The sequence below is a fragment of the Butyrivibrio sp. WCD2001 genome (assembly GCF_000424485.1).
Lineage (GTDB): Bacteria > Bacillota > Clostridia > Lachnospirales > Lachnospiraceae > Butyrivibrio.
In genome coordinates this window covers 519,041-576,711 of sequence record NZ_AUJZ01000001.1, presented here as the reverse complement: position 1 = coordinate 576,711, position 57,671 = coordinate 519,041, and the positions used below count along the sequence as shown (strand labels likewise).

Genomic DNA, 57,671 nt, shown 5'->3' with positions numbered 1-57,671 from the left:
ATGCAGAAGCAGGAGACGACAAAGTGGCGGCAGACAAAGTAGCAGAGCTTATTGATTCAATATATGTACAGACTTGGAGTGAGGAGACAGACTCTCTTTGCGAGGAAGCTAAGAAAGCGTGGGATGCCCTTACTGATGAGCAGAAGGAAATGGTAGAGGGTGAAGACGCTGATCCCGATTACTTCGGAAGAGATACAGGCGATGCTTCCAAGGACGATCCGCTCAATGGTGATGATATCGGCGAGAATGAGCTGTTAGTTGTCAGCTTCGGAACTTCCTTCAATGACAGCAGAGCCGAGGATATCGGTGGTATAGAAAAAGCACTTGCAAAGGCATATCCCGACTGGTCAGTAAGACGTGCCTTCACAGCACAGATCATCATCAACCACGTTAACGCAAGAGACGGCGAAAAGATTGATAACATGGAACAGGCTATGCAGAGAGCTGTAGACAACGGAGTTAAAAATCTCGTAGTACAGCCTACACATCTTATGCATGGCGCCGAGTATGATGAGCTCACCGAGGTGGTTGAATCCTATAAGGATAAATTCGAATCGGTTGCTATTGCTGAGCCTCTTCTTGGCGAAGTAGGAAAAGATGCAACCGAGATAAATGAAGATAAAGAAGCCGTAGCTAAGGCTATTACTTCAGAAGCTGTGAAGACAGCCGGTTTTGACAGCCTTGATGCAGCAAAAGAAGATGGCACAGCCTTTGTATTTATGGGACATGGTACATCACATACAGCTAAGGTTACATATAGCCAGATGCAGACACAGATGGATAAACTTGGCTATGAGAATGTGTTCATTGGAACTGTTGAAGGTGAGCCTGAAGAGACTGCATTAACAGAAGTTATTAATAAGGTTAAGGAAAATGGTTACAAGAAGGTAATTCTTCGTCCTCTTATGGTTGTTGCAGGTGATCATGCAAATAATGACATGGCAGGTGACGACGAGGATTCATGGAAGAGCAGCTTCGAAGCAGACGGCTCTTTTGAGAGCATTGATTGTCAGATTGCAGGACTTGGTGGTATTGCAGATGTTCAGAGTATTTACGTCGAGCATACAGGAGCGGTGATTAAATAATCTTTTATGAAAAAGCAGCGGGAATTTATTTCATTAGTTAAATATACAATGCTGTTCCTGCTGATCGCGGTAATTATGGCAGGATGCGGTAGTATTTCCGATGGGGAATATACCGCATCCGTTACTTTATCGGGAGGCAGCGGAAAGGCGCACATTGATAGTCCGTGTAGGATTACAGTTAACGGAGGAAAAGCGACCGCGGATATCACCTGGAGTAGTAGCAATTATGATTACATGATAGTGAATGGCAAGACTTATTATCCGGTTAATACTGAAGGGAATTCTGAGTTTATAATTCCAGTGGTTCTTGAAAAGGACATGCAGATTCAGGCGGATACCGTGGCAATGAGCAAGCCCCATCTTATTGATTATGTAATCAGATTCTCTATTACGAAGCAGAATGAGTCATTAGATGATGCTTCAGATGGGAAGAACGAAATCGAAGCATCAAACGGGAGCGTTGGTGGCAATAATATCAGTAAGGCTCCTGAATTGAACGGACCGGATTACATATCTACTGATGAAAACAGCTATGCGAAGAATTTTGCAATTCACAGATACAGTGATGACTTCGCTGTAATAAGTGTCGATGATGACAGAAACTATCTTATAGTTCCGGAGAATAAGGATTATTCTGAGGATGTAGGTGATGATGTAATTATCTTAAAAAAACCTATGGACAGAATATATCTTGCAGCTTCAGGAGTTATGTGCCAGTTTGACGCAATATCATCCGTGCAGGATATCTACCTTTCAGGTATAGACAAGGATGACTTGTACATTGAATCTGCCAGGAAAGCCATGGACGAAGGAACGCTTATCTATGGCGGCAAATACAGCGCGCCGGATTATGAACGAATGGTAGCTGATGACATCAATCTTGCTATTGAAAACACAATGATACTTCATGTTCCGAAGGTTCAGGAAAAGATAGAACAGCTTGGCATACCGGTTTTCATAGACAGGTCGAGCTATGAGAATGATCCTCTCGGACGCTGCGAGTGGGTGAAGGTTTACGGACTCATCGCGGGAAAAGAGAAGGAAGCATTGGATGCTTTTGAAGAGCAGAAAAAACTTGTAGAGGCCTTAAACGAATTTGAGAACACCGAAAAAACGGTGGTAATCTTTTCGGTTAATTCCAACCATCAGATTGTCACAAGGAAAAAGAATGACTATTTTTCAAAAATGGTAGAGATAGCCGGAGGAAAGTATCTATCGCCAAGCAGTGAGGATGACGAAAAGGCAAATTCCCAGGTAACAATAAGTACTGAAAGCTTTTATGCTTATGCTGAAAACGCTGACATTCTTATTTATAACACCTCCATAGAAGAGGTTCCGCAGTCACTGCAAAGTCTCATGGATACAGATCCAACCTTTGCAAGTTTCAAAGCTTTTAATGATGGAACTGTATTCTACACAGATAAATCCTTGTACCAATATGCCGACAAAACCGGCACTATAATCGACAACTTAAATAAAATTATAACGAATCAAGAAACCGACACGGAATTCTTCCATAAACTAAACTAATGCCTTCCCTATAGGGGAAGGTGTCAGCGAAGCTGACGGATGAGGGGAACCATGGCCAAGAACCTAATGATCCAGGGCACGATGTCCGGAGCAGGAAAAAGCATACTTACAGCAGGAATCCTGAGAGTTTTATATCAGGATGGCTTTAGCGTTGCGCCTTTTAAATCGCAGAATATGGCCCTTAATTCCTTCGTTACGATTGACGGTAAGGAAATAGGAAGAGCCCAGGCTCTTCAGGCTGCTGCGTCTTGCAAGAGTCCTTCTGCGGATATGAATCCCATATTACTTAAACCCATGGGCGATACAACCTCTCAGATAATTGTGAACGGAGTTCCCTATGGAAACATGAAGGCGGCAGAGTATTTCCGAAAAAAAACACAGTTTATTCCTGATATAAAGGCGGCATACGAGAAACTATCCTCTGAAAATGACATAATAGTTATTGAAGGAGCGGGAAGTCCTGTTGAGATAAATCTAAGAGAAAACGACATTGTTAATATGGGACTTGCGCAGATTCTTGATGCTCCGGTTTTACTTGCTGGAAATATTGATCCCGGAGGCGTTTTTGCACAGCTCCTCGGCACAGTTCAGCTTATGCCACCCGAGGAACAGAGCAGAATTAAAGGGCTGATAATAAACAAATTCAGAGGTGATGTTTCATTACTGGAGCCGGGACTAAACATGTTTTCCAAGTACTGTGACATTCCGTTTGCAGGAATAGTTCCATTTGTTTCGCTTGACCTTGATGAGGAAGACAGCGTTTCGGAGAGACTTAAGATTTCGAAAAGAAAGAGTGATGATGAGAGCAAGATATGTATCTGCGTTATAAGGCTTCCTTTTATAAGTAATTACACAGATTTCTCAGTGTTTGAAGGCCTGCCGGAAGTAAGTCTTATATATGCAAATTCTCCGGAGAAAATTGATGATTGTGACCTGGTAATCATACCCGGAACGAAAAATACATTGGCTGATCTTAGATGGTTAAAAGAGTCAGGTCTTGCAAATAAGATTATTGAAAAGCATAACGATGACACTCCGGTAGTCGGAATTTGCGGTGGATTTCAGATGCTTGGAAAATTCGTCAGGGACATCTCAGGTGAAGAAGGAGGAGGCGATGAAGAAGGACTTGGACTTCTTCCGATTTTCACGGAATTCAAAAAAGACAAAACTTTAAGGCAGACTAAATCTAAAATAGGAAAACTAAGCGGAATATTTGAAAGGCTTTCAGGAACAGATATTTCCGGATATGAGATTCACATGGGTGAAAGCATTATGGATGCTTCTGCCTCGAATTACGCAGATGAAAACAGTCCTGTAATAGATGAGAATACTCCGGTAATTACAGGAAAAAATGCGCTTGGAACCTACATCCACGGTATTTTCGATACTCCTGAATTTAGCGAAAAAATACTTGAGATTCTATATGAGAAAAAAGGAATTACTTCTAAAGTTCCAAATATTGAACCCGCTGATGTCAGACAGAACAGGGAACTAAACAGGCTTGCCGATGTTTTGAGAGAAAGCCTTGACTGGAAGCTTATATATAATGCAATCGGGATAAACAGATAATGAATATAAAACATATACTTCCTTCCGACATTGAGAAGGAGAGTTTCAGAATAATAAAAAGTGAACTTGAAGAAGCGGGAAGAACTCTTCCGGAGGAGTTAGAACCTACGATAATTAGGGTGATTCATACTACCGCAGATTTTGAGTATGCCGATACCCTAATGTTTTCTGATAATGTTATTGAAAAGGCAAAGGACGCCATAAGGAGAGGTGCGCATATTGTCACAGATACAAACATGGCGCTGTCCGGAATAAGCAAGAAGACTCTTGCAAAATATGGCGGTGAAGTTCACTGCTTTATGGCTGACGAAGAGGTGGCTATTGAAGCAAAACAAAGACAGGTTACCAGAGCCTATGTAAGTATGGAAAAGGCAGCGAAGATAGACGCGCCTTTGATATTTGCGATTGGCAACGCTCCAACGGCCCTTGTTAAGCTGTGGGAGCTCATGAATGATGAAACAGCAAATTTCAGACCGGAACTGATAATAGGCGTTCCGGTAGGCTTTGTTAATGTTGTTGAAGCCAAGGAACTTATTATAAACTCTAATGTTCCATTTATTGTTAACAGAGGAAGGAAGGGAGGCAGTGGCGTCGCCGCCGCAATCTGCAACTCTATTTTATATAACATAAATTAAAGCCTTCCCCTCATCCGGCGCTACGCGCCACCTTCCCCCAGAGGGGGAAGGCAAAGAATAGTTACAGCCTTTCCCTTGGGGGCGCTCGACGTCCGGGGGACGTCGGTTCAGCGCGGACCGAAGCGGAGCGTAGACAAGGTGGCACGAAGTGCCGGATGAGGGGAAAAACAAGGTGGCACGAAGTGCCGGATGAGGGGACCATGCCTGACCTATACATAGAAAAAGCAGGAAAAAATTTAAGATGCGGATTCACCACCGGAAGCTGCGCTGCCGCGGCCTCTAAGGCAGCCCTCATTATGCTTCTCACAAACAAAGAAATAAATAATGTAAGTATAAGGACACCCAAGGGCCCGGTCTATACCGCAGAAATACTTGATATAGAAAGATCTGAAAAAAGCGTATCCTGCGCCGTTGTAAAGGATGGCGGAGATGACCCTGATGTTACAACGGGAGCGCTTATTTATTCTAAAGTGACTCTTACAGACGAAGCAGGAATAACTATCGACGGCGGCGAAGGAGTAGGAAGAGTTACAAAACCAGGGCTTGATCAAAAAATCGGTCAGGCTGCAATAAATTCCGTACCAAGGAAAATGATTAGAGAAAATCTGGAAAGTACCCTGGAAGAATACGGACTTAAAGATACAGGACTATCTGTAATAATAAGGGTTCCTAAAGGTGCTGAGCTCGCTCAGAAAACCTTCAATCCTAAACTGGGAATAACCGGCGGAATATCAATTCTTGGCACCACGGGAATAGTGGAGCCTATGAGTGATGATGCAATTATAGAAACCATCAAGGTTGAAACAAGGGTAAGAAAAGCAGAAGGATATCCTATATTGCTTGCAGCTCCGGGAAATTATGGACTTTCGTTTCTTGAAGAAAAGTACGGAATTGATAAGTCTCTTCCCGTAATGAGTTCCAACTTTGTTTATGATACAGTTCGCATTGCTCTTGATGAAGGCTTTGAAAAGCTTATATTTGCAGGCCATATCGGTAAACTTGTAAAGGTCGCAGGAGGAATTAAAAATACTCATTCCAAGTACGGCGACCACAGGATGGAGATACTTGCTGATATTTCAAGGAAATACATGAACCTCGATAAAGAACTTTCAGAGTGTGTAATGACCGATGAAGCAGTAAGGATCATTACTCAGGCCGGTATAGCAGACAAAGTATTTCCCGAGATGGCTGGAAGAATAAAAGAGAACATGGAAGCCTGGGCTGATAACAGAATCCAGGTTGAGGTAATCGTTTTTTCAAACGAAAACACGGAGCTTGTCCAAACAGATAATTTTAAAGATTTAATATATGCTTTCCCCTTTGGGAATATATAATGCCTTCCCCCTGGGGGCGCTCGACGTCCGGGGGACGTCGGTTCAGCGCGGACCGAAGCGGAGCGAAGACAGGTGGCACGAAGTGCCGGATGAGGGGATTCATACAACCGCTTGGAGGTAACATGGTTCATTTTGTAGGCGCAGGCCCGGGAGCACCGGATCTTATAACCCTTCGGGGTAAAAAACTTATAGAGGAAGCCGACGTAATTATTTATGCCGGATCACTTGTGAACCCGCAGCTTTTAAACTATGCGAAGGAAGGCTGCGAGATACATGACAGCAGCAAATTGAATCTTGAAGAAGTTATAGAACTTTTCAAAAATGCTGAAAAAAATCACAAAGATGTCATCAGGCTACACACCGGTGATCCATCTCTTTACGGCGCAATCAGAGAACAGATGGATGAACTTGAAAAGCTTCATATTGATTATGATGTTACTCCGGGTGTCAGCTCTTTTTGCGGTGCTGCAGCAGCCCTTAATATGGAATACACACTTCCCGGAATTACCCAGAGTGTGATCATAACGAGGATGGATGGCAGGACACCGGTACCTGAGAAGGAATCTATTGAGGAACTTTCAAAGCACGGTGCAACAATGGTATTTTTTCTATCATCAGGTGATGCAGGAAGACTGCAGGAGAGACTTATAAAAAGCGGAGTTTCAAAAGACACTCCCTGCGGCGTCGTCTATAAGGCAACCTGGGAGGATGAAAATAAATTCACATGTTCGCTTAAAGAACTGCCTGATAAGATGAACGAACATGGAATAAGAAAGACAGCACTTATTATTGTAGGAAAATCAGTTGCGCAGTCGGGCTACGAAAAGTCCAGATTATATGCTGCGGATTTTTCGACAGAGTATCGAAAGGGCATAGATGCATAAAAGGACAAACAGCCGTATTGCTGCAGTATTTGTGATTTTATTAATTCTTGTACTTGCAGCTTTTCTGGTAAATCTTTGTGTGGGAAATGTTCACGTAGACTTACGAACTATCGCACAAATTATTTTTACCGGAGGCGGTGATGAAAAAAGCAAAAACATAATAATGGATATCAGACTTCCAAGAGCACTTATGACGATGATTCTGGGAGGCGGTCTGGCTGTTTCGGGTTTCCTTTTGCAGACTTATTTTTCAAATCCGATTGCGGGTCCTTATATTCTCGGAATCTCCTCAGGCGCCAAGATGACGGTTGCACTGTTTCTTATTTTTGTAGTAGGAAACACAGGAAAGACATCCTCACTGCTTCTTGTAATTGCGGCATTTGCCGGGGCTCTCATAGCTACCGGTTTTATTATTCTGATATCGAGAAATGTAAAGAACATGGCATCGCTACTTGCTGCCGGCATAATGATCGGATATATCTGCAGCGCGATTACAGATTTTCTCATTGCCTTTGCGGATGATTCGGATATCGTAAATCTTCACAGCTGGTCGCAGGGAAGCTTTTCCGGAGCAAACATGAACGGTGCAATATACTGCCTTGTAATAGTTGGTATATCCATGTTTTTTGTAATGCTGCTTTCGAAAAGTCTTGATGCTTTCAGGCTTGGCGAGAATTATGCAAGAAGTGTGGGAGTCAATGTAAGACTTTGCAGGGTGGTGATAATCCTCTTATCAAGCATATTGTCGGCATGCGTTACAGCTTTTGCGGGGCCCGTTTCGTTTATCGGAATCGCTGTTCCGTTTTTGATGAGAGAGTCCTTGAAGTCGTCAAAACCAATAGTTCTGATACCTGCATCGTTCTTGTCGGGATCGATCTTTTGCCTATTAAGTGACTTATTGGCAAGAAGAATATTCGCGCCAACAGAGCTCAATATTTCTGCGGTTACTTCACTTTTCGGAGCGCCAATAGTTATTTTTATGATAATCAGGAGACATAGAAATCATGAAAATTGAAAACCTGAAAGCGGGATATCATAAAAATATAATAGTGAAAGACCTTAATATCGGGTTTGAAAAAGGAGAGATCATTTCGCTGATAGGTCCTAACGGAGGCGGAAAGTCAACTCTGTTAAAGAGTATATCGGGCCAGATAAAGCTCCTCGGTGGAAGTGTTTTTATTGGTGAGGATGCAATTGACAGGATTCCATTAAAAGAACTTTCGAGGAAAATGTCTATTGTAACCACAGATAGAATAAAGCCGGAACATATGACCTGCAGAGATGTGGTTTTATCCGGAAGGCTTCCCTACAGCGACAGTTTCGGTCTATATAGTGATACGGATTATTCGGCTGCTGATAAATCAATGACGTTAATGAAAATTGATGGCCTTAAAGAAAAGTATTACAACGCATTAAGCGACGGTCAGAAACAAAGGGCACTTATAGCAAGAGCAATCTGCCAGGAGCCGGAGTATCTCATCATGGATGAACCGACTTCTTATCTTGATATAAAGCATAAGATGGAGCTGATGAATGTACTTGAAGGACTTTCGGAGCAAGGCACAACAATAATAATGTCACTCCATGAACCGCAGCTTGCACTGCAGATATCAGACAGAATCCTTATGGTTAAAAGCGATGGGAGTGTGGAGTGTTCTTCGCCGACAGAGGTGCTTGAAAGCGGGGCTTTAAAGGAGCTTTACGGACTTACGGATGAGATGTATAAGTCAGTAAAAATGCAGCTCGAATGTACACTGCCGGGCAATGAGGATGAAGATAATACTGTACGTCATTCGAGTTATTTCATAAACAAAGAGTGCGAGTATTATCCCTGTCATGATCTTGATGAAAAGGATTTCAACTGTATGTTTTGCTATTGCCCATTATATGACATGGAGGATTGCGGCGGAGAATTCACCTATACCGATAAGGGCGCTAAGAACTGCAAAAATTGTACGTTTCCACATAAGAGAGAAAACTACGGCGCTGTAATAAAAAAACTCAAGGAAAAAATGTATGGAAAGCATTGAGGTTTCTGAATATAAATTCATATGTTTTACTGATGCCGGAAAAAGACTCATGCAGGAAATTGCAGAAAAGCTATCGAGCGCTGATGCAAAAGAAGGGCGGATTAACAAGGAATTAAGCCTTGGTGAATGGACAGAGAGTGTTTTTCAAAAGGGTAATATTCTGATATACATCGGGGCAGTCGGCATTGCTGTGAGGGCTATTGCGCCATTCGTAGATGATAAGACTAAGGACCCTGGAGTCATCGTGATTGATGAACAGGGCAAGTACGTAATTCCGATATTATCAGGACATATCGGAGGGGCGGTTGATGCGTCAAGAAGGCTTGCTAAGCTGATCGGAGCGAAGGCGGTTATAACCACAGCCTCTGACCTTAGGGGAGAATTTTCCGTGGACGTCTTTGCTACTAAGAACAACATGGCCATAAGCGATATAAAAATGGCAAAAGAGTTTACGTCAGATTTTCTTAGATCAGGAAAAGCTTTTTACAGCATTGATGAAAGGTTCGAAGATGAAATACATGTGAACGGAATTCCTGAGAATATCAAATTTACAAGGAAAACAGAAAGCCCACAGTTTTTCATATCTCCTCAAAAAGCAGCAGAAAATTCCGGTGATAATAAAGAGTTTCTCAAACTGATTCCCCAATGTATTGTTGCGGGAATTGGATGCAGGAAAGGAAAATCTTCCGACGAGCTTAGTGCGTTTTTAATGAGCATGCTTGAAACGGAAAATATAGATGTCAGAGCCATAAAAGCGATATGTTCAATAGATATAAAGAAGGATGAGCCGGGTCTGGTGGAACTATCGGAAAATCTTGCAATACCTTTCATAACGTATTCTTCGACTGAATTGATGGAACAGCAGGGAGATTTTTCATCATCTGAGTTTGCGCTTGAAGTGACAGGTGCGGATAATGTCTGCGAGCGCTCGGTTATGGCCTACGGCTGTAAGAGGCTGATTTTTAAAAAGACAGCCAGAGACGGTATGACGCTTGCCCTCGGCATAATGGATACATTTTTGGATTATATGGGAGAATTACCTGAATGACTAAGGAATTAAAGATTGTCGGGATTGGCCCCGGCAGTTATGAAAATATGACGATAAGGGCGGCGCGGGCTTTGACGGAGTGCGACTGCATAATCGGATATACGGTATATTGCGATCTCGTGCGGCCTCATTTCCCTGACAAAGAATACATAAGCACGCCAATGATGACTGAGGAAAAGCGCGTACGTATGGCTCTTGAAAAAGCGGATGAGGGTTGTAAGGCTACACTTATATGCAGCGGAGATGCGGGCGTCTACGGTATGGCAGGACTTGCTGTCTCCATGTCCTTAGAGTTTAGTGATGTATCACTTGAGGTTATTCCCGGAGTGACGGCAGCCCTTAGCGGCGCAGCTCTCCTTGGAGCACCGCTTATTCATGACTTTTGTCTTATCAGCTTAAGTGACAGGCTAACACCTATGGAACTTATAGAAAAAAGGCTAAGATCTGCTGCTCAGGCCGATATGGTAATTGTTTTATACAATCCGGAGAGTAAGAGCAGGAGCGGATATTTATCTCATGCCTGCGATATTTTGCTTGAGACTGTGGCCCATGATAGGATTTGCGGCATAGTGAAAAATATTGGCCGTGATGGTGAAGTGAAAAAAGTAATGACGATATCAGAACTTAAATCTGCAGATGCGGATATGTTTTCAACAGTTTTTATCGGCAACTCAACGACGAAGAAGATTGAAGATTTGATGGTAACTTCAAGAGGATATAAGAGTGAAGGATAAGATACTTTTATTTGGTGGAACTACAGAAGGAAGAGAGCTGTCGAATTATTTGCGAAGCGAGGATATCCCTCATGCCGTCAGCGTTGCAACCCAGTATGGAGAAGAGATACTGCGTGAAAACGGTGAGGACAGTCTTCTTGTGGGAAGGAAAAATGCAGAGGATATTGAGAAGCTCATTGCAAAAGATTCCTATAATATTGTTGTGGATGCGACACATCCTTTTGCTACGATTGCTTCAGGAGAGATTAAAAAAGCCTGCGAAAATGCAGGGGTTACATATTTGAGACTTTCGAGAAATACCGGAACAAATGCATCCGGATCGGCAAATATTTTATATGTGGATTCTCTTGATAAAGCACTTGAAGTACTGCGAGAGGAAAATGGCAATATACTTCTTTTGACCGGTAGTAAGGAATTAAATAAGATCTGCGAAAGCATAGACGATATTTCACGAATATATGCGAGAGTCCTTCCAAATGAGGATAGTATCTCCAAGTGCACGGCAGCCGGACTTTCTGGCAAACAGATAATTGCGATGCAGGGACCTTTTTCAAAAACTATGAACAAAGCTCTTTTTGAAGAAGTGCATGCCTCGGTAATACTTACGAAGGAAAGTGGGAAGATAGGCGGCCTTGACGAAAAGCTTGAAGCTGCAGCGGAGTGCAATATAAAAGCTGTTGTAATAAAGAATCCTGAAAGTAAGTATGAAGCGGGAGATTGCTACGACCTTGAGGAAATCATCAGTGAAATAAGCCGGATTATAGGAATTGAAAATCCTAATTTAAAAGCTCAGTATGCTTTGACTGAAAGTAATTCGTTAAATAAAAAGACAATAGTTCTTGCCGGAGTGGGCCCCGGTGATGCAAGGTATTTTACTCTTGAATTAAAAGATGCACTAGAAAATGCAGACATCATTTTTGGTGCAAAGACAGTAATTTCAAGGCTTGAGAAAAATGATTGCCCTAAAGTCCCTGTTTACAGAGGGGAGGAAATACACGAATATCTGAAGGCTCATCCTGAATTCAAATGTCCGGTCGTGGCTTATTCAGGTGACATAAGTCTTTGCAGCGGAGCTTCTTCATCGACTGAATTTTTTGCTGAACATGGCTACGATCTTCATCGCATAGTGGGAATATCTTCTGTAACTCTTTTTGCTAAGAAGCTTGGACTGCACCTTGAGAATGTCAGAATAGTCAGCGCTCATGGCCGCGAGTGCAATGTCCTTGGAACAATTCGAGGGGAAGAGGAACTCATTATTTTACCTTCCGGAGTAGAACATGCAGCTGAAATATGCAGAGAAATCCTTAATGAGGCTTTTCTTTGGGGAGATAATAACCGGAACAGATATGTCATAAAGATAGGCTATGAGCTTGGAACAGAGAACGAAAAAATCATTGAGATTTTTGATGAGACTGATTTAAACTCTCTAACCGGCCTGGAAAAGGGTAAGTGCCTCCTCTATATACGAGATAAAAAAGCAGCCGATTCTTCGGTCATAAAAGGACTTTCCGATGATGAGATTATTCGGGGGAAAGTACCGATGACGAAGGAGGAGATAAGAGCTCTTTCGATGAGAAAGCTGGCACTTACAAAAAAAGCAATCCTTTATGATATCGGGGCGGGGACAGGTTCGATATCGCTTGAAGCAGCTTTGACAGCACCGGGGATAAAGGTTTACTCAATAGAAAAAAAGGATGAGGCGGTTTCTCTTTTAAAAGAAAATAAGGAAAAGTTTGCGCTTTCAAATATGGAAATAATAAAGGGCGAAGCGCCTTTGGCATTAACAGAACTTCCTGCTCCGACGCATGCATTTATAGGCGGAAGCAGCGGTAACATGAGAGAGATTCTGGATGCTGTTTTTGAAAAAAATGAGAATGCCAGAATTGTAATAAACTGTGTAACTTTGGAAACCTTTTCGGAAGTAATTCAAATACTTGAGGAGTTAAAGGTGCGTGTCCGGGATATAAGTGCGGACATTATTCAGGTACAAGTTACAAGGTTTAAGAAGGCAGGGAACTATCATCTGTCTGATGCACTTAATCCTGTGTATATTATTACGCTCCAAAAGGAGAGAAGCTGATGAGCCATGACTTAGATCTTCCAAGAATTCTTATAAGTGCGCCTAAAAGCGGAAGCGGTAAGACTCTGATTACCTGCGCGATTTTAAGGCTGCTTGAAAGAAAAGGTTATAAACCCGCATCCTTTAAATGTGGTCCGGACTATATTGATCCCATGTTTCATAAAACCGTGCTTGGTATTCCTTCCAGAAATATAGATCTTTTTCTCATGGAGGAAGAAGGGATAATCAGAGCACTTCGCAAAGGTTCGGAAGACCATGACATCGGTATTATCGAAGGGGTAATGGGCTATTTTGATGGAATGAGTGCAACCTCGGCGAAGGGATCATCTTACGACATCAGCAGAATTACCGGTACTCCTGCGATTCTGGTGGTAGACTGCAAGGGTATGAGCAGATCGATTCTTCCGATGGTTAAGGGATTTTGTGATTATTGTTTAAATGATGTAGCCGGAGATAGCAATATTGGAATTAGCTCAAATAATATAAAAGGCTTATTTCTTAACAATATTTCAGATCATTTATGCGATGAAATTTCCGAGCTGATTCTGCGGGAAACCGGTGTACCTGTTATAGGACACCTTCCTGATCTGAAGGATATAGAAATAGGAAGCAGATATCTTGGACTTGTGATGCCTTCAGAGATTCCTGGGATACTCTCTCAGATATACCGTGTCTGTGATGCACTTGAAGAGCGGTTTGACTTTGATTCTTTTATAGAAATATCGCGGGAAGCTGAAGATCTGAAAATTAGTGCTGAGGAGAATTACGGGACTAAACCATATACACCTATCAGAGTCGGCGTCGCAATGGATGAAGCCTTTTGTTTTTACTATGAAGACAACTTTGATCTCCTCCGAGAGATGGGGGCTGAGATTGTGTCCTTTTCACCTATTCATGATAAGGAACTCCCTAAGGTTTCAAGATTGATCCTCGGAGGAGGCTATCCTGAATTGTATGCAAAAGAACTCTCAGAAAACAGATCCATGAAAGAGAGCATAAAAAATGCCGCAATTTCCGGAATGCCTATACTTGCTGAATGCGGCGGGTTTTTGTACCTGAAAAGCAGTCTAAGAGACCTTGATGGTAACAATTTTGAAATGGCAGATGTCCTTCCCGGAGAAGCATACATGACAGGTAAGCTAACGCATTTTGGATATGTGAACGTATCTGCTGTAAGCGCCAATCCCTATCTTGAAGTGGGAAGTACAGTTCGCGGTCATGAATATCATTATTATGATACGACTGATAACGGAGATATCTGCGACATCGTAAAGCCTTCCGGAACCCGTTCATGGAAAGGCTACCAGACAATGAACAATGTTTTTGCAGGATTCGCGCACCTTTACTATCCCTCCTGCAAAGAATTTATAAGGAAATTCCTATATTAAAAACTATCCCCCTTGGGAAAATTTATTGCCTTCTCCCTATGGGAGAAGGTGGCGCGAAGCGCCGGATGAGGGGATTTTAATGAGAATGCAAAAAGATATTATAAATATAAAAATAAATAGGCCATCCGCAGCCATCTACAACTCCGTTAAGTCCTCCTGGGACCATATCTCAAAACCTCTTGATGGCCTTGGTGATTTCGAAGAACTTATATGCCGCATTGCCGCGATACAGGAGACGGAAACACCTGTGATATTAAAGCGTGCTGCGGTTATTTACTGCGCAGATAACGGCATAGTTAAGGAAGGAATATCTCAGAGTTCAAAGGATATAACATTATCTGTAGCAAAGGCGCTTGGAAGCGGAATTAGTTCTGCCTGTACACTTGCGGGACACGCGGGTGTAGAGATCATCCCTGTGGATGTCGGAATTGACTGCGAAGAAAAGATACCCGGTGTCCGGGACATGAAGGTTTCAAAAGGTACTCGTAACTTTTTAAAAGAACCGGCGATGACTTTGGAGGAGACCTTAAGGGCGATAGACTGCGGGATCAACCTTGTGAAGGAACTTTCGGAGCAGGGTTATGGGATTATCTCCACCGGAGAAATGGGAATCGGAAATACTACAACCTCAGCTGCAGTTTTGGCATGTCTACTACAGATTGATAGTGATACAGTTACCGGCAGAGGAGCAGGGCTTGATGATGACGGGCTCTCCAGAAAAAGGCAGGTAATAAAGACTGCTATAAATAAATATCCAGATAGGAACAATTTTGGAGAATTGGAAAGAGATGATGATACAGGCAAGCATAGTGTTTTAGAAATATTAAGAACCCTTGGCGGACTTGATATAGCGGCTTTGACAGGAACTTTTATCGGAGGCGCTATCTACCATATACCTATTGTTATTGATGGACTAATCAGTGCGACCGCAGCACTTATTGCTGAGAGACTGATTCCCGGTGTGAAAGATTACATGATAGCATCACATGCCGGAAGAGAATCAGGATGTTTACTGGCTCTTCAAGAACTTGGACTAAGGCCCTACATCGAAGGAAATATGGCCCTTGGTGAAGGCACCGGTGCACTTATGCTGTTTCCGCTTATCGATATGGTTTTTGATTTTTATAAAAACGCTGCCAAATTCAGCGATTATGAGATAGACGAATATAAAAGGTTTTGAATATGATTGTATTTGTTTTAGGAATTCCCGACAGCGGCAAATCATCTAAAGCAGAAGAGATTGCTGTCAGACTGGCCGGTGATGGGCAAAAAATTTATATAGCGACCATGATTCCATTCGGAGAAGAAGGTAAAAAGCGTGTTGAAAAGCACAGAAAACTCCGAGAAGGAAAGGGCTTTGAAACCATTGAATGCCCGGTGAAAATTCAAAGCCTGATTGAGGATTTTTCTGTGTATTCTGATAACAGCACCAAAACTGAAAACAAGAGTGGCATCCATCCTCAATCGCAGGACACCTGCCTGCTTGAATGCATGTCAAACCTTGTTGGAAATGAGATGCACTCAGATGATAATAGTAAGCTTTCAGATGATGAGTTTGTAAAATACATAACGCAGTCCGTAAAAGCTTTTGGAAAAAGTGTAAAGAATCTGGTCATCGTATCCAACAGTTTTTCTCTTGAAGGCGAAGGCTATGATGAAGATACAAAGAGGTATACGCGCCTAATAGATTTGGTTAACAATGACCTGAAAAAATATGCGGATGAAGTCTACGAATTTCTAGACGAAAGGTGGACACATAATTGAGCATTTTTAAAAGTATAATAATTGCATTTTCAATGTATTCCAGAATTCCTATGCCTATGTTTACCTGGAATGAAAAGGACATGGAGCATGTGATAACATTTCTGCCGCTTGTCGGAGCGGTGATTGGTGGAATATGCTACGCAGTGGCAAGACTTAGCATATTATTTGAATTGCCATGTATGGTCATAACTCTTATTTTGACTTTTATCCCAATTCTTGTTACCGGCGGATTTCATCTGGATGGATTCATGGATGTCCAGGATGTGATAAAGTCATATCAGTCGAAGGAAAAGAAACTTGAGATAATGAAGGACCCTCATATCGGAGCCTTCGCTGTTATCAGTCTTGTAGGACTTGGACTCATCTGGATATGTTCACTTTATTATGTTGTTTACAGAGCTCTGCAGACGGGTTGCTACAAAACGGTATATATCTATGCAATTGTTTTTGCTTTTGTACGTGGGATTTGCGGCATTACCTGCGTCAAAATTCAAAATGCAAAAAAGGACAGCATGCTGAATATGGAATCAGGGAGAGCAGGAAATGGAGATTTCATCTTCCTTATATTTGAGAGTTTGGCAGCAATTCTTTTGATGGGGTTCATAAAGACAATAGCAGCACCGATTTGTACTGCAGTAATTTTACTCTATACTTTTTATTACAAAAGAGTTTGCGACAAAACTTTCGGAGGAATAACCGGAGATACTTCCGGATATTTTGTAGTAACAGGGGAGTGTCTGCTTACAGTAGCACTGGCAATTTTTTCGATTTGGAGCTGATTGATTAATGAATTTTTCATTGGATATAAAAAGCATAATACTTGCGCATATCATCGCTTTTATTCTAGGCGCAGTTCTTGACAGGATAATCGGTGATCCCATGAACTTTCCGCATCCCATCAGACTAATCGGAAGATTTATCGGTTTTCTGGATCATAAACTTAATCCTGCGCAGAGAAATCACGAAAATAATGGCTTAGAAAGTAAAGCTCACCTTAGAGATGCTAAGAAGAGAAAACATAGTGCTGAATTTAGTGGAGGAATCCTTCTTGTTATATGCGTTACATTTGCTACAGTTTTAATCACAGGAACCATAATGTTTGCGTCTTATTTTATCAGCATATATCTTGGCTTGATAGTAGAAGCTATACTCACCTGTTATATTCTTGCGGCAAAAAGTCTTAAGGTCGAAAGCCTTAAGGTGTCTGAAGCATTGCAAGACGGAACTATAGAGGATGCACGACATGCAGTTTCAATGATTGTAGGAAGAGATACCAAGAATCTTGATGAACCCGGAGTTATCAGAGCTGCCGTTGAGACTGTTGCAGAGAACGCTTCCGATGGAGTCATCGCTCCGCTTATCTATACCTTTATTGGCGGACCTGTCCTTGGTTTTTTCTATAAAGCTGTTAACACAATGGACTCAATGGTAGGTTATCATAACGACAAATATGAGTACTTTGGAAAAGCTGCAGCCAAAACAGATGATGTTTTGAATTTCATTCCTGCAAGAATTTGCGCTGTTCTAATGATAGCTTCAACATTTATTGCTTCGGTTTTCATCGAGCCCGGTATCTATTCAGGAAAGCGAGCATTTAGAATTTTCAGAAGAGACAGATACAATCACAAGAGTCCCAATTCAGCTCAGGCAGAAAGTGTCTGCGCCGGTGCACTGGGAGTACAGCTCGCCGGTGATGCCTATTATTTTGGGAAGCTTGTAAAAAAGCCTTTCATTGGTGATCCCATTCGTGAAATTGAACGAAGGGATATCAGACGCGCATGTAAACTGATGTATATTACTGAGATTCTATGTGTAGTCATGCTGATTATATTGATGGCTGTTATTATTGTCTTAAAAGTATATGCTTGATTTTGGCGCTCACAGTTGTATTTAATTACCGCATTTGATTGCATTTATCGCATGTGTGGTAAAATCTGCTGAATTATTGTTGTGAAAGTGGATATATTTAAAAGATATTAAGAAAAAGGATGATAATTTAAAATAATATACGTAATTTCGATAAGCGTAAATCCATTCTTGAATTTTTTGAAAATAGACTTACCAAAATCATGGAAAATACTGCATATCACACATGAATTTACAAAATAACGAATATGTGCGCAATTGAGTAAAAGAACAAACGCAAATCAAAATATTTTTATCTTAATAATGATAATTCGTAAGTCAATTTTGAAAAAAATCGAAAATGGATTTACGGATTCCTGAAATCAAAGCAAAAAACAAAACATCAAGTAAGAATAATAATTAGGTAAATATTTAGTACCTAAGCAGTTGACATAAATAGTTGAAAAATGAAACAGGAGAAATAAGTGCTTCACGGCGGAGAAATATACGACAAAGAAATAGAATATGACTTTTCGGTAAATTTGAATCCCAATCCATGCCCGGATTCTGTTAGACAGGCATTGCAAGATGCTATAAGTGAGGTGGATCAATACCCGGATATAACGCAGAGAGAATTCAGGGAAAAGGTGGCAGAAGCAGAGAACAGATATATTGCAGAAGCGCATATTACCCCAGACATGATCATTGGAGGCAATGGGGCATCAGAACTTATACTTGCAATTATTCAGATGCTGCAGCCGAAAAAGGTCCTACTTCCCATACCAAGCTTTTATGGATACAGACATGCTTTGCATTCTCTGCAGGAAAACAGGGAATCTATCAAGAAAAACACATTTATAAATGAAGGTTGTTCAGCTTGGTCTAAAGGGTGTTCGCATGTTATCAGTGAATACACCTTACTGCCTGAAAACAATTTTGAATTGACGGAAGAAATAATTGACCATATTACAGAAGCAACGGACCTGGTTATTCTTGCAAATCCAAATAATCCTACAGGCAGATGCGTCGGCGAAAACATCCTCGAGAAAATCATAAGAAAATGCAATGAAACTCATACTAATCTGATAGTTGATGAATGCTTTTTGCACCTTTCAACAGGAGCGGCGAGCGCTGTAAAATATCTTGATAGATCAGATAACCTATATATTATTAACGCTTATACCAAGCTGTTCTCAATTCCCGGAGTGCGTATCGGATATGCTATTTCGAGCGAACAAAACATTTCAAGACTAAAACAGTGTTTGCCTGAGTGGAATATGTCTATATTCGCACAGAAGGCAGGGATAGCCTGCACAAACAGTTTGCTTGATACAAACTTCGAAGAAGAATCCAAAGCGCTGATTAAAGAAGAGAGAGAAAAACTCATAAAGGTTTTTTCTGAAAAAGGAATTAGAGTATATCCTTCCGATACAAATTATCTTCTTATCAAAAGTGATAACAATTTATATGAAAAATTATTATCAAAAGGAATTCTGATAAGAGACTGTTCAAACTTCAAAGGCCTTGAGGAAGGATTTTACAGAATTGCCATAAAGGATTCTTTATCGAATTGTGAACTGATGCATAATTGCAATAACTGCTTTTTCTCATAGAAATAATGTGCTTTTACTGTTATAATGTAGAAAGTTTTGAGTAAGTGTCGAACGTGATTATTGTTCGACGTTCTGTCGGGAATATACACGCTTGGCGGAACAAAGTTTTAGGAGGTAATACAATGAGAATTGCAGTAACTTATGACAACGGTGAAGTGTTTCAGCACTTTGGACATACAGAAGAGTTCAAGATCTATGAAATAGAGGATGGAAAAGTTAAGTCTTCGGAAGTAATCGGATCAAACGGACAGGGACATGGCGCCCTTGCAGGACTTCTTGGCAACAATGACATCGATGTACTTATCTGTGGAGGTATCGGTGGTGGCGCTAAGGCTGCTCTTGATGAATGCGGAATTGAGCTTTGCGCAGGAGCGCAGGGAAATGCTGATGAAGCGGTAGAGGCTTATCTTAGAGGAGAGCTTGAAAGCACAGGTGTAAACTGTGATCATCACGGCGAAGGACATACTTGCGGAGATCATCACGGTGAGGAACACTCCTGTGGTTCTCACGAAGAAGGTGGCCACTGCGGTAGCCATGGCTGCGGCGAAGAAGAGGAGTCTATGTGCGGACACGAAGGCGGCTGCGGCGGCTGCAGCGGATGTAGTTCTCAGCCTCCGATCGAGGGTAAAAATGTCGGTAAGATTTGCCGCACACATTACAAGGGCACATTTAATGACGGCACACAGTTTGATTCTTCCTATGACAGAGGTGAGCCTCTCCAGTTTATCTGTGGTTCAGGCATGATGATCCGCGGCTTTGACGAAGCTGTTGCAAATATGGAAGTAGGCGAGACTGTTGATGTACATCTTATGCCTGAAGAAGCTTATGGCGAGTTTGACCCTGAGGCTGTTTTCACTGTGGAAATCGCAGAGATGCCGGGATCAGAGGAACTTACCGTAGATCAGCAGGTTTATCTCCAGGATATGTACGGAAGACCGATTCCTGTGAAGGTTACAGCTAAGGATGAGAAGACTATCACTTTTGATGCTAACCATGAGATGGCGGGAAAAGAACTCAATTTCAAGATAGAGCTTGTTGAAGTAGTATAATTTCGGGTGTGAAAATATGCTGGATAAATTCATTATAATCGGGGCTACAACCCTGACACTGAGTGGTATTCTCGGTGCTATTCTTGTAATTTCCTGGCCGGATAATCAGGAGATTAAAATAAAAGAGTTAAAACTTAAGTGGAAGATCCCGCTTCTTATTGAGGCGCTTCTTGTTGTGGCTACATTGGTTCTTGCTATTCTTTCCATAATTTTCTGGTTTAAGGGCGGCAGAACACTTTGATATGTGAATAAATGAATTTTCTACATAAGGAGGAGTTATGAAAAATTACAAGTTAAACACTAAATGTGTTCAGGGAGGATATACTCCGACTAACGGAGAGCCCAGACAGATTCCGATTGTTCAGTCTACTACTTTTAAGTATGACACTAGCAGTGATATGGGAAAACTGTTTGATCTCGAGGCTTCCGGCTATTTTTATACAAGACTTCAGAACCCTACAAATGATTATGTAGCAGCAAAAATTGCTGAGCTTGAGGGTGGAACAGCAGCAATGCTCACTTCCTCAGGACAGGCAGCAAACTTTTTTGCACTGTTCAATATCTGTGAAGCGGGAGATCACATTGTATCCTCTGCTTCAATTTACGGCGGAACTTTTAATCTTATCGCTGTAACAATGGCAAAGATGGGAATCACGGTTACCTTTGTTGACCCTGATTGTACTGAGGAAGAGCTGAACGCTGCTTTTCAGGACAATACCAAGGTTGTATTTGGTGAGACAATAGCTAATCCTGCGCTCACTGTTTTGGATATCGAGAAATTCGCGAAGGCAGCACATGAGCACGGCGTTCCACTTATTGTAGACAATACATTCCCTACACCTGTTAACTGCAGACCTATTGAGTGGGGTGCAGATATTGTTACACATTCCACAACCAAGTATATGGATGGTCATGGAGCTGCAGTCGGCGGAGCTATTATTGATTCCGGAAAATTTGATTGGATGGCACATGCAGATAAATTTCCCGGACTCACAACACCCGATGAATCTTATCACGGAATTATTTATGCAGAGAAGTTTGGTAATGAAGGTGCTTTCATTACTAAGGCTACAACACAGCTTATGAGAGATCTCGGAAGTATCCAGTCCCCTCAACATGCATTCTACTTGAATCTCGGACTCGAGTCACTTCATGTTCGTATGCCTCGCCACGTTGAGAATGGAACAGCTGTTGCAGAGTTCCTTGAAAAGCATCCCAAGGTAGTTAAGGTCAACTATCCCGGACTTAAATCTGATCCTTATTACGACAGAGCTATGAAGTACATGGGTAACGGCGGATGCGGAGTTGTATCCTTCGAAATTGAAGGTGGAAGAGCTGCAGCCGAAGAATTTATGGGTAAATTAAAGCTTTGTGCTATTGAGACACATGTTGCAGATGCAAGAACCTGCTGCCTCAATCCGGCAACTTCAACACACAGACAGCTTACAGATGAGCAGCTCGAAGCAGCCGGAATTCCTGCTGGACTTATCAGAATCAGCTGCGGACTTGAAGATAAGGAAGACCTTATCGCAGACATCGAGCAGGCACTTCAATAAAAAGCCTTCCCCTCATCCGTCAGCGAAGCTGACGGATGAGGGGCTACGCATTCGCAATTATATGCCCCAGCACATGCACCGCATATAAGCTCATAGCGGCGCGGCTCTGTTTTAGTGCATCGGTCAATTCGAAATACATGGTCTTATCATTGTAGTCCCATTTGAAAACTGGTGAGAAAATGGCATCCCATTCCTTCAGATACTGCCCGGGTTTTCTGGTATAGCAGTTAGCTGCGGTTGCCTGAACCCTGTGAGTCTTGTCAACAAACTGTGCGACGGACTTATGCAGTGCCTGATCCTCAGCGGGAAGATAATAATAATCCTTGTAATTGTTATAGAAGAATTTTAGCTCGGCTTCAAGGAGCGGAATACGAAGAGTGGCAGTGTCGCCTTCAGCCTTGAAGTAGCAGCCTTTATAGGATGCACCTACAGAAGAAGGAAGCGTATCGGGAAGAGATATTTTCATAAGTATCTCTTCCTTTTTTGTTCCGTCAATGTCCTTATAATAGTTTGCCTGGACTTTCATTGCGCGAATAGGCAGGTCTATCACAGCATCGGGATTTTCGTTTTCAGAACCTTCATCTACCAGGAATCCTGTGCGAACCTCCGGGAATACCGAAGCATCTGTCTTGAAAAGAATAACCTTCTGGTTTATCAGCTTTTGGAAAAGATCGTGATAGTAAAGAGCAGGCAGTAGCGCAAACATACCGCGGACATCATCAGCGTTATGAAGCAGCAAAAGATCATAGGAGCGCTCACTCTGAGAAATAAGATAATCCTTGTATACACTTATAAGTTCGCCTCCGGTGTAGACATCTGTTCTGTCGATACCCAGGAATAACTCAATTGTTTTTTGTTTGCAGTCAGGGACTCCGAGAATGTTTTTATATGGAGAAACCCTCTTGTAAATATCAATGGATTTTGCGGTTTCGAGAGTGTCTTCGATATGGAACCTTTCGCATTTGAACTTGATAAAACGCAGATCAAATCTGTCACCGTTGAAATGTAACAGAACCTTAAAGTCCTTTGCAAATGCGAGGAACGCTTTTAAAAGTTCGTCTTCCTCACCGCGCTTATCGGCGAAGAACTGACGGAGCTGCCAGGTTCCTTCTTTGTAGTAAGCACAACCGATGAGATAAATGACACTGTTTTTCGGAGAAAGACCAGTGGTCTCTATATCTAAAAAAAGGATATCTGCAGGATTATCACAAATCCTGCTAAGCGGGTATCCATCTGCAGTATTTTCTATTTTTTCATTTACTATTTTCATACCAATACTCCGTAAAATTTTAGAAAAACTATAAACATTTTCATTGTAGCACACAAATAGTGAAAATAAATGAGTATATTTCTTATTAAAATCTGACTAATTCCAAATAATTGTAGTATAATAATTTCAGTATTTTTATTCGTTCAGAATAACATTATTTGGGGTGGGGGTGTTTTCTTTATATTTTTCCATTTTTAAGTAATATTTTTCTGGGCAAAAATTAGCCTTATATGGCAATAAAAGAAAGGGTAGGAAATGGCTAAATTAACTTTTGTGGGGGGAGTTCATCCTTACGAAGGCAAAGAGCTTTCTAAGGATAAGCCCATCAAGGAAGTCCTGCCAAAGGGTGATCTTGTCTATCCGATATCTCAGCATATCGGGGCACCTGCTAAGCCTATCGTTGAGAAGGGCGATCATGTACTGGTGGGACAGAAGATTGCTGAAGCAGGAGGCTTCGTCTCAGCACCAATCTATGCAACTGTATCAGGAACAGTCAAGGGAATTGAGAAGAGAAGACTGGCTACCGGCGGTATGTGCGACAGCATTATCGTTGAAAATGACGGTCTCTACGAGGAAGGCGAGATGCTTCCTACCAAACCCTTGGAGGAACTCACCACGCAGGAAAAGATTGACCTCATAAGAGAGGCCGGTGTTGTCGGAATGGGTGGTGCCGGATTCCCTACTGCTGTCAAATTATCTCCAAAAGAACCTGAAAAAATCGAGTATGTAATTGCAAACTGCTCTGAATGTGAGCCGTACCTTACCAGTGACTATCGTCGTATGGTTGAGGAACCCGAGCTCCTTCTCAGCGGTCTTAGAATTGCGGTTTCGCTTTTCCCGAATGCGCGAGGTATTCTTGCAATCGAGGATAACAAGCCGGATTGTATAGCAAAATTCCGTGAGCTTACCAAGGATGACGATAAGATCATGGTAAAAGCCCTTCAGACAAAATATCCTGAAGGTGCAGAGCGTATGCTCATATATGCGTGCACAAAGAGAGAGATCAATTCTTCAATGCTTCCCGCTGATGCAGGATGCATCGTAGATAATGTTGATACTCTGTGTGCGGTAAGCAGAGCTGTTACCGAGGGACGACCTCTGATGGAGAGAATAGTTACCATCACGGGAGATGCAGTAGCTGATCCCCGTAACTATAAGGTCAGAATCGGAACAAACTACAGAGAACTTCTGGATGACGCAGGCGGATTTGTAAGAACTCCGGCTAAGATCATTTCAGGCGGGCCCATGATGGGATTTGCACTGTTTGACCTTGATGTTCCCACAACCAAGACTGCTTCAGCGCTTACCTGTCTTACTGAGGATGCTGTTTCCGCAATTGAGCCCAGTGCCTGCATTAACTGTGCTAAATGTGTGGATGTATGTCCCGAGAGACTCATCCCGAAGAATCTTGCGGATGATGTTGAGAATGGTCAGGAAGAAAAATTCCTTGCCGAGTATGGTATGGAATGCTGCGAATGCGGATGCTGCAGTTATATCTGCCCCGCAAGAAGACAGCTTACTCAGCTGATCAAGGGTATGCGTAAGATTCAACTTGGAAAGAGGAAGAAGTAACAGAAAGGAAAAAACAATGAGCGATATGATGAAAGTTTCGTCAAATCCGCATGTTCGGTCCGGTGTGACAACTTCAAACATAATGATGTGGGTTGTCATCGCACTTCTTCCGGCTGCCGGTTTTGGCATTTATAATTTCGGTATCGACGCCCTGATAATACTTTTGATTTCGGTATTCTCTACTGTCGCTACCGAGTTCTGCTATGAAAAGATAATGAATAAGAAAATCACTATAGGTGATTTTTCTGCAGTTGTTACAGGTCTGCTCCTTGGAATGAACCTGCCTTGCACAGCTCCCTGGTGGCTTCCCATCGTCGGTGGCGTGTTTGCGATTCTTGTTGTAAAGATGCTCTTTGGAGGTCTTGGACAGAACTTCATGAATCCTGCCCTTGCTGCAAGATGCTTTTTGCTTATATCATTCCCGGCACTTATGACCAATTTTGCAACGGATACTTATACATCACCCACACCTCTTGCTGCTCTTAAGGCAGGAGAAGAGGTTACCGTTATCGATATGATCATTGGTAAAATCCCCGGTACAATCGGTGAGACATCAATGATTGCGATAGTGATAGGTGCATGTATTCTTATCATGCTTGGAATCATTGATTTAAAGATTCCCGGAACATACATTGCTTCCTTTGTACTGTTCGTTATCATTTTCGGAGGACATGGATTAAACGGAACATATATTTCCGCACAGCTTGCAGGTGGCGGACTTATGCTTGGTGCGTTTTTCATGGCTACCGACTATGTAACGAGTCCCATAACTACAAAAGGAAAATATATTTATGGCGTGTTCCTCGGAGTACTTACCGGAATTTTCCGTGTATTCGGAGCTTCCGCAGAGGGTGTTTCCTATGCAATCATCATCGGTAATCTGATCGTTCCGCTCATCGAGAAGTACACAATTCCGAGAGCCTTCGGTATCAGACCCGTAGAAAAGAAGGAGGAGAAAAAAGCATGACAGATGTAAAAACTATGCTGAAAAATGCACTCATTCTTTTCATAATCACTCTTGTTGCAGGTGTTTCTCTCGGATTTGTTTATCAGGTTACGAAGGATCCGATAGCATATCAGAATGAGCTTGCACAGATTAAAGCTAATCAGGCAGTTTTCCCTGATGCAGCTAATTTCGAGGATGTTGATCTTGATGAAGCTACAGCTGCTTCGGTACTCAGCGGCCCCGATTACAGCAAGATAGAGATCAATAGTGTGAAAAAAGCAGTTGACGGTTCCGGCAACGGTCTTGGATATGTCGTTCAGGTTACAAGCGGAGGATACGGAGATAAGATTGTCTTCACGGTTGGTATAACAAATGAATCCGTGGTTAACGGCATTTCACTTATTTCCATAAATGAGACTCCGGGTCTTGGAATGAATGCTGAGAAGGTACTTGTACCTCAGTTCCCGGGAAAACCGGCAACTCAGTTTTCTGTTACAAAAAATGCAGCTTCTTCAGATAGTGAGATAGCAGCTATTTCAGGTGCAACAATCACATCTAAAGCGGTTACTTACGGCGTAAATGCAGCTGTTGCATATTTCCAGGCTGCTCTTAACGGTTAAGGAGGTTCGTATGAGTGAAGAGAAAAAAGGAGCCTTGGGCTTTACACAGGACACTCCTATCGAGCGCTTCCTGAATGGACTTATAGTTGAGAACCCTACACTGGTTCTCATGATCGGAATGTGTCCCACGCTTGCAGTTACGACTTCCGCTATAAACGGCGTAACCATGGGACTTGCAACAACATTCGTTTTAGCACTCAGTAATGCGGTTATATCACTCCTTAGAAAAGTGATTCCGGATACCGTTCGTATCCCTGCATTCATCGTTGTAATTGCTTCGTTCGTTACACTGGTTCAGCTTGTTATGCAGGCTTATGTTCCGGTTATGTATCAGGCACTGGGCGTATATATTCCGCTTATCGTTGTTAACTGTATTATTTTTGGTAGAGCAGAGGCTTATGCTTCCAAACACAATGTTGTTCCTTCGTTTTTCGATGGAATAGGAATGGGACTTGGCTTTACCTGCGCTATCACAGTTATCGGTCTTTTCCGTGAGCTTATCGGCGGAGGCACAATGTTTGATGTACAGGTATTTGGCGAGGGCAGTGTTGTTCCCGGACCTGTAGGATATTTCTTCAGTCAGTATCAGCCGATTCGTATTTTCATTCAGCAGGCAGGTGCATTCATTGTTCTTGCAGTTCTGATTGCAATAATGAATCAGGTTAAGTTCAATCTGGAGAAGAAGGGCAAGGATACTTCCAAGTTTGGTGTCGGCGGTTGCTGTAGTGATGTGGAAATCAAGGATCCCAAGAAGGTTAAGGAAGAGCTTCTTGCAAAAGAGAAGGCAGAGGCAAAGGCTGAGGTTGTTAAGCCAATAGAAGCTAAAGCAGATGTGGTAAAGCCTTCCGATATCAAGGTTCCCGAGAAAGAGCCTGTAGTAGTTGGTAATGTATCGGAGCCACAGATCAAAGAAGTAATTGTTCCGGGAGAGGAGGATAAGAAATGACAGATACGATTATAGGACTTTTGTCCATTATGATTACAGCCTCTCTTGTTAACAACGTAGTACTTAGCCAGTTCCTCGGACTTTGTCCTTTCCTTGGAGTTTCAAGAAAAACAGAGACAGCTTTCGGTATGGGTATGGCGTGCGTTTTCGTTATTTCGCTTGCATCCCTTGTTACCAATGCAATTTACAAATTTATACTTTCACCACTCGATTTATCATTCCTGCAGACCATCGTTTTCATCATGGTTATAGCGATGCTGGTTCAGTTTGTTGAGATGTTCCTCAAAAAGTTTGTGGTATCTCTTTATCAGTCACTGGGTGTATATCTTCCCCTTATTACTACAAACTGTGCGGTTCTCGGTGTTGCGCTCAACAATGTAACAGACGGCTACAGCCTTCTTGAGAGTACAATCTGCGGCTTTGCTACAGCAGTTGGTTTTACGATTGCCATCGTAATTCTTGCAGGCATTCGTGAGAAGATTCAGTTTAATGACATTCCGAAGCCTTTCAGAGGAATGCCTACTGTACTTCTTGCATCTGCACTTATGGCGATAGCGTTTACAGGATTCTCAGCATTGAGGTGAGATAGCGATTCTGAATAAATCCTCTGCCTTCCCCTTGGGGGGAGGTGTCAGACGAAGTCTGACGGATGAGGGGAAAAAGGAGAAAATTATGATTAGTGGTGTACTCATTGCTACTGCAGTGGTTGCCGGTGTTGGTATTCTTATCGGAATAATCCTTGGCGTTGCCGACATGAAGCTGCATGTAGATGTAGATGAGAAAGAACAGGCTATTTTGGAAGCACTTCCCGGAAATAACTGTGGTGGATGCGGATTCCCCGGATGTTCGGGATGCGCTGCAGCTATCGCCAAGGGTGAAGCTCCGGTTTCACAGTGTCCGGTTGGAGGACCTCCGGTAGCTGCTGTTATATCAGGAATTATGGGAGTTGATGCGGGCGAAGCAAAGCGTATGGTGGCTTATGTCCACTGTGGCGGCGATTGCGAACAGGCAACTCAGAGATATGAATATTACGGAGCAGAAGACTGCCGAGTTATCAATCAGGTTCCCGGTGCCGGTCCCAAGACTTGTACCTTTGGATGTTTAGGCGGCGGAAGCTGTGTGAATGTGTGTCAGTTTGATGCTATTCATGTGGTAAACGGAATAGCAGTAGTAGATAAGGAAGCTTGTAAGGCCTGTGGCCAGTGTATCAACATCTGTCCCAGACACCTTATTGACCTTGTTCCCTACGATGCAACAGAGTCGGTTCGTTGTAAGTCAAATGATCCAGGCCAGGCAGTTAACAAATACTGTAAGGTCGGCTGTATCGCTTGCCACATCTGTGAGAAGAACTGTCCCGCAGGTGCAATTACCGTAGAGAACAACGTTGCCTCCATCGATCAGGATAAGTGTACACATTGTGGCCTCTGCGCGCAGAAGTGCCCGAAGAAGGCAATAGAGGTTATTTCCTGAATAAGTTTTTTAATTATCTGATTTGTTTACGGGCATGCCTTTACGGCATGCCCTTTTTGTGGCTATTTGTACCAAGATTACAATAGATTCCGAAATATATGGGTATGAGTAAACTAGACCTTTGCCAATAATGCTTGTAATTCACAAATATATTGGTATGATGAAATTGATGTATTACCAAGAAAAAGCTAGATATACCAATATATTGGTATAAACATAATTGTTAATTACCAATATATTTCGCAAATCTCAAATATTTTGGCTTGGTAACGAAATATTATTACCAAGATATCTTAAGAATTCGCATAATCTTGGTTTGATACTGATTTTTAATAACCTAGATTTTCTGAAAAAACTATATATCTTGGTACGATGACCCATTTTCACGACCAAGAAACAATAAATATAAAAAATATATAGGTACAAGTGTAATTTACGACAACCAAGATAATACGAAACAATGAATCAGGAAAAGTGAACCTTTATGAAGTTTTCAACTATCATAGAATTTAATGGCGACTTAGAATTCTCGTATGTTACCAATAGGTTCTTTCCTAATTGTATTCCTGATTTCTCGTAATCTCTGAACTTCAATATGTTGTTTTCAATATACTGAGGATTATCTAGCATTCCTAAATGCTCCCAATATACAATACTTCCGCTATGAGGATGCAGAATCGTAAAATCAGGATATCGGATTTCACCGTTGTGCAGTGAAACAGGGCACTCGTATTTATAAGGGATGCCATGTCTAAATAATGCATTAGCTATGATTTCCTCTGATTTTGATCGAACATGTTCGCCTCTTCTTGTCATATGTAAGGTATTATCTCCATCATTTTTCTTAGCAGTATAAGGTGAGTTTTGCCAGATATTAGAATAGTCATTTATTGTCATATCAGCGTAATCCAATGCATCTCTTAATTCGTCAGGAAAAGTAGCCACAATTGTGGCTGTTTTGCCGGGATTGCTATTGATGAATTTCTGAATGCCTTTAAGTTCTGCTTCTGCGGCGCTTACATATTTCTTGTCGTATTTTTTCTGAGCCAACGACCTAATTAATGGCATCTCTGACTTAGAAATATAGGTTCCTTTTATGTTATTCTTACCACCAAGATAATATTGGCTACAGTGCTTTTTCTTTACTATTCGAAGACTACCGGCGGGAGCACTTTTCAGACGTTTTTTACGAGTTGCAATTTCCTTTTTCAAAAATTCAGCTCTTTTTTTAAGAAATGGTATGAATTCATACTCCGGTACTATATTTTTACTTTTGTTCATTTTTTATATTGCAAAAAATAAAATAATTTTGCTTGATTTATTCCTTTCTCCCATGGCCTATGGGTGTATTTAGTTTCACATATCAACATGTCATAGTTGTGAAAATAATATGCTGAACGCATATCAATTATCGGATTGATAACGAATCATATATAACCATTAATTTGCATTCGTGTCAAGTGAGATGATTTGTGCAAGTTTAACAGTAGATTTTTACATGCATACTTTGAAAGCGACAAATAAAAATAAGCACAAGCTTATACTCTATAGTAAAAGCTGTGCTTATTCTCATTATTAATCATGCCTAAAATAATTATCATTTTTTACCACTAAATGGCTTGTTCGCGGCTATATAGCCATTACCGGATACACATTTTTGTATATCTTCAAATTTCTTATTATCCTTTACATAAACCTCATAGTTTCGTTCTCCTGTAAGAACAAGTTTTAACTTATTATCACCGGCTCTTGCAATGGACAGATTCCAGTCTTCACCGTCGTGAGTTATTTTAAGATTGATTTCTTCACTCGTCTTGGGCTTATCAAAAGTAAAATAGCCTCTAGTTGATTGGAGAATAGCGCTTAGTGCTGTAAGGTTGTCGCGACTTATCCTGTACTGTCCGTCAACGCCTTCACCAACGCATATATCTGCCTCATTGAAAAGGACAAACATATCTACTTTGAATTTGCGGAGCTTGTTTGACATTATAAGAATAACTGCGATCAATGCAATAGCTCCCACAAAAGCAACGGTAAAACCTATTGCAAACCCCATACCTGTAGTTTTTTCTTTTTTCATACCTTATGTCTCCTCCTAATGATGTAATATTCCCCTCTAAAAATTTATAATAGCGGCACCTTTTCGGAAGCCGAACTATAATAAATATAATCCAATTCTATCACAGCAGCATAGTAATTCCATATAATATCGGCTGATGCAGCATGTATATCAAAAGTGAATGTTTTCCAATCCAGGAAAAAGGCTGTATTTTTATTTGGAAATAGCTCTTGCTAAACCTCTTTTCAAGGATCCCATAGAGGAAATATCCTGTAAGGAAAAGGAAAAACCAGGGCATAATTGAAAAATAATCGGATGAAATAAAGCCCTCCTGCATAAATCCAAGATAAGTCAGATGCAAATTGGACATTCCGTCATTAAGTCCTCTTCCGTATAATGCATCAGGAAGAGCCAGTTTAAATACACCAAAATTCAATAATCCGACGTTGATTTTCTTTGTGATTGCAAATAATATGGCAGAAATAAAAAATCCCCATAGTGGATCAAACAGATGCTTGTTTTCTTTTGTGTGATTGGCATTATCGATGATTCCAAGCTTTTTTAGCAAAAAAATAACCAGTCCAAGAATAAGCATAGATGAGCCAAGGAGAGTTAACACCCCAATATAAACCGGATCCTCCGGCAAAACTATAAGCGTAACCGCTGTTACGATGAATCCACACAAGGATACAATAAGACCGTTTCTGATCGGCTGTCTCGCAAAATGCAGGCAAAAGCCGGATATCAATATAAAGCTCCAGCATATGCTCTGTTGCCACATATATGTCCCGCTGGTCCCGTACCATGGCATGTTGAATCCTTTAATAAACTTAAGATCCCAACAAAAATGATACAGTATCATACTGATTACAGTTATGCCTCTTATCGTATCTATTGATTCAAGTCGATTTTTGGTCTGCATTTTTTTTATTTCCCCCATCGTTTTTCTATTCATCTATGATAACACAGCTTTGGATAACTATGATTAGTTGAATATCAATATTTTGATTATTATTTATCAGATAAGAGGAGTAGTGTATCTTGGGGACAATTGTCTGAAGTATATCATTGGACTCAGGTACATTATTGATCTCAAGTCTTCTGGGATAAGGACCGCTTTATGAGCCTGAATATTTTATAAATTAGCATTATCTTGGTAATGCTTAATTGCACCTGTACCCATAAAAATTTAATATTAAAATATCTTGGTATTGAAAATAGGTTACAGTACCAAGATATACATGGAATTCGTGAAATTTGGGTGATGAAAAATCGATATCGTACCAAGAAATATGGAATTATATAAAAATCTTGGTATAAAAAAGTTATTACCGAACCAAGATATTTGAAATATATGAAAAATATTGGCTATTATCAATCCTGTTTATACCCAGAAAATGGGTAAATATGATATTTCTTGGTAATACAACGATTTCATCATACCAATAAAATTGTGAATTACTCGATATATTGGCATTGGCCATGCTCATGTATACCAAGATATCCTTATTTAATAAATAATCTTGGTAGGCAGTAATAAAATTGACGCTAGGGAAAATCTCATAAAAAATAAGAAGTTTTGTAATTTAATTTCTTTATTATAGTGGGTAGATAAAAAATATAAGATGTATTATATTTAGGGCATGCGTTTCGAAAATATATTTAATATAGGAGATTTTTATGAGAAAAACCAAAATTGTATGTACTATAGGTCCGGCAAGTGAATCAGAGGAGATGATTGCAGCTCTCTGCAAGGCAGGCATGAATGTTGCGCGTCTCAATTTTTCACACGGAGATCATAAAGAGCAGCTCACTAGAATAAAGAGAATCAAGAAAGTAAGACAGGAGCTTGGACTTCCCATCGCTATTCTTCTTGATACAAAGGGACCGGAGTACAGAATCGGAACCTTTAAGGATGGCAAGGTTAATCTTGAAGAAGGTAAAAAGTTCACCTTTACAACCGAGGATATAAAGGGAGACGACACCATCGTTTCAGTTAGCTATAAAAACCTTGCGAAGGAGCTTTACAAGGGCGACAGAATCCTTTTAAATAATGCACTTTTGGAGTTTAAGGTTCTTAGTACAGACGGAACAAGGATTGAGACAGAGGTTGTAACAGGCGGTGAGCTCTCGGATAAGAAGAGCATGAGCTTCCCCGGAAAACACATCAAGCAGGTTTACCTCTCAGAGCAGGATAAATCAGATATCCTTTTTGGTGTTGAGAACGATGTGGACTTCATTGCATGTTCCTTCGTTTCTGTAAAGCAGGATCTTGTGGATGTTCATAATTTCCTCAAGGCTAACGGCGGCGATGACAAGGTTCAGCTTATTGCGAAAATTGAAAACCAGTCAGGTTATGACAACATTGAAGATATCTGCAAGGAGTGTGACGGCATCATGGTTGCGCGAGGCGACATGGGTGTTGAGGTTCCGTTTGAACAGCTTCCTGCAATCCAGAAGGATCTTATCACAAAGTGTCGTATGCTCGGAAAGCGTGTAATTACTGCTACGGAAATGCTTGAGTCTATGATCCACAATCCGCGTCCCACAAGAGCTGAGACTTCTGACGTTGCAAACGCTGTATATGACGGAACAAGTGCAATTATGCTCTCAGGCGAGACAGCTGCAGGTGCTTATCCTGTTCAGGCGGTTGAGACCATGGCTAAGATTGCGGAGACAACCGAGCAGAATATACATTACAACAAGCGCTTCTACAACTATGATTTCATTATAAAAAGTGATGTGGATGCAATTTCTCATGCGACCTGCGGAATGGCTATAGACCTTGATGCCAAGGCGATTGTTGCCTGCACACTTTCAGGCCGTACCGCAAGAATGGTTTCAAGATTCCGTTCACCTGTTGATATAATCGGCCTTACTACCAATGAGAAGACTTGGAGATGGCTCTCACTTTCCTGGGCAGTTACACCCAAGATGTGTGATGTGTTCCCTTCAACGGATGTGCTTTTCTACAGTGCAAAGAAGGTTGCAATTGAAACCTTTGACCTTAAGGAAGGCGACAAGATAGTTATTACAGGTGGTGTTACAAACGGCGAATCAGGTAACACGAACCTTATCAAGATAGAGGATGTTTAATGAGTAAGAAAGCAAAAAGAGCAATTCCCTTTATAGCTTTAGGGGTAAGCTTTGTAGTGTTATTAACTGTAGTTGTTGCGGTTTTGCTTCGGGATCCCGTAGAGGTAAGAGAAAACTCAGGTGATGAGGCCGAGCAGGTTGTAGCACAGACAGAGACTGTAGATGCCGCTGAAAATGCAGCGGAGGATCCCGAGAGTTCAACTGATAATCAGACAGTAACAGAGGAATCTGCCGAAGTGCAGGGTGAAGGCGTAAATATAGAAAATTCCGAGGCAGACAAGGCGCAGGAGCAGACAAGCGCAGAGGAAGTTCAGAGCGAAACAGAAGATCAGGCAACAGCTGAAGATCCTCAAAATGTAAATGAGGAACAGACGAATGAAGCAGATGCTCAAAATTCAGATGATGCTAAGGATGCAGCTCAGGTAGAGTCATCTTCCGAAGATGCTCAGGTTGCAGGCGAGGAACAGGCAAATGCCGAGGAAGTACAGACTGAAACTGTGGCAGCTCCTGCTGAAACACCACATACTGGTGGTCACATCATATGTATCGATCCCGGACATCAGAATGGTGCAATGACGGATAAGGAGCCCAACGGACCCGGTTCAAGCACAATGAAAATGAAGGTTACCGGAGGAACTGCCGGAAAAACCACAGGCCTTGCAGAGTATCAGCTTGCGCTTACAATCGGACTCATGCTTAAGGATGAGCTCACAAGACGCGGATATACTGTTATTATGACAAGAGAATCCAACGATGTAAGGATAACCAATATTGAGAGAGCACAGATAGCAAATAATGCTGGCGCAGAAGCATTTGTAAGAATACATGCAAACGGTTCCGACGATACTTCTGTAAACGGAGCAATGACTATCTGTCAGACTCCTTCAAATCCTTATAATGCGAATATGTATTCTCAGTCAAGAAAGCTTTCGGATTGTGTACTGGATGCATATATTGCTGCGACAGGATTTAAGAAGCAGTATGTTTGGGAGACGGATACCATGACAGGTATCAACTGGGCGACTGTTCCATCAACCATTATCGAGATGGGCTATATGTCCAATCCTACAGACGATACCAATATGGCATCACCTGAGTATCAGCAGAAGATGATGCTTGGTATTGCAAACGGTATAGATAATTATTTTGCACAATAAATAAAAAGTACTGTCAGACTCGATTTACGAGAAGACAGTACTTTTTTTAAACATTTTTTCTAAGTGCCCCGACAAAACGAAATAGTGCGGAATATATGAGCCCGACGGAATATATAATTACAACCGTGTGAGTTTCTTTTATAAAGATTATACAGCAGGCTGCAAGAATCATATCGTATATTCCGTGTGCTAATTTAAGTTTAAAGGCTCCGCCATGGCTCCTGTTTTCCAGTGCCCGAAGAATTTCCACAAGTCCGGTAAAACTATGTAAAATTGCAAGATACAGAATAACATAGATACGGGGAATGTTGTTCAGCGTACAGGTGAGGTATCCGAAATCAGTGAAAATAACGCCCTTATAGAGCATATACTTTCCACCCAGCATATGACGTGCCATGGTGAAAAAATATATGAGGGTATTGATTCCATATATCAAAAGACCGGTGCCAAGTATAAGGACAATATACGAGTATCCATGCTCGGGATCTGACATGAGGTATATCGCTGCAGCAATCATAAGTATGGAAAATATGAAACTTTTGATTTTTTGAACTCTGGTCATATATTAGTGCCTCTTTATTTTCTTGGAGGAAAAACCTGCCAGGAAATTTCCTGATTTTTGAATCTCACTTTTTACCATCATTTTTTGATCTAAAGCAGCGTTCAGAAATTTTCCGAGAAATGTATGTTTCTTTTGCTCAATAAGAGCGCCTCGGTATTCATCCAGATATTTATTTATATCAAACTCTTCAATCTCCATGCCGGAGAGTTCCTCTCCGAAAGCTTTCCAGTCCGCGTTGGCGTTAAGCTGGCGCTTTTCGAGAATACCGCGAATCTTTTCTTTGTAATCGGCGATGGCTTCCGTATCATATTTTTCAAGCTCGAAAACATCATTACTTCCGCGGAGATACTTCATTGCATATATCATCTGGCAAAAAGCATTTATATAATCGGAAGGATTGTCTTTAAGTATTTCCGAATAATTTCCCCACATTGGCGTATATTTGTAACGCGCAAAGCTGTAATCCGGAAAATGACCGGCCCTTCCGTGTCCTAGATTCATTATGGAGTTTTCGTTTCCCTGATACAGAGAATTGGTGTAAAGTCCCTTTTCTATATCATCGGGAAGAGTTGCATTGTGCCTGAAGCTGATCTGCCGCTCAAAAAAACCGTCGCCATCAGGAATAAGCTCATAAAAATCATAGTTGGTGTTGTTTATTACAAGGGAAGGAGTGCCTGCAAAATATCTGTGAGCCCAGGTATCGGCAAGGATGTGCATGGCAATGCCCACCGCCTGGAGAGGTTTGTCCTTTGCAAGGTCTATAGTCTTGGAAACCAGTTCTCCGTTGGGACCGCAAATTAGTCTGTATTTGTTTTTATACCTTTTTGAAGCCCACTTTTTTTCTGCATACAGATCATAGGGCAAGAAGTGAAAAGAAGTCCAAATTCCTGTGATTTTCTGTAACCCCAGTATATCGGTGGGCATATCCATGAGCTCAAGATTAAGCTGTGTTGTGGCATACTTATCAGGCACCATTATCCTTGACAGGAAAGCTGCCGTGCATTCATCTACAAACTGGGCACTGTAACAGATATCCATACATTCTTCATGGGTATAACCCGCAAGAAATGCGGCACAGTAGGTTGCGTAATAATGAAAATCAAGCTGCATATCACATCCTCCCCAGTTGTTTTTTTGTTTTTGCCGAAAGGAAATATGATACGAACATATCGAGAATAGCGAAGCAAAAAGCAACATCAGTTAAGAATGAAGCAATGGTAGTATCATTCGGGTCTGAGCTGGTTTCGATAAAAAATCTATTAAAACCGGAAAAGGTCAGAATCAGTGCAAAAAAAGCCCAAAAAAGGAAAGCTTTCTTGTTCTTTTTTCCACGACCTACAAGAATGGCACAGCCTCCAACATAAAGGTGCCATAAAAGAATCAGGATAATAACAAGGACTAAGATACCTGTTACTATTCCTTTCATAAAAGGAATTTCAGTATTACCGCCGGTAACAAATTCAAAGAAATCAATGTCTCCGAAAGCAATTTCTTCGATAGCCTTTATGATAGTCCAAATACCAAAAATAATAACGCCTACCCCGCTTATAACAAGTCCGTTATTATATTTCCGAAGGCGTCTTTCCAATTCTGTTTTGTCCATTTTTATACCCCTGGTAAGAAAAGTGTAAAATTTAAAATAGGTATTTACCTACTTAATATAATTTTAACTTAGCAATATTCTTTTTACAACGCTCAGAATAATTGTAACTTTTGAATATGTGATAATGGAAGATGATTAAATGATGAAAAAATAATACTAAACAATTTTCATATTGATAAAGGCAGTCAGGAATTGGTAAAATAAAGAACTAAGGAGTGCCTTCTGTTGGCATGAAGAAAGTTAAAAGGGGACATTTTAAATGAAGAGGAAATTGGGGAATCTGTTATTCGTCATCACAGCTCTGCTGTGTTTTTTTGTATTATCCGGAAATTCTTCCATACTATCAAAAGCAGCTGAAACGAAAACTGCAACAGTGAACGGAACTCTTTTGGAAGGAGAGTCTTTCTGTGCTGCAGTTAAGAATCTTGCTAACGGTAAGACCTGGATGCAATACAACACTACAGATAATAAGGTTACGAAGATTGTTTTTGTATCTAAAACACCTACAGGTCAAAAGGGCAGCAAATCTGTCGGGACAGGTGTTACAGCTTATTATGACGGAAAGGGCGTTGTTTCCGTATACAGTGCTGCTGAGAAAATAATCTTTCCGGAAAATTCCGCATATATGTTTTCTTATTATGCAAACCTTGCACAGATTGATTTTGGAAACGGCAGAATAAATACATCAAATGCAGTCAAAATGTCCGGCATGTTTAGTGGCGATACCAGTTTAAAGACTGTTAACTTCGGGAATTTTAATACAAAGAATGCCTATGATATGAGCTGGATGTTTGGAGGCTGTAAAAATCTTACAGACCTTGATCTTAGCAGCTTTGAGTCTGATAAAGTTTATTCTACGGAAGGCATGTTTACAGGTTGTGACATGCTTAAAAAAGTAACCTTCAAAAAATTCAATGTAAAATGCATAGGAACTATGGAAAGCATGTTCGCAAATTGCAAAAGTCTTGAAAGCATTGACTTAAGTTGTTTTGGCCCTTCTGAGGTTGTGAGAATCAAGAATATGTTTAATTCTTGTGATTCTTTGAAGAGTATCCTTATCCCTAATTTTAGTGCGACAAATGTCTGCGATGCTGAAGGTATGTTCGCTAATTGTCCCAACCTTGAATATATAGATATGAGAAGTCTTGATCTGTCTGCTGCAGCAATTACTGATTCAATGCTTTACGGATGTTACAACTTAAAAGCGGTTATGACACCTAAGGCAACTAAAGGATTCATGGATTTCCCTTCTTTAATGGTTATTGATAATAACTCTGATGGAAAACCGGATGTTGCAGGCACTTATCATAAAAATCCGGTATCAAACAATATTAATAGAATGATTCCATTTGACGAAAACACCATGACCTATGCACCCGCATTGGACACCCCTCAGGATGAACCTGATGAAACTGTAAATGAAACCGTAAATGAAAATGTGTATGGGGAAAAGGAGATTACAGTTAAAGGCATAACTTATCGCTTTGAAAGTGATGGAAGTGCGGTAGTTACGAAAATTAAAGCAAAGGGGAAGGTGTCAATAAACAAAGTTACTTATGAAAAGATGACACACCCGGTAAGAAAGATTGAAACAGGCGCTTGCAAAGGGAATAAAAAAATCAAATCACTTACCATTGGAAAGAATGTAACTTCAATTGGAAAGGATGCGTTTAAAGGCTGTAAAAAATTAAAGAAGATATCTATAGATGCAAATAAATCCCTGAAGATCGAGAAAAATGCGTTTAAAAAGATTGCAAAGAAGGCAACGATTTCTGTAAAGGGTATTAAAGGTAAGAAGAAATCCAAACTTGTAAAAGCAATCAGGAAGCAGATAGGGGCGTGAGTATGAAAAGTATAAAGAATGCATTTATAATCGCCGCAGGATTTTTGTTAATACTTTGTATGACTGCATTAAACTGCGAGGCAAGAGATTACTCCACCGAGACCGGTACGATCAACAACATGAGCACTATAAAGAGTAAATTGGCAGGAGAGGTGACTTATAAAGTCTCATCAGGCAATAGTGTGCAGACACACATAAATAAAACTGTAAAGAAGATGATTTTCATAACAAATGCCGATGTTACTCCTTATAAGAACTTACCAAGTACTTCTGTAGGAAATGGTGTATCCGCATATTATGATGCAAATGATGGAACAGTATATATTTGTACAACAGCGGCTAAGATTTTTTTTGATCAGCCGGAGGGTACCTTTGCGGAGTACAGAGCACTTGAGGAAATTGATTTTTCAAAGGCTAATGTCTGCTTTTCAAAAAATGCTGATTCCACAAAGAATATGTTTCACAACTGCCAAAAGCTTAAATATGTTGACCTTAGCAGTTGTGATACATCGAATGTAACCGATATGTCCTCCATGTTCGAGGGCTGCGAATACTTAAAAAGTGTTAAGCTTGGAAATTTCAAAACCTCTAAGGTTACTACTTTCCAAAGAATGTTCTACGGATGTGAGAGATTGGAGAATCTGACGCTTAGAAGCTTTGATACTTCAAATGCCAGTGACATGAGAGGAATGTTTGGAAAATGCAGAAACCTTAAAGAACTGGATGTTTCAACATTCGATACTTCCGCAGTAATGTATATGGGGTATATGTTTGGACAGTGTAACGGTCTTACAGCTTTGAATCTCAGCTCCTTCGATACCAAGGCAGTATTAAACATGGGATCAATGTTTGAAGGCTGTGAGAATCTTGGGTCATTGGATCTGTCTTCATTTGATGTGAGCAGTGCGACTTATCTTAATGCGATGTTCTACGGATGTCGCAGCCTTAAGTATCTGAACCTGAGCTCTTTTGAGCTTTCGCAGAATGCAATTACAGGTGCGGGATTCCTGAAGGGCTGTAAAGCAATTACTATTCTTGATGCACCGAAGAAGGTTGCAAAAGAGATTGATCTTCCAATCGAATATTATATTGACAATAATAAAGATGGAAATCCTGATACAAAGACAAAATATTCTAAAATGGCGGTTGCAAGTACAAGTAACAGATACATATTCTGGGTAGAAAAGCCCGTTGTAGCGCCTAAAAAGACTCCGACTATAACCAAGGTACACTCATTTGGTATCGACTATGATATACATCCGGATGGAAGAGTAGTCGTAACAAAGATAAGTGTCCTGGAAAATGTAGCTATAGATACTGTTAAAGCAAAGGGTGTGAGATACCCCGTAACAGAGATAGCGGATGGCGCATGCAAAGGAAACAAAAATATTCAGACTATAGAAATCGGTTCCTCAGTGAAGTCTATCGGTAACAGTGCATTTTATGGATGTAAAAACCTTAAGAAGGTAACGATAAATGCAAATAATAATTTGCACATAGGCTCACATGCTTTTAAAAAGATGAGCAGAAAGACCGTGATACAAGTAAAGGGCATCAAGGGAAAGGCAAAGAAACAGCTTGTAAAGACGATTAAAAAGAATACAAATGCTAAGGTAAGATGACCTTTATGAAGGAAATACGGGGAAATAAGGTATGAAAAAGATATTTAGATATATGATGTTTGTCTTTGCTGTTTTATTTGCACTTGCTCTTACGCCAAAGACAGCTTTAGCGGCAAGTAAAACTACCGGACAGCTCTATAATGGGACAACCTTTAATAAAAAAATCAAGAAGATTACGGTTGGCGAAGAGGATATCAGCTATATTGCCAGTGGTGTTAAGAAAATTATTTTTACAAGAGATAGTAAAACGTATCAGGCATTAAAAAATAGAACAGTAGCTTTACCTAAGGAAACAGTTGGAAGCGGCGCTACTGCTTATTATGATGCAGCGGAAGGTACTGTTTATGTTTACTCAGCAAATCAAATGATTTTTGACACCGACTGCAGCAACATGTTCACCGGTTTTGATAATCTGGAAACTATTACATATGATAAGCTATCAAGCGTTAATGTAACTAAGGTTTCAAGAATGAAGAATATGTTTGACTTCTGCAAAAAGCTGACCTATTTTGACGCAAAGATGTTCAAGGGAATCAAAGCGACAAATGTATATGGAATGTTTGCAGGATGTCAGTCTTTAAAAAGTATTGATCTTAGCGGGATTGATTTGAGTTCTGTAACAGACTTATCCTACATCTTTGAAGGTTGCAGTAATCTTGAATATATAAGCTGGAAAAAATTTGATACATCTAAAGTTACAACGATGAAAGGCGTATATCGCGGCTGCAAGTCAATTAAAACCATAGTCTTTCCTGATTGGTTTACGATGCCAAATGTAACAGATATGATGTTCTGTTTTGATGGCTGCTTAAGTCTTGTGTCTGTTGATTTCGGAAAAATGACCGCAGCAAAAGTAACCAATATGCAGCAGATGTTTGATGGCTGTACATCCTTAAAGTCGATCACCCTGTCAAAGCTTAATACAGCTAAGGTGAAAGATATGTCATGGATGTTTGCGGGTTGTACAAGCCTTGAATCTGCTGACCTTCATACTTTTAATATATCAAATGTTACCGATATGGGACACATGTTTAAAGGGTGCACAGGCTTGAAAACAGTCAATTTAAGCGGCCTTGATATAAGAAAAGTTGAATCGGTTGCTGAAATGTTTTGCGGCTGCAGCTCCTTGGAATCACTGGATTTAAAAGATTTGGACTTTTCTACAGTTTGCAGTAAAACCTATTATGCTGATTTGATTTTAGGGTGCGATAATTTAAAAGTACTTACATCACCTAAAAATGTCACCAAGGCTATACCGCTTAAGGCGACCTTTGCTCTTGATGATAATAAAGATGGCAAGCCGGATACTGCTGAAAAATACAAAGTATTTCCTATATCAAAGACAAGCCACAGATATATCAGGATATCTGATGAGAAGCAGACGGGAGATTACAGCGGATCTCAGGAATACCAAAATGATACGGTTGTAGAATCCAAGCCTGTCGATAAGACTGTAAAAGTGGGCAGCAATACCTATATAATTCATCCGGACGGAACTGCTACGGTAACTAAGATCGCAGCTAAAGGAAAAGTAAAAATAGACGAAGTAAAAGCTTTCGGAGCTAAGTATCCTGTAACAAAAATTGCAGATAGTGCAGCAAAGGGAAATAAAAAGATTAAGTCCCTTACCATTGGTTCAAAAGTGACATCTATTGGTAAAAACTCATTTAAGGGCTGCAAAAAACTCAAGAAAGTAACAATTACAGCCAATAAGAATCTTAAGGTTGGAAAAGGTGCTTTCAAAAAGCTTCCCAAGAGGGCTGTGATTCATGTCAAAGGAATCAAAGGCCATGCTAAGAAGAAGCTCATTAAGGCAATAAAGAAGCAAACAAATGCAACTGTTTCTTGACTTTTCATTACATGATAGTTAAACTAGTTTGCAGAGCGTTGAAGATGTGGGGCGTGCCCCAAGATGTTCTGTTTTCCATAACAGAGAAACTGGTCGGCGGCTGAGAGCCAGTTTGGTAAAGACAGTTCGGAATTTTCGCATCGGAGCTACAATTTCATTAAGAATTAAGCGTCTGTCATTTGATGACAGGAATCAGGGTGGTACCGCGGATTATATTCGTCCCTTACATCGTTTTTGATGTAAGGGACTTTTTATTGGTATTTAGAAAAAGTTCCTTAGATAAAACGATATCAGAACTTCATTTTTAAGGAGGATTCACATGATAAAAGAACAATTGGAAAAAATCAGGGAGAGCGCGCTTAAGCAGATCGGCGAGACAGATGGCCTCGATATGCTTAATGATATTCGTGTTAATTTCCTTGGAAAAAAGGGTGAGCTTACAAGCATCCTTAAGAGCATGAAGGATGTTGCTCCCGAGGACAGACCTAAGGTTGGTCAGATGGTTAACGAGGTTCGCGAGGAGATTGAGAAGAGCCTTGAAGCTACCAAGAAGAAGATGGAAGCAGCTGTTCGCGAAGCTAAGCTTGCCAGCGAAACCATCGATGTAACTCTTCCTGCAAAGAAGAATAACGTAGGACATCGTCATCCCAACACAATTACACTTGAGGATGTTGAGAACGTATTTATTGGAATGGGCTACGAAGTTGCTGAAGGTCCCGAGGTTGAGAAGGATTACTACAACTTTGAAGCACTCAATATTCCTGCAGATCACCCTGCAAAGGATGAGCAGGATACTTTCTATATCAGCGGAGATCTGCTTCTTCGTACACAGACCTCATCTACACAGGTACATGAGATGGAGAAGGGCAAGCTTCCTATTAAGATGATTGCTCCCGGTCGTGTTTTCAGAGCAGACGAAGTTGACGCAACACACAGTCCCAGCTTCCACCAGATTGAGGGACTTGTTATTGATAAGGACATCACATTTGCAGACCTTAAGGGAACACTTGCTGAGTTTGCAAAGGAAATCTTCGGCGAGGATGTTAAGGTTAAGTTCAGACCTCATCACTTCCCGTTCACAGAGCCCTCTGCAGAGATGGACGTAAGCTGCTTCAAGTGCGGCGGTAAGGGCTGCCGTTTCTGTAAGGGTGAAGGCTGGATCGAGATCCTCGGTTGCGGTATGGTTCATCCTCACGTTCTTGAGATGAGCGGAATCGACCCTAATGAGTACACAGGCTTCGCATTTGGACTCGGACTTGAGCGTATCGCAGTTCTTAAGTACGAAATCGACGACATGAGACTTCTGTACGAGAACGACATTCGATTCTTAGAACAGTTTTAACTTAAATAGAAAGTGAGGTTGCGCAATGGACGCAAATTTATCATGGATTAAAGCATACGTACCGGATTTAAACGCAAGTGATCAGGAGATCCTCGATGCACTTACACTTTCCGGAACAAAGGGCGAGGGATTCCATCGCCTTGATAAAAACTTAGAGAAAATCGTAGTTGGTCAGATAGACAAGATCGAGCAGCATCCCGATGCTGACAAGCTTGTAATCTGCCAGGTTAATATCGGATCCGAGGAGATTCAGATTGTTACCGGCGCAAAGAACATGAAAGAAGGGGACAAGGTTCCCGTAGTTCTTGATGGCGGAAGAGTTGCCGGTGGACATGACGGCAGCCCGAATCCCGAGGAAGGAATCAAGATAAAAGCAGGTAAGCTTCGCGGAGTTCCCAGTGCGGGCATGATGTGTTCAATTGAAGAGCTCGGCTCAAGCAAGGACTTTTATCCCGATGCTCCCGAGGACGGACTTTATATACTTCCCGAGGACACTGAGGTTGGAGCAGATGCTGTGGAAGTTCTCGGACTTCACGACACAGTATTCGAGTTCGAAGTAACAAGTAACCGTGTAGACTGCTACAGCATCCTCGGTATTGCAAGAGAGGCAGCTGCTACATTTAAGCTTCCCTTCAAGGCTCCTGTTGTTAAGGTTGAGGAGACATCTGAGAAGGCTTCTGATTACATTTCAGTAGAAATTAAGGATGCAGACCTTTGCTCACGTTACTGCGCAAGAGTTTGTACAGACATCAAGGTTGGTCCTTCACCCGAATGGATGCAGAGAAGACTTGCTGCAAATGGTGTAAGACCTATCAACAACATCGTTGATATCACAAATTATGTAATGCTCGAGTATGGTCAGCCCATGCACGCATTTGATCTTTCCACAATTGCAGGAAACAAGATCGTAGTAAAGCGCGCTAAGGACGGCGAGAAGTTCATAACACTTGACGGACAGGAGAGAAATCTCGACAGCGAAGTTATCATGATCTGCGATGGCGAGAAGGAAGTTGCAATCGGCGGTATCATGGGTGGCGAGAACTCCATGATCACAGAGGACGCTAAGACAGTTCTCTTCGAGGCTGCTACATTTAACGGCCCCAACATCCGTAAGAGTGCAAAGAGAATCGGACTTCGTACAGATGCATCAGGCTTCTTTGAAAAAGGTCTTGATCCCAACAATGCTGAGGACGCAATCAACCGCGCATGCCAGCTTGTAAATATTCTTGGCTGCGGTAAGGTTACATCCGGAATCGTTGAGGCTAAGTCACCTATCAAGGAGCTTAACAGAATCAAGTTTGAGCCCGACAGAATAAATTCACTTCTCGGAACAGATATCGACAGACAGACAATGCTTGATATCTTCGCAAGAGAAGAGCTCGTATATGATGAAAAAACAAATGAGATCGTTGTTCCCAGCTTCAGACAGGATCTCATCGGTATGTGTGATATTGCAGAGGAAGTTGCCAGATTCTATGGCTACGACAAGATCCCTTCAACTCTTCCTAAGAACGCACCTACAACAGGTAAGCTTACTTTCAAGATGACAGTTGAGAAGACAGCACGCGAAGTCGCTCAATTCTGCGGATTCTCACAGGCATACGGCTATTCCTTCGAGAGCCCCAAGGTATTTGATAAGCTTCTTTTACCTGAGGATGCTCCTGAGAGAAATGCGATTAAGATTTCCAACCCGCTTGGTGAGGATTTCTCAATCATGAGAACAATCCCGCTTAACGTTATCCTTACAAGCCTTGCTACAAATTACAAGCGCAGAAACAAGGATGTTAAGCTCTATGAGATAGCTAATATCTATATTGCAAAAGAGCTTCCGCTCAAGGAACTTCCCGATGAGAGATCACAGTTTGTTCTCGGATTCTATGGAGATGGCGATTTCTTCACAATGAAGGGCGCTGTTGAAGAGTTCCTTGGACAGATTGGCATGGCAGATGACCTCGAATATGATGCTAAGGCAGGAAAGCCTTTCCTTCATCCCGGACGTCAGGCTCTTATCAGTTTCAAGGGTGAGACTATCGGATATCTCGGAGAGGTTCATCCTGAGGTACTCGACAACTACGGAATCGGAACAAGAGCATATATCGCAGTTCTTGACCTTCCTTCAGTTGTTCCGCATGCAAGCTACATGCGCGTATACACAGGCATTGCAAAATTCCCTGCTGTAACCCGTGATATCAGTATGGTTGTTCCTACAGCTGTAACAGCCGGTGACATCGAGAAGATGATCAAGCAGCGCGGTGGCAAGAAGCTTGAGAAGCTCGAACTTTTCGATATCTATGAAGGTTCACAGATTGAGAAGGGCTTCAAGTCTATGGCTTATTCACTTGCTTTCAGAGACAAGGAAAAGACTCTTGCAGACGATGAAGTAAACGCAGCTATGAAGAAGATTCTTAATGGCCTTGAAAGCCTTAACATCTCACTTAGAAGCTAATATTATTTTCTAAAAAATGATGGAAGCCTTCCCTCAGATAAATGGGTGGAAGGCTTCTTTATGCCCATAATCTATTTGCATAAATTTTTTTGATACCTGATGCAACATATTTGCCTCCCAATCTGTATATAGTATAGAACCTCAAAAACGCAGATTTATTCGGAGGATTTATTATGAAAAAGAATATTATCGCAGTTGTATTAGGACTTATACTTGCATCCGGTTTGTTCGTAGGTGCCGGAAAATATATTGCTTATTCTCGTAGACTGGTACCTGCTGAGCCTATGGCTCAAGAAAGCGAAACAGAGCTAAAATACAGTGAAAATAGCAATTCCTACGGAGTAACGGATAAAAAAGAATTTGATAAGAAGCTTGTTGAGTTTATAGAAGAGAATGGGTACGAAAACAAGAACTACATGATATCGCCAACATCTTTCAGAGCAGCACTTGCTATGTCAGTTGCAGGAGCTGATGGAAATACCAAAGAAGAACTTCTTCACGCGATGGGCTTTAACAGCATTGAAGAAGTAAATGAGTGGTATTCATCTGTGGTGGATTCTTCTGAAGAATCAGCATTTATTTCATCAAACTCAATCTGGAGAAATACTAAGGCAAACGGCAAATTTTTATCTTCCTACAAAAAGTATGTAGCGAAGCACTATGATGCTAAAGCAGAGGAAGTATCACCTGAGAAAATTACAAATAAGGTAAATGACTGGGTTAATAAAAAGACTAATGGAATGATAAAGGAAATAAGCAGCGACCTTTCAGAATATGATCTTTTGCTGATAAATGCCTTGTATCTTAAATCTTCATGGGTAAATAAATTCTATGAGGGTAGAACAGAGCCCGGTGATTTTAGGACCTTTGAAGGCAAAACAGCCCTTAAGGACTTCATGAAACAGCAGGAAGATTATAAATACTACGAGGATAAAAACGGAAAACTGGTTGTGATTCCTATGAATGGTGGAGTTGATGCAGTTTTCATACTGGGTGATATAGATGATCCCAGGGAGAAAATGAATCTGGCTAAAAAGGAGACAGTATCGGTCAGACTTCCCAGGTTTGAGACAGAATCTGAATTTACATCTTCTGAGCTTATGGGGTATTTGAACAGTCTGGGTGTACAGGATGCATTTGATGATAAAGCGGATTATTCAAAAATGTGTGAAGCCATGGATGTCCAAATAACCGAGATAATTCAGAAGACAAAAATAAAGATAGATGAAGAAGGTGTTGAGGCAGCCGCTGTTACAATGGTTGCAAAATGCGAATCCTGCGCCATGCCTGAAGAAAAAGAAATAAAGGAATTTAATGCAGATGAGCCATTTAAGTATATGATTATGACTCATTCGGATGATCCGGAATTACTATTTTACGGACAGATCGTTGAATAAAACTACAAGAAGGGTTTAGACATGAATGGAAAATTAAAAAGCTTTATATATATGATATTTGTTACGTTGATAGTTAGTGCATTTTTGCTTGGAATAGCAAATATAGTCACTTCAAAAATGATGGAAAGATATGTTGAGGTTCCGGCTTACATAACTGATGTAAGCTTCAAACATTCGCAAATACGTCATTATAATGTGAAATATTACTATACACTTCATTATAGTTATGAAGGGCAGGAGTATGAAGTCGAAAAGGTAAGCAGAATAGCTCCTAATGAGAATCTTGATAGAGCATGGCTTGATCCTGTATATATGAAAAATGTGGAAACTGTTAGTAAAGAGAAGCATGTTATATACGGATTTGTGCTCCTGGCTGTTTCCGCGATATTTGGATTTATAACAGTATTTATAACAATTTTAAGAAAGAAAATATCCAAGAAAAAGCAGGAAAAGCAGAACTATCAAAACTATCAGAATGATCAAGTCTATAATATGTTCTCAAGAAAATATATGAATGAACAGATAAGATCCATAAACTATGGTAAGTTTCCGATAGGGCCAATTATTTCAGGTATTTATGCGGCGGTATTCGCGTTTATGGGAACAATTACATCCATTCTTGGTGCTGTATTTACCAAAAATCCGAGTGGGGCAAGAATACAAATAAACGGAAGAATGTTGCAGGGACAGGAATCAATTGATGCAGCTATGAAATGGGGAAAGGTACTTCTTAGAGTTGGAAGTGTTGCATTCGTTGTGGCATTTATCATGGTGGTACTAACAGTTGTATTATTCACGCGTTATAATAATCAAATAAGATATCAGAATGACGCAATTTAAAGGGAAAATGCAAAGTAAGCGAATGATTATTGATCATTACGCTTACTTTGTTTTTTGGAATAATACTTTTTGACATATTTATAGATGGAATCTTTATGATTATCTGAGAGATTATCGTATGTTTCAATAATAAATGAAAGTTTTGGATCCTCAGAGTTAATCATATATTCAGGAGCGGAAGAGGAATCGCTGTTTGCTGAAGCTTTATTTTTTGAAGCATCTATGAAGACTTCCATAAATTGTGTTAATGCAGCGGCTTGAGATATGCCGGATTTTACACAAGCTTCTTTAAAACTGTCGGTAAGGTCTTTTTTTAATTTATAACCTTTTGTAATATAACCGACCTTTTCCTGATAGCGCTGAGACCATATTGTTTGATTTTTTGGATTACCTACAGGCATATTGTAATAACCTCCTATAGTTGTTATAATAAAACTAATCTGAGTGGAGCGATGCGAGAAGTTTTGGGCTCGCCCCACTCGTCGCCTTAATTAAGAATTACTTTTTTTCAGGTTCTGTGATTAGTTCTTGAAGATACGCCAAAATTTTTTCTTTTGGCGTATCTTCTTCAATTAATGTACTTTATATGTGATCTTTAGGCTTTTTGTGAAAGGGATATTAATGCCTGTATACAGACTTGATGATAAAAAAATCATGTTCCCCGATCCCCGGCTTGCAGAAGATGATGGCCTTCTTGCAATTGGCGGGGATCTTTCCATGGACAGGCTTATACTGGCTTATAGCAACGGGATATTCCCATGGTATACGGAAGGCGAACCGGTATTGTGGTGGGCTCCCAAGGAACGCTTTATTATCAGGCCTGCTAACATTCATGTGTCTCATTCAATGAGAAAGTTTTTCAGAAAGCATGAGATATCAATACGTATAAATCGTGATTTTGCAGACACGATGCACAGATGCAGGATCAAGAGGGAGTTCACAGAAGAGGGAACCTGGATAACCGATGACATGGAAGTGGCTTATAAGAGACTCTGTGACAACGGATTTGCGCTAAGTGTGGAATCCTTTGTTGATGGGGAGCTTGCAGGCGGTCTTTATGGAGTCAGTCTTGGCAAATGCTTTTTTGGTGAGAGCATGTTTTCTGAGATGGAAAACGGATCAAAAATCGCACTTATTCTTTTTTCAAAGGTTCTTGAAGAAAACGACTATGTCATGATTGACTGCCAGTTTGAGACAGAGCATCTAAAGAGCATGGGTGGGGAGATGATCAGCTTTGATGAGTATAGGGCACTCCTTGTGGAGGGCTTTGACCGAAAAGAGAAACAATAGGATTTTTTGATAATTTATTATTTTTTTATCAACTATTATTCATATGTGATGTTATAATTTTAGCAGAAGATGTCGGCATTTTAGGGGAGAATATCTGTATGGAAGAATTATACCTTAGCGCTGAAAACCTGCTTCGTTACATAGTTGAATTTTCAACCTTATTATTGGAATTCTTTGGCATATGCATTCTTGTGTATACCGGCTTAAAAAGCTTTTATCTCTGGATAAAAAAGGATGGCTCAATTAGACTGGAGCTAGCACAGGGAATTGCACTTGCGCTTGAATTCAAGCTTGGCGGCGAGGTTCTTAGAACAGTTGTGGTCAGAGAATGGGCTGAGCTCGGCATTCTCGGTGCTATCATTGCGCTCAGGGCAACGCTGACCTTCCTTATCCATTGGGAAATTAAAAACGAGGAGAAGGCTTTGCAGCCTACTCTCAAGGAAAGTCTTGAAAGTAAGGAAGAGCATAAAGTCTGACTTCATCTTATGAACACTTTTAATCTAATGACATATCCCGTGACATACGGGTTAATCGCAATTAATATAATCATTTTTATTCTAATAAATCGCAAGGTATTAAGCGTAGGGCAGCTTGGCTCGTCCTATATCAAGACGCTCCAGGAGAAGCAGTTCTACAGGATTGCTACAAGTGCCTTCACTCAGAAGGAATTCCTGCACCTTGCCTGCAATATGTATTCTCTTTATAACATCGGACGTGTGCTTGAATATGCACTGAAGTCCGATGTCTTTGCTGTATGCTATTTCACCATCATGATCGTGGGAGGTGCGATTTCCGCAAGACTTCATAAAAAGGGCTCGCCCTTTACTTTCAGCATCGGAGCCTCCGGCGTCATCTGCGGCCTCATAGGGATTTACATGGTAATTGCATTCTCTGTCTGGGGCTTTTCCGCCTTAACCTCCATGATTCCAACAATTGTTATTCTAGCTCTTATGACCACTTCCAAGAAGATAGATTCCATCGGCCATTTCACAGGCCTGCTCTGCGGCATTCTTGGAGGAATTGTGTTAGTGAATATCTATCATTTCGGATGAGCTTTCTAATGTTTTTCTGATTACCTTTAAGTGCCTGCTTTGTTGTAAAAAGGTAAATGTGGGCTTCTGATTTTTTGTGGAAACAACAAGTTCTAACACTAATTCCTGATTTGTTGTTCGGCCTTTCGCCAGGAACAATAAAAGTGAGTATTTCCTTCTGATTTGTTGTTAGGCATTTCTCCAAGAACAATAAAAATGTAATTTCCTTCTGATTTGTTGTTCGACTTTTTTCTAGAAACAACAAATGTGACTATATCATCCTGGTTTGTTGTTTGACCTTTTTCTAAGCACAATAAATATTGATAATGCTACTTGAATTGTTGTTTGAGCCTTTCTTCAGGTACAACAAAAATCGGTGCTTCTTGTTTATTTATTGTATATGATATTTGTTGTCACCAACTTGAAGAAGTTCTTGATAAAACCAAATATAGATAGTATCTGATTAGTCGCAGAGAACTTGAATATTGCGGAATATCTACTGTGTTTACGTTGGTACATTATTTTAAATAAAAACTATATATAACCTTTTGCTTAAAAAACGATTAACACGCTCATATGATAGAGGGCGTGTTTTATAATGGGAATATGGTTGACAATAATGATACTTAGGAGGTGGGTTTGATGAGGAAAATCAAGAAAATATTTTCCATTATTATCTGCATAGCATTGTGTTCATGTTTGTTCCCAATGGGAACAGCTAAGGCAGCTACTGATTTTAAAGCTAAAGTTACGTTTATCCAATTTGATGGTAATGGTGGACATACAGAAACTTCATTGGGTGAAGCCACTGTTGTTTTAAATAACGTAAATAAACCTTATGATACTTATCAGCCGGTAGACGGTATGGTAATACAGGAATGTACAGTAACAGAAGGCGATGGATATAGTCAAGCTGGTGTTGTAGTAGATGAAGGATATGACACTTTTGAATGTTATATGAATTATATTGACTTTACAGCAGCTAGTTGGCATCAAGATGATATTATTAACGCCAATGTAACGTTTAAGGTTCCTGATGGGTATAGCCCTTCAACAGTTAATAGAATATTTCAGCATACTTTAGGTGATAATATAAACGTGCAAAAAGTTGCATGTACAAGTTATACAGACTCAACAGTTACAATAAATGTAGATTTGTATGTTACAAGCCAAGATGGCAGTGCAGACCCGATAATTTGGTGCATTAGAAATGAATTACTTCTTGAGATGAAGAAGACTCAAGATATTAGTCAAAAGACAGCTGTTCTTTCAGCTGAAGAGTTCACCTACACAGGTAGTCCCATTACTCCTGAGGTTAAAATTGAAGGTTTAACTAAGGATGTTGATTTCACAGTTGAATATTCAAACAATATAGAGGTTGGTGAAGGCACGGTTACTATTACCGGAATAGGAGCTTATAAAGGCAAAATAACAAAAACATTTAAGATAAAAGCAAAGGAATACAGTAATTCAGAATATGTCGATGAAACGGGTGGAGCAAACTACATCCTTAATACAGATGCAAATGGTAATACAACCGCAATTTATACAGGACCAACAAATAAGAAATCGAAAAAGATTACAATTCCTTCAAGTATAACTCTTCCTGACGGAACAACAGCTAAAGTTACCCAAATAGATGCAAACGCATTTAAAGGTTCCAAAGCTAAACAGATTACAATACCCAGCACAGTAACTAAGATCAGTAGTAAAGCTTTTGCAGGATCTGAGGCAAAGAAGATTATAATTAAGACCGATAAGAAGGGAAATATATCAATTGGAAAAGGTGCTTTCAAGAATATGAAAGCCAAGAATGTACAGATTGTTATAAAAGGATGCAAAGGTAAAGCAAAAGATAAGCTAGTAAAGAAGATTAAGAAACAGGCACCTAAGGGTACGAAGGTTAAATAATCAATTATTGGAACAAGCAGGTGTTGTGCCTGCTTGTTCTTTTATATATACGGAATAAGACTTGGAGCTTTAATAATTGATTATCTACAGGACAAGCAGGCGATGAGCCTGCTTGTTTCTATATAAATATACGTTCTGAAGATATAGAAAATATAGATTATTCTTAATAGCCAATAATATAAGAATTATATTTTTATAAAATAGTCAGGCATGTTTCGTGACAACACAGAAGTCATTGACAATTCTTAAACCTTTATTGATTAGATAATGTGCGCAATGTCAAAATAAAATTATGGAAGTATCTCTGGAATCGTAATATCACCACGCATTTTGAGAATGTTTCAAGGATACTAGCTTTTGGACTAAGGAGGTGCTATATGAGAGGTCAAAAAATATTTTTAAAGAGAGTTTTGTCATTTGCTTTAGTTTCTGCTTTGTGCTTTGCGTTACAGCCGATGAGTGCTTTGGCAAATGATACAAAGGATACTTTTTCGGATGTTCCAATTATGGTGGGAACTGATGCTGGAGCTGTTGAACAGGGAAAAGCAACAATAAAATTAAGTTCGGGCATGTATTCAAGCCAAGTAACTAGATATGAATATCAAATAATATCGCATATCGGAAGCACGGTTGATGAGCTTGGACCCGAAGGACGAGATGTTACCATAGATAGTGGATATGATGTTGCTCAGGTATTTGATATTTATATCGATGGAATAACCTCAGATGCTTTACAGCCAAATGATGTAAGAGCGGCTATACTTACTGTGCCGGTTCCTGAAGGATGTACTCCAATTGGAGCAAAACGCGTTTTGAAATGGGGTAAAATTGGCGCAGCAGGTGAACCTAATACTGAAAGAGAAGATGCTGTTGATAATAAAAATGGTACTGTTTCAATTCAAGTAGCCCTGGGTGTTGGCATGGGCCAGAATACGGAAGTTACTATCTGTGGAGCTTCTGCTATAGAGTTCAAAAAGGTAAAGGATATCTCATCATTAAAAGATAAGGCGAAAGTTGTTCAAGATAAATATGACTATACAGGTAGTGCGATAACACCTGATGTCAGCATAGAAGGTCTTGCTAAAGACGTGGATTATACAGTTACATATAAAAATAATGTAGAACCCGGTACAGCAACTGCTACTATTACAGGTATTGGTGCCTATACTGGATCATTTGATCTGACTTTTATTATACAAAAAGAGTATAAAAATGAAGATATTACAGATAAAAAGTCGCAGGCTGAATATGATGTTAATACGACAAATGACGGAACAGTAGTTGCAACATTAAAGAAAACTACAAATAAAAAGGCAAAGAAGTATACTGTTCCTGAAGAAATAGAACTTCCAGACGGATCAAAAGCTAAAGTAACACAAATTGGGCCTAAGGCTTTTAAGGATTCTAATGCTACCCAGATTACTATACCTAAATCCATAAGTAAGATTAGTAGTAAAGCATTTTCCGGATCGTCAGCAAAAAAAATTATTATTAAGACTGATAAAAAACCTAATGTTTCTATCGGTAAGGGAGCTTTCAAGAATATGAAGGCTAAAAATCCAACAATACTGATTAAAGGATGTAAAGGCAAAGAAAAAGCTAAACTAGTGAAGAAGGTTGAAAAGCAATCTTCCAAGGGAACAAAGGTTAAATGAGTATCTTTCCAATAAGGAAAACAAAGTATTTTACCTAATGGAAAAATAATCAATTGATAAAGGTATCTAGATTTTATGAAAAGAAAGGACTGGTGTCTATGAAGAAAAATGGGTTAAAAAAATTCAATGCTATGGCCTTAGCTGTTACTATTATGATTGCTAGTATTGCTTTAACACCAGTAATGGATGTAAATGCTGCAACTTCTTTTACAATGGAGGGCAATGATGATTCAGGCAATCCATATTCTGCTACATTTGTGGCGAATGATACAGTAAATTATCATCACATAGATGATGCAATCTGTCCTGTTCATGAGGTTGTAATTGATGGAGTCGATAAGTGCCCGGGATCTTGGGAAGCTGCAAAGCAACATCTTCAAAGCGGTTATGATGATCTTTATTCGTATGTACCGCGTATAAGTCTTTATGATTCTGATTACGTGGGAAGATGTAATGGAACTCTTACATTACCTATTCCTGCTGGACACACGAAAGCTGATGCTTTTGAAGCAAAGATAATATGCAATTACCCTATGGGCACTGAAAGCTATTTTGATGTGGTAGAGCCATCAGAAGTAACTGATAAAACAGTTAGTTTTAAAACATATTTAGGAAATGTTGATTTTGGTAGTGGTTCTATTGAGTTAGTTAGCGAAATATTCATTGAGTATAAAACCCACACGCACACCTGGGACGAAGGCACAGAGACAAAGAAAGCAACTTACACCGAAGATGGTGTAAAGACTTTCAAATGCAAAGTATGTGGTGAGACAAAGACAGAACCTATCCCGAAACTTACAGTAAGTGATGAACCGGTAAAGGATGAGAAATCAGCCGCTGAATACAATTTAACAATTGCAAGCGATGGAACAGCTGAAGCAACCTTTGTTAAACCCACAAATAAAAAGGCAAAGAAGTATACAGTTCCGGAGGAAGTAACACTTCCCGACGGATCGACAGCAAAAGTAACACAGATCGGACCTAAAGCCTTTAAGGATTGTGGCGCGAAACAGATTACTATTCCGAAATCTGTAAATAAGATTAGTGCTAAAGCTTTTGAAGGGTCATCAGCAAAGAAGATTATTATTAAGACTGATAAAAAGGCCAAAGTATCTATCGGAAAAGGTGCTTTCAAGAAGATGAAGGCTAAGAATACAACAATCCAGATTAAGGGATGCAGTGGTAAGCCGAAAGCTAATCTAGTTAAGACTATAAAAAAGCAGGCTTCTAAAGGAACAACTGTTAAATAAATGTTATTAAGTAGGGTTCAAGATTCAACAATTATGTGTAGCGGCCTTATTTATAAGACCGCTACCTTTAAAAGGGTTAAAGAAGGAGCGATTACTTATGAGGAGTATAGTAAAAACGACTAGTTCAATTCTTTTGTCAGTTGCAGTTGCATTTTCAATGATGATAACAATGCCTGTACTTTCGTTTACGTCTCACGCAGCTGATACAGCTGATGTTGAGTTTGTTTTTGATGATTCTTCTAAAAGTGTTGGTAATTTTGTTCTTAAACCGGCATTTGAAAGCTATGACAAAAGCAATATACAACCCATTCGCTTTATCGGAGACAAGGATTATACGCAGGATTATATGACAGAAGCAGATCCAGGCTATGATGTTTTCTTTATCGACTGTGGACTGAGTGGGATAATTGCCCCCAATTATACAGATTTTGAGGAACATGATGCAGTGATGACAGTTCCGATACCTAATGGATATGCACCAGCAAGTCTTAAAATGATTCATCAGTTCCATTACAAGAATGGAGTGCTTTGTGATTACCCGAAAAAAGTGGAAGCAACCCAATATACTGATAGTACAGCATCAGTGCCTGTTAAACTGGTAGTTACTAATAAGAGCGATACAAATGATTGCCTCCTTACTTCACATATTTACATCGAACTTACAAAATATGTGGATATTTCCACAAAGACAGCATCTATTCCACAAACCGCCTATGATTATACAGGAAACCCTATAACTCCTGATGTAACAATTGAAGGTCTTACAAAGGATAAAGATTTCAATGTTACATATGCTGATAATACTGAACCGGGAACAGCAACAGTCACGATAACAGGAAAGGGTATCTATAAAGGATCAATTACACTTCAATTTACAATTAACAAAAAAGAATACAAGCAAGAAGAAGTAAAGGATGAAAAGACTGGCGCCAGCTATGAAGTATCAACCAATCCTGATGGGACTACTGTTGCAACTTACAAGGCAGCTACAAATAAAAAGGCAAAGAAGATAAGTGTTCCTGAAAAGATTACTCTTCCTGACGGAACAATAGCCAAAGTAACCCAAATTGCACCAAAAGCCTTTAAGGATTCCAAGGCAACTCAGATTACTATTCCTAAAACCGTAAATAAGATTAGTGCTAAAGCTTTTGAAGGGTCATCAGCAAAGAAGATTATTATTAAGACTGATAAAAAGGCCAAAGTATCTATCGGAAAAGGTGCTTTCAAGAAGATGAAGGCTAAGAATCCTACAATCCTGATCAAAGGATGTAAAGGCAATGCAAAGAAGAACCTCTCTAAGCAGGTTAAAAAACAGGCTTCGAGTGGTGCGACTGTTAAATAATAAGTTGATGATAGTATCTTAGTATCCTATTAATCAAGAGAGGCTGTTGCACAGATGTGCGGCAGCCTCTCTACAATTTTATAGGCCAAACACCTCTTTCTCCATAAATCACTATAAACGGAAAATAGCCATAATAATATCGCAATGATGGATATATATTCTGCATCCGGCTACAAATATAATTACAGTATCAACAGAGAGTTAGTAATGTTTGTCATGTGTTTTGTTTAAAAAGGAGGCGAAATTTTATGACAATCACTTGGAAACAGAGTTCATATTCATTTTTTCTCGCTGCTATTCAGCTGATACTGGGCATAAGCTGGTACGTTGCCGGAAGGAGCAGATGGCTGATTCTCATGGCATTTGGACTTATGATAATTCAGATCGTGAATGGAATATCATGCAGGA

50 protein-coding genes and 1 pseudogene (2 of these 51 running past the window's edge) are annotated in these 57,671 nt (G+C 40.4%); 43 read left to right on the top strand and 8 right to left on the bottom strand.

Annotation, left to right across the window (positions count from 1 at the left end; genetic code table 11):
• The 20 genes from G630_RS20415 to G630_RS0102390 all read left to right on the top strand — a co-directional run.
• Positions 1 to 1,085, top strand: partial view of a sirohydrochlorin cobaltochelatase gene (locus tag G630_RS20415; protein WP_044958567.1) — the 3' portion only. Its footprint begins 61 nt before the window's first position; the window shows 1,085 of its 1,146 coding nt (coding positions 62-1,146); the start codon falls outside the window, past its left edge; the stop codon is at positions 1,083 to 1,085.
• Positions 1,086 to 1,091: 6 nt separating this feature from the next.
• The gene (locus tag G630_RS20410) at positions 1,092 to 2,615 is read left to right on the top strand and encodes an ABC transporter substrate-binding protein (protein ID WP_049946045.1); all 1,524 of its coding nucleotides are present in this window, start codon (positions 1,092 to 1,094) and stop codon (positions 2,613 to 2,615) included.
• A 51-nt stretch (positions 2,616 to 2,666) separates the two neighbouring features.
• The gene (locus G630_RS0102475) at positions 2,667 to 4,184 is read left to right on the top strand and encodes a cobyric acid synthase (protein WP_026497635.1); all 1,518 of its coding nucleotides are present in this window, start codon (positions 2,667 to 2,669) and stop codon (positions 4,182 to 4,184) included.
• Positions 4,184 to 4,819, top strand: a complete 636-nt coding sequence (locus G630_RS0102470) for a precorrin-8X methylmutase (protein WP_022763485.1) — start codon at positions 4,184 to 4,186, stop codon at positions 4,817 to 4,819. The genes G630_RS0102475 and G630_RS0102470 overlap by 1 nt, the downstream gene beginning before the upstream one ends.
• Positions 4,820 to 4,974: 155 nt before the next feature.
• On the top strand, positions 4,975 to 6,153 hold the full coding sequence (gene cbiD / locus G630_RS0102465) for a cobalt-precorrin-5B (C(1))-methyltransferase CbiD (RefSeq protein WP_242829884.1): 1,179 nt from the start codon (positions 4,975 to 4,977) through the stop codon (positions 6,151 to 6,153).
• A gap of 122 nt (positions 6,154 to 6,275) precedes the next feature.
• A complete protein-coding gene (cobM, locus tag G630_RS0102460) occupies positions 6,276 to 7,037 on the top strand; it encodes a precorrin-4 C(11)-methyltransferase (protein WP_026497633.1) in 762 nt (253 codons plus the stop codon).
• A complete protein-coding gene (locus tag G630_RS0102455; protein ID WP_044958425.1) occupies positions 7,030 to 8,052 on the top strand; it encodes a FecCD family ABC transporter permease in 1,023 nt (340 codons plus the stop codon). Before cobM ends, G630_RS0102455 begins: the two co-directional genes overlap by 8 nt.
• Entirely contained in the window at positions 8,042 to 9,067 is a 1,026-nt protein-coding gene (locus tag G630_RS20405) for an ATP-binding cassette domain-containing protein (RefSeq protein ID WP_049946044.1), read from the top strand. The genes G630_RS0102455 and G630_RS20405 overlap by 11 nt, the downstream gene beginning before the upstream one ends.
• Positions 9,054 to 10,115 carry a cobalt-precorrin 5A hydrolase gene (locus G630_RS0102445; RefSeq protein ID WP_044958422.1) on the top strand — a complete coding sequence of 354 codons (1,062 nt, stop codon included), beginning with the start codon at positions 9,054 to 9,056 and terminating at the stop codon, positions 10,113 to 10,115. Before G630_RS20405 ends, G630_RS0102445 begins: the two co-directional genes overlap by 14 nt.
• Entirely contained in the window at positions 10,112 to 10,849 is a 738-nt protein-coding gene (gene cobJ, locus G630_RS0102440; RefSeq protein ID WP_026497630.1) for a precorrin-3B C(17)-methyltransferase, read from the top strand. Before G630_RS0102445 ends, cobJ begins: the two co-directional genes overlap by 4 nt.
• Positions 10,839 to 12,929, top strand: a complete 2,091-nt coding sequence (cobK, locus tag G630_RS0102435) for a precorrin-6A reductase (protein ID WP_026497629.1) — start codon at positions 10,839 to 10,841, stop codon at positions 12,927 to 12,929. Before cobJ ends, cobK begins: the two co-directional genes overlap by 11 nt.
• Complete coding sequence (locus G630_RS0102430) at positions 12,929 to 14,317, top strand: cobyrinate a,c-diamide synthase (protein ID WP_044958420.1); 1,389 nt, start codon at positions 12,929 to 12,931, stop codon at positions 14,315 to 14,317. Before cobK ends, G630_RS0102430 begins: the two co-directional genes overlap by 1 nt.
• A 79-nt stretch (positions 14,318 to 14,396) precedes the next feature.
• The gene (locus G630_RS0102425) at positions 14,397 to 15,497 is read left to right on the top strand and encodes a nicotinate-nucleotide--dimethylbenzimidazole phosphoribosyltransferase (RefSeq protein WP_026497627.1); all 1,101 of its coding nucleotides are present in this window, start codon (positions 14,397 to 14,399) and stop codon (positions 15,495 to 15,497) included.
• Positions 15,498 to 15,499: 2 nt separating this feature from the next.
• On the top strand, positions 15,500 to 16,081 hold the full coding sequence (locus tag G630_RS0102420; protein ID WP_026497626.1) for a bifunctional adenosylcobinamide kinase/adenosylcobinamide-phosphate guanylyltransferase: 582 nt from the start codon (positions 15,500 to 15,502) through the stop codon (positions 16,079 to 16,081).
• Complete coding sequence (locus G630_RS0102415) at positions 16,078 to 16,860, top strand: adenosylcobinamide-GDP ribazoletransferase (RefSeq protein ID WP_026497625.1); 783 nt, start codon at positions 16,078 to 16,080, stop codon at positions 16,858 to 16,860. Before G630_RS0102420 ends, G630_RS0102415 begins: the two co-directional genes overlap by 4 nt.
• A gap of 7 nt (positions 16,861 to 16,867) precedes the next feature.
• A complete protein-coding gene (cbiB, locus tag G630_RS0102410; protein ID WP_044958418.1) occupies positions 16,868 to 17,950 on the top strand; it encodes an adenosylcobinamide-phosphate synthase CbiB in 1,083 nt (360 codons plus the stop codon).
• A gap of 461 nt (positions 17,951 to 18,411) precedes the next feature.
• Positions 18,412 to 19,539 carry a pyridoxal phosphate-dependent aminotransferase gene (locus tag G630_RS0102405; protein WP_026497623.1) on the top strand — a complete coding sequence of 376 codons (1,128 nt, stop codon included), beginning with the start codon at positions 18,412 to 18,414 and terminating at the stop codon, positions 19,537 to 19,539.
• A gap of 122 nt (positions 19,540 to 19,661) precedes the next feature.
• Positions 19,662 to 20,588 (top strand): FKBP-type peptidyl-prolyl cis-trans isomerase, encoded by a 927-nt coding sequence (locus G630_RS0102400; RefSeq protein WP_022759778.1) that lies wholly within the window; start codon positions 19,662 to 19,664, stop codon positions 20,586 to 20,588.
• Positions 20,589 to 20,604: 16 nt separating this feature from the next.
• The gene (locus G630_RS0102395) at positions 20,605 to 20,829 is read left to right on the top strand and encodes a hypothetical protein (RefSeq protein WP_026497622.1); all 225 of its coding nucleotides are present in this window, start codon (positions 20,605 to 20,607) and stop codon (positions 20,827 to 20,829) included.
• A 37-nt stretch (positions 20,830 to 20,866) separates the two neighbouring features.
• Complete coding sequence (locus G630_RS0102390; RefSeq protein ID WP_026497621.1) at positions 20,867 to 22,144, top strand: O-acetylhomoserine aminocarboxypropyltransferase/cysteine synthase family protein; 1,278 nt, start codon at positions 20,867 to 20,869, stop codon at positions 22,142 to 22,144.
• A gap of 43 nt (positions 22,145 to 22,187) precedes the next feature.
• On the opposite strand, the gene G630_RS0102385 is transcribed toward G630_RS0102390, so the two are convergent.
• Complete coding sequence (locus tag G630_RS0102385; protein WP_044958417.1) at positions 22,188 to 23,414, bottom strand: ribonuclease H-like domain-containing protein; 1,227 nt, start codon at positions 23,412 to 23,414, stop codon at positions 22,188 to 22,190.
• A 255-nt stretch (positions 23,415 to 23,669) separates the two neighbouring features.
• Here G630_RS0102385 and rsxC point away from each other — a divergent pair, with 255 nt between their 5' ends.
• The 6 genes and pseudogenes from rsxC to G630_RS0102355 all read left to right on the top strand — a co-directional run bounded on the left by rsxC (position 23,670) and on the right by G630_RS0102355 (position 28,968).
• Positions 23,670 to 24,986, top strand: a complete 1,317-nt coding sequence (gene rsxC, locus G630_RS0102380) for an electron transport complex subunit RsxC (protein ID WP_022759782.1) — start codon at positions 23,670 to 23,672, stop codon at positions 24,984 to 24,986.
• A 16-nt stretch (positions 24,987 to 25,002) separates the two neighbouring features.
• Positions 25,003 to 25,953 (top strand): RnfABCDGE type electron transport complex subunit D, encoded by a 951-nt coding sequence (locus G630_RS0102375; RefSeq protein ID WP_026497619.1) that lies wholly within the window; start codon positions 25,003 to 25,005, stop codon positions 25,951 to 25,953.
• Positions 25,950 to 26,552 carry an FMN-binding protein gene (locus G630_RS0102370; protein WP_022759784.1) on the top strand — a complete coding sequence of 201 codons (603 nt, stop codon included), beginning with the start codon at positions 25,950 to 25,952 and terminating at the stop codon, positions 26,550 to 26,552. The genes G630_RS0102375 and G630_RS0102370 overlap by 4 nt, the downstream gene beginning before the upstream one ends.
• A 10-nt stretch (positions 26,553 to 26,562) precedes the next feature.
• A pseudogene (rsxE, locus tag G630_RS20400) lies at positions 26,563 to 27,282 on the top strand (electron transport complex subunit RsxE); the annotation flags it as partial.
• A gap of 212 nt (positions 27,283 to 27,494) precedes the next feature.
• A complete protein-coding gene (locus G630_RS0102360; RefSeq protein WP_022759786.1) occupies positions 27,495 to 28,082 on the top strand; it encodes an electron transport complex protein RnfA in 588 nt (195 codons plus the stop codon).
• 88 nt (positions 28,083 to 28,170) lie between these two features.
• Positions 28,171 to 28,968 (top strand): RnfABCDGE type electron transport complex subunit B, encoded by a 798-nt coding sequence (locus G630_RS0102355; protein WP_022759787.1) that lies wholly within the window; start codon positions 28,171 to 28,173, stop codon positions 28,966 to 28,968.
• Positions 28,969 to 29,433: 465 nt separating this feature from the next.
• Here the strand turns inward: G630_RS0102355 and G630_RS0102350 are convergent, their stop codons facing one another.
• The 3 genes from G630_RS0102350 to G630_RS0102340 form a co-directional block, all read right to left on the bottom strand.
• Positions 29,434 to 30,249 carry a hypothetical protein gene (locus G630_RS0102350; protein WP_026497617.1) on the bottom strand — a complete coding sequence of 272 codons (816 nt, stop codon included), beginning with the start codon at positions 30,247 to 30,249 and terminating at the stop codon, positions 29,434 to 29,436.
• A 316-nt stretch (positions 30,250 to 30,565) separates the two neighbouring features.
• Positions 30,566 to 31,048, bottom strand: coding sequence for a hypothetical protein (locus G630_RS0102345; RefSeq protein ID WP_026497616.1), 483 nt, complete (start codon positions 31,046 to 31,048; stop codon positions 30,566 to 30,568).
• Between the two features lie 100 nt (positions 31,049 to 31,148).
• On the bottom strand, positions 31,149 to 31,949 hold the full coding sequence (locus G630_RS0102340) for a DUF1624 domain-containing protein (protein WP_026497615.1): 801 nt from the start codon (positions 31,947 to 31,949) through the stop codon (positions 31,149 to 31,151).
• Between the two features lie 758 nt (positions 31,950 to 32,707).
• On the opposite strand from G630_RS0102340, the gene pyk reads away from it, so the two are divergent.
• Together pyk and G630_RS20395 are read left to right on the top strand one after the other, a co-directional pair.
• On the top strand, positions 32,708 to 34,123 hold the full coding sequence (pyk, locus tag G630_RS0102335; protein ID WP_022759791.1) for a pyruvate kinase: 1,416 nt from the start codon (positions 32,708 to 32,710) through the stop codon (positions 34,121 to 34,123).
• The gene (locus G630_RS20395; protein WP_049946042.1) at positions 34,123 to 35,280 is read left to right on the top strand and encodes an N-acetylmuramoyl-L-alanine amidase family protein; all 1,158 of its coding nucleotides are present in this window, start codon (positions 34,123 to 34,125) and stop codon (positions 35,278 to 35,280) included. The genes pyk and G630_RS20395 overlap by 1 nt, the downstream gene beginning before the upstream one ends.
• A 46-nt stretch (positions 35,281 to 35,326) precedes the next feature.
• Here G630_RS20395 and G630_RS0102325 read toward each other — a convergent pair whose 3' ends face one another.
• Genes G630_RS0102325 through G630_RS0102315 form a run of 3 tightly spaced genes read right to left on the bottom strand, consistent with a single transcriptional unit; the run spans position 35,327 to position 37,445 of the window.
• The gene (locus tag G630_RS0102325; RefSeq protein ID WP_026497614.1) at positions 35,327 to 35,842 is read right to left on the bottom strand and encodes a DUF308 domain-containing protein; all 516 of its coding nucleotides are present in this window, start codon (positions 35,840 to 35,842) and stop codon (positions 35,327 to 35,329) included.
• A 3-nt stretch (positions 35,843 to 35,845) separates the two neighbouring features.
• Entirely contained in the window at positions 35,846 to 36,952 is a 1,107-nt protein-coding gene (locus G630_RS0102320; RefSeq protein ID WP_026497613.1) for a DUF6765 family protein, read from the bottom strand.
• Between the two features lies 1 nt (position 36,953).
• Positions 36,954 to 37,445: a hypothetical protein gene (locus tag G630_RS0102315; RefSeq protein WP_026497612.1), complete on the bottom strand. Its 492-nt coding sequence runs from the start codon at positions 37,443 to 37,445 to the stop codon at positions 36,954 to 36,956.
• 259 nt (positions 37,446 to 37,704) lie between these two features.
• On the opposite strand from G630_RS0102315, the gene G630_RS23235 reads away from it, so the two are divergent.
• From G630_RS23235 to G630_RS0102280, 7 genes are all read left to right on the top strand, one after another.
• Complete coding sequence (locus G630_RS23235; RefSeq protein ID WP_026497611.1) at positions 37,705 to 39,288, top strand: BspA family leucine-rich repeat surface protein; 1,584 nt, start codon at positions 37,705 to 37,707, stop codon at positions 39,286 to 39,288.
• Between the two features lie 2 nt (positions 39,289 to 39,290).
• A complete protein-coding gene (locus tag G630_RS23230; RefSeq protein WP_049946041.1) occupies positions 39,291 to 40,910 on the top strand; it encodes a BspA family leucine-rich repeat surface protein in 1,620 nt (539 codons plus the stop codon).
• Positions 40,911 to 40,941: 31 nt separating this feature from the next.
• The gene (locus tag G630_RS25290; protein WP_026497610.1) at positions 40,942 to 42,759 is read left to right on the top strand and encodes a BspA family leucine-rich repeat surface protein; all 1,818 of its coding nucleotides are present in this window, start codon (positions 40,942 to 40,944) and stop codon (positions 42,757 to 42,759) included.
• 322 nt (positions 42,760 to 43,081) lie between these two features.
• Positions 43,082 to 44,101, top strand: coding sequence for a phenylalanine--tRNA ligase subunit alpha (gene pheS / locus G630_RS0102295; protein WP_026497609.1), 1,020 nt, complete (start codon positions 43,082 to 43,084; stop codon positions 44,099 to 44,101).
• Positions 44,102 to 44,126: 25 nt separating this feature from the next.
• Positions 44,127 to 46,547 carry a phenylalanine--tRNA ligase subunit beta gene (gene pheT / locus G630_RS0102290; RefSeq protein WP_026497608.1) on the top strand — a complete coding sequence of 807 codons (2,421 nt, stop codon included), beginning with the start codon at positions 44,127 to 44,129 and terminating at the stop codon, positions 46,545 to 46,547.
• Positions 46,548 to 46,720: 173 nt separating this feature from the next.
• Positions 46,721 to 47,944, top strand: a complete 1,224-nt coding sequence (locus G630_RS0102285) for a serpin family protein (protein WP_026497607.1) — start codon at positions 46,721 to 46,723, stop codon at positions 47,942 to 47,944.
• 21 nt (positions 47,945 to 47,965) lie between these two features.
• Positions 47,966 to 48,784, top strand: coding sequence for a hypothetical protein (locus tag G630_RS0102280; protein WP_026497606.1), 819 nt, complete (start codon positions 47,966 to 47,968; stop codon positions 48,782 to 48,784).
• 26 nt (positions 48,785 to 48,810) lie between these two features.
• Here the strand turns inward: G630_RS0102280 and G630_RS24955 are convergent, their stop codons facing one another.
• Entirely contained in the window at positions 48,811 to 49,185 is a 375-nt protein-coding gene (locus G630_RS24955; protein ID WP_196805729.1) for a hypothetical protein, read from the bottom strand.
• 220 nt (positions 49,186 to 49,405) lie between these two features.
• Between G630_RS24955 and aat the strand changes: the two genes are divergently transcribed.
• The 8 genes from aat to G630_RS0102235 form a co-directional block, all read left to right on the top strand.
• Positions 49,406 to 50,074: a leucyl/phenylalanyl-tRNA--protein transferase gene (aat, locus tag G630_RS0102270; RefSeq protein ID WP_026497605.1), complete on the top strand. Its 669-nt coding sequence runs from the start codon at positions 49,406 to 49,408 to the stop codon at positions 50,072 to 50,074.
• Positions 50,075 to 50,172: 98 nt separating this feature from the next.
• Positions 50,173 to 50,550 (top strand): DUF1622 domain-containing protein, encoded by a 378-nt coding sequence (locus G630_RS0102265; RefSeq protein WP_022759805.1) that lies wholly within the window; start codon positions 50,173 to 50,175, stop codon positions 50,548 to 50,550.
• A 9-nt stretch (positions 50,551 to 50,559) separates the two neighbouring features.
• Positions 50,560 to 51,126 carry a rhomboid family intramembrane serine protease gene (locus G630_RS23220; protein ID WP_026497604.1) on the top strand — a complete coding sequence of 189 codons (567 nt, stop codon included), beginning with the start codon at positions 50,560 to 50,562 and terminating at the stop codon, positions 51,124 to 51,126.
• Positions 51,127 to 51,747: 621 nt separating this feature from the next.
• Positions 51,748 to 53,016 (top strand): leucine-rich repeat protein, encoded by a 1,269-nt coding sequence (locus G630_RS0102255; protein ID WP_026497603.1) that lies wholly within the window; start codon positions 51,748 to 51,750, stop codon positions 53,014 to 53,016.
• A 377-nt stretch (positions 53,017 to 53,393) separates the two neighbouring features.
• Entirely contained in the window at positions 53,394 to 54,671 is a 1,278-nt protein-coding gene (locus tag G630_RS0102250; protein WP_026497602.1) for a leucine-rich repeat protein, read from the top strand.
• Positions 54,672 to 54,769: 98 nt separating this feature from the next.
• Positions 54,770 to 55,921: a leucine-rich repeat protein gene (locus tag G630_RS0102245; RefSeq protein ID WP_155831912.1), complete on the top strand. Its 1,152-nt coding sequence runs from the start codon at positions 54,770 to 54,772 to the stop codon at positions 55,919 to 55,921.
• 97 nt (positions 55,922 to 56,018) lie between these two features.
• Entirely contained in the window at positions 56,019 to 57,263 is a 1,245-nt protein-coding gene (locus G630_RS0102240; protein WP_026497600.1) for a leucine-rich repeat protein, read from the top strand.
• 248 nt (positions 57,264 to 57,511) lie between these two features.
• Positions 57,512 to 57,671: the 5' portion of a hypothetical protein gene (locus G630_RS0102235; RefSeq protein ID WP_022759811.1), read on the top strand. 29 nt of this gene lie beyond the right edge of the window; 160 of the gene's 189 nt are visible here — the first part of the coding sequence; the start codon lies at positions 57,512 to 57,514; its stop codon lies off the right edge, out of view.

What these genes read in the sequence shown, in the direction of transcription:
- G630_RS0102245 (WP_155831912.1), top strand. Translation starts at nt 54,770, where the DNA reads ATGAAGAAAAATGGGTTAAAAAAATTCAATGCTATGGCCTTAGCTGTT.
- G630_RS0102420 (WP_026497626.1), top strand. Translation starts at nt 15,500, where the DNA reads ATGATTGTATTTGTTTTAGGAATTCCCGACAGCGGCAAATCATCTAAA.
- G630_RS0102455 (WP_044958425.1), top strand. Translation starts at nt 7,030, where the DNA reads ATGCATAAAAGGACAAACAGCCGTATTGCTGCAGTATTTGTGATTTTA.
- G630_RS0102355 (WP_022759787.1), top strand. Translation starts at nt 28,171, where the DNA reads ATGATTAGTGGTGTACTCATTGCTACTGCAGTGGTTGCCGGTGTTGGT.
- pyk (WP_022759791.1), top strand. Translation starts at nt 32,708, where the DNA reads ATGAGAAAAACCAAAATTGTATGTACTATAGGTCCGGCAAGTGAATCA.
- G630_RS24955 (WP_196805729.1), bottom strand. Translation starts at nt 49,185, where the DNA reads ATGCCTGTAGGTAATCCAAAAAATCAAACAATATGGTCTCAGCGCTAT.
- G630_RS23235 (WP_026497611.1), top strand. Translation starts at nt 37,705, where the DNA reads ATGAAGAGGAAATTGGGGAATCTGTTATTCGTCATCACAGCTCTGCTG.
- G630_RS0102395 (WP_026497622.1), top strand. Translation starts at nt 20,605, where the DNA reads ATGCTGGATAAATTCATTATAATCGGGGCTACAACCCTGACACTGAGT.
- G630_RS0102385 (WP_044958417.1), bottom strand. Translation starts at nt 23,414, where the DNA reads ATGAAAATAGTAAATGAAAAAATAGAAAATACTGCAGATGGATACCCG.
- cobM (WP_026497633.1), top strand. Translation starts at nt 6,276, where the DNA reads ATGGTTCATTTTGTAGGCGCAGGCCCGGGAGCACCGGATCTTATAACC.
- G630_RS23230 (WP_049946041.1), top strand. Translation starts at nt 39,291, where the DNA reads ATGAAAAGTATAAAGAATGCATTTATAATCGCCGCAGGATTTTTGTTA.
- G630_RS25290 (WP_026497610.1), top strand. Translation starts at nt 40,942, where the DNA reads ATGAAAAAGATATTTAGATATATGATGTTTGTCTTTGCTGTTTTATTT.
- cobJ (WP_026497630.1), top strand. Translation starts at nt 10,112, where the DNA reads ATGACTAAGGAATTAAAGATTGTCGGGATTGGCCCCGGCAGTTATGAA.
- G630_RS0102285 (WP_026497607.1), top strand. Translation starts at nt 46,721, where the DNA reads ATGAAAAAGAATATTATCGCAGTTGTATTAGGACTTATACTTGCATCC.
- G630_RS0102475 (WP_026497635.1), top strand. Translation starts at nt 2,667, where the DNA reads ATGGCCAAGAACCTAATGATCCAGGGCACGATGTCCGGAGCAGGAAAA.
- aat (WP_026497605.1), top strand. Translation starts at nt 49,406, where the DNA reads ATGCCTGTATACAGACTTGATGATAAAAAAATCATGTTCCCCGATCCC.
- G630_RS0102255 (WP_026497603.1), top strand. Translation starts at nt 51,748, where the DNA reads ATGAGGAAAATCAAGAAAATATTTTCCATTATTATCTGCATAGCATTG.
- G630_RS0102325 (WP_026497614.1), bottom strand. Translation starts at nt 35,842, where the DNA reads ATGACCAGAGTTCAAAAAATCAAAAGTTTCATATTTTCCATACTTATG.
- G630_RS0102425 (WP_026497627.1), top strand. Translation starts at nt 14,397, where the DNA reads ATGAGAATGCAAAAAGATATTATAAATATAAAAATAAATAGGCCATCC.
- G630_RS0102320 (WP_026497613.1), bottom strand. Translation starts at nt 36,952, where the DNA reads ATGCAGCTTGATTTTCATTATTACGCAACCTACTGTGCCGCATTTCTT.
- G630_RS0102470 (WP_022763485.1), top strand. Translation starts at nt 4,184, where the DNA reads ATGAATATAAAACATATACTTCCTTCCGACATTGAGAAGGAGAGTTTC.
- G630_RS0102375 (WP_026497619.1), top strand. Translation starts at nt 25,003, where the DNA reads ATGAGCGATATGATGAAAGTTTCGTCAAATCCGCATGTTCGGTCCGGT.
- G630_RS0102445 (WP_044958422.1), top strand. Translation starts at nt 9,054, where the DNA reads ATGGAAAGCATTGAGGTTTCTGAATATAAATTCATATGTTTTACTGAT.
- G630_RS0102390 (WP_026497621.1), top strand. Translation starts at nt 20,867, where the DNA reads ATGAAAAATTACAAGTTAAACACTAAATGTGTTCAGGGAGGATATACT.
- G630_RS0102315 (WP_026497612.1), bottom strand. Translation starts at nt 37,445, where the DNA reads ATGGACAAAACAGAATTGGAAAGACGCCTTCGGAAATATAATAACGGA.
- rsxC (WP_022759782.1), top strand. Translation starts at nt 23,670, where the DNA reads ATGGCTAAATTAACTTTTGTGGGGGGAGTTCATCCTTACGAAGGCAAA.
- pheT (WP_026497608.1), top strand. Translation starts at nt 44,127, where the DNA reads ATGGACGCAAATTTATCATGGATTAAAGCATACGTACCGGATTTAAAC.
- G630_RS0102340 (WP_026497615.1), bottom strand. Translation starts at nt 31,949, where the DNA reads ATGCAGACCAAAAATCGACTTGAATCAATAGATACGATAAGAGGCATA.
- G630_RS0102250 (WP_026497602.1), top strand. Translation starts at nt 53,394, where the DNA reads ATGAGAGGTCAAAAAATATTTTTAAAGAGAGTTTTGTCATTTGCTTTA.
- G630_RS0102265 (WP_022759805.1), top strand. Translation starts at nt 50,173, where the DNA reads ATGGAAGAATTATACCTTAGCGCTGAAAACCTGCTTCGTTACATAGTT.
- G630_RS20395 (WP_049946042.1), top strand. Translation starts at nt 34,123, where the DNA reads ATGAGTAAGAAAGCAAAAAGAGCAATTCCCTTTATAGCTTTAGGGGTA.
- G630_RS0102400 (WP_022759778.1), top strand. Translation starts at nt 19,662, where the DNA reads ATGAGAATTGCAGTAACTTATGACAACGGTGAAGTGTTTCAGCACTTT.
- G630_RS20405 (WP_049946044.1), top strand. Translation starts at nt 8,042, where the DNA reads ATGAAAATTGAAAACCTGAAAGCGGGATATCATAAAAATATAATAGTG.
- cbiB (WP_044958418.1), top strand. Translation starts at nt 16,868, where the DNA reads ATGAATTTTTCATTGGATATAAAAAGCATAATACTTGCGCATATCATC.
- G630_RS0102350 (WP_026497617.1), bottom strand. Translation starts at nt 30,249, where the DNA reads ATGAACAAAAGTAAAAATATAGTACCGGAGTATGAATTCATACCATTT.
- G630_RS20410 (WP_049946045.1), top strand. Translation starts at nt 1,092, where the DNA reads ATGAAAAAGCAGCGGGAATTTATTTCATTAGTTAAATATACAATGCTG.
- G630_RS0102430 (WP_044958420.1), top strand. Translation starts at nt 12,929, where the DNA reads ATGAGCCATGACTTAGATCTTCCAAGAATTCTTATAAGTGCGCCTAAA.
- G630_RS0102360 (WP_022759786.1), top strand. Translation starts at nt 27,495, where the DNA reads ATGACAGATACGATTATAGGACTTTTGTCCATTATGATTACAGCCTCT.
- G630_RS0102370 (WP_022759784.1), top strand. Translation starts at nt 25,950, where the DNA reads ATGACAGATGTAAAAACTATGCTGAAAAATGCACTCATTCTTTTCATA.
- G630_RS0102345 (WP_026497616.1), bottom strand. Translation starts at nt 31,048, where the DNA reads ATGAAAAAAGAAAAAACTACAGGTATGGGGTTTGCAATAGGTTTTACC.
- G630_RS23220 (WP_026497604.1), top strand. Translation starts at nt 50,560, where the DNA reads ATGAACACTTTTAATCTAATGACATATCCCGTGACATACGGGTTAATC.
- G630_RS0102280 (WP_026497606.1), top strand. Translation starts at nt 47,966, where the DNA reads ATGAATGGAAAATTAAAAAGCTTTATATATATGATATTTGTTACGTTG.
- cbiD (WP_242829884.1), top strand. Translation starts at nt 4,975, where the DNA reads ATGAGGGGAAAAACAAGGTGGCACGAAGTGCCGGATGAGGGGACCATG.
- G630_RS0102240 (WP_026497600.1), top strand. Translation starts at nt 56,019, where the DNA reads ATGAGGAGTATAGTAAAAACGACTAGTTCAATTCTTTTGTCAGTTGCA.